The 57671-nt window shown below is 67.2% G+C and carries 35 protein-coding genes (2 of these 35 cut by a window edge); 28 read left to right on the top strand and 7 right to left on the bottom strand.

Annotated features, from left to right (window positions below; genetic code table 11):
• The 5 genes from AC59JP_RS15925 to AC59JP_RS15905 all read left to right on the top strand — a co-directional run.
• Window positions 1–722, top strand: partial view of a VWA domain-containing protein gene (locus AC59JP_RS15925; protein WP_497326773.1) — the end only. 820 nt of this gene lie to the left of the window's left edge; the window shows 722 of its 1542 coding nt (coding positions 821–1542); its start codon lies beyond the left edge, outside the window; its stop codon occupies window positions 720–722.
• Window positions 719–1819, top strand: coding sequence for a Nickel transporter NicT (gene nicT, locus AC59JP_RS15920; protein ID WP_497326772.1), 1101 nt, complete (start codon window positions 719–721; stop codon window positions 1817–1819). Before AC59JP_RS15925 ends, nicT begins: the two co-directional genes overlap by 4 nt.
• 65 nt (window positions 1820–1884) lie before the next feature.
• Window positions 1885–3069, top strand: coding sequence for an iron-containing alcohol dehydrogenase (locus AC59JP_RS15915; RefSeq protein ID WP_497326771.1), 1185 nt, complete (start codon window positions 1885–1887; stop codon window positions 3067–3069).
• Window positions 3066–4349 (top strand): MadS family sensor histidine kinase, encoded by a 1284-nt coding sequence (locus AC59JP_RS15910; RefSeq protein WP_497326770.1) that lies wholly within the window; start codon window positions 3066–3068, stop codon window positions 4347–4349. Before AC59JP_RS15915 ends, AC59JP_RS15910 begins: the two co-directional genes overlap by 4 nt.
• Window positions 4346–4978 (top strand): MadR family response regulator transcription factor, encoded by a 633-nt coding sequence (locus AC59JP_RS15905; RefSeq protein WP_497326769.1) that lies wholly within the window; start codon window positions 4346–4348, stop codon window positions 4976–4978. Before AC59JP_RS15910 ends, AC59JP_RS15905 begins: the two co-directional genes overlap by 4 nt.
• A 4-nt stretch (window positions 4979–4982) precedes the next feature.
• On the opposite strand, the gene mftM is transcribed toward AC59JP_RS15905, so the two are convergent.
• The gene (mftM, locus tag AC59JP_RS15900; RefSeq protein WP_497327088.1) at window positions 4983–5783 is read right to left on the bottom strand and encodes a mycofactocin oligosaccharide methyltransferase MftM; all 801 of its coding nucleotides are present in this window, start codon (window positions 5781–5783) and stop codon (window positions 4983–4985) included.
• A 173-nt stretch (window positions 5784–5956) separates the two neighbouring features.
• Here mftM and mftA point away from each other — a divergent pair, with 173 nt between their 5' ends.
• Genes mftA through mftD form a run of 4 tightly spaced genes read left to right on the top strand, consistent with a single transcriptional unit; the run spans window position 5957 to window position 8739 of the window.
• Complete coding sequence (gene mftA / locus AC59JP_RS15895) at window positions 5957–6049, top strand: mycofactocin precursor MftA (protein ID WP_497326768.1); 93 nt, start codon at window positions 5957–5959, stop codon at window positions 6047–6049.
• 4 nt (window positions 6050–6053) lie between these two features.
• On the top strand, window positions 6054–6335 hold the full coding sequence (mftB, locus tag AC59JP_RS15890; RefSeq protein WP_497326767.1) for a mycofactocin biosynthesis chaperone MftB: 282 nt from the start codon (window positions 6054–6056) through the stop codon (window positions 6333–6335).
• Window positions 6332–7552 (top strand): mycofactocin radical SAM maturase, encoded by a 1221-nt coding sequence (gene mftC / locus AC59JP_RS15885; RefSeq protein ID WP_497326766.1) that lies wholly within the window; start codon window positions 6332–6334, stop codon window positions 7550–7552. The genes mftB and mftC overlap by 4 nt, the downstream gene beginning before the upstream one ends.
• Window positions 7553–7560: 8 nt before the next feature.
• Window positions 7561–8739 carry a pre-mycofactocin synthase MftD gene (mftD, locus tag AC59JP_RS15880; RefSeq protein ID WP_497326765.1) on the top strand — a complete coding sequence of 393 codons (1179 nt, stop codon included), beginning with the start codon at window positions 7561–7563 and terminating at the stop codon, window positions 8737–8739.
• Here the strand turns inward: mftD and AC59JP_RS15875 are convergent.
• The 3 genes from AC59JP_RS15875 to AC59JP_RS15865 are packed head-to-tail and all read right to left on the bottom strand — an operon-like array spanning window position 8723 to window position 12311.
• Complete coding sequence (locus tag AC59JP_RS15875) at window positions 8723–10042, bottom strand: HNH endonuclease (protein ID WP_497326764.1); 1320 nt, start codon at window positions 10040–10042, stop codon at window positions 8723–8725. The genes mftD and AC59JP_RS15875 overlap by 17 nt on opposite strands.
• A 35-nt stretch (window positions 10043–10077) precedes the next feature.
• Complete coding sequence (locus AC59JP_RS15870) at window positions 10078–10800, bottom strand: IclR family transcriptional regulator (RefSeq protein WP_497326763.1); 723 nt, start codon at window positions 10798–10800, stop codon at window positions 10078–10080.
• Window positions 10797–12311, bottom strand: a complete 1515-nt coding sequence (locus AC59JP_RS15865) for an APC family permease (RefSeq protein ID WP_497326762.1) — start codon at window positions 12309–12311, stop codon at window positions 10797–10799. The genes AC59JP_RS15870 and AC59JP_RS15865 overlap by 4 nt, the downstream gene beginning before the upstream one ends.
• Window positions 12312–12517: 206 nt before the next feature.
• Here AC59JP_RS15865 and AC59JP_RS15860 point away from each other — a divergent pair, with 206 nt between their 5' ends.
• Complete coding sequence (locus AC59JP_RS15860; protein WP_497326761.1) at window positions 12518–14092, top strand: flavin monoamine oxidase family protein; 1575 nt, start codon at window positions 12518–12520, stop codon at window positions 14090–14092.
• An 11-nt stretch (window positions 14093–14103) separates the two neighbouring features.
• Window positions 14104–14760, top strand: coding sequence for a Rid family hydrolase (locus AC59JP_RS15855; RefSeq protein WP_497326760.1), 657 nt, complete (start codon window positions 14104–14106; stop codon window positions 14758–14760).
• Here AC59JP_RS15855 and AC59JP_RS15850 read toward each other — a convergent pair.
• The 3 genes from AC59JP_RS15850 to AC59JP_RS15840 form a co-directional block, all read right to left on the bottom strand.
• Window positions 14757–15491, bottom strand: a complete 735-nt coding sequence (locus AC59JP_RS15850; RefSeq protein ID WP_497326759.1) for an aspartate/glutamate racemase family protein — start codon at window positions 15489–15491, stop codon at window positions 14757–14759. The genes AC59JP_RS15855 and AC59JP_RS15850 overlap by 4 nt on opposite strands.
• Before the next feature lie 9 nt (window positions 15492–15500).
• The gene (locus tag AC59JP_RS15845; protein WP_497326758.1) at window positions 15501–17084 is read right to left on the bottom strand and encodes an NCS1 family nucleobase:cation symporter-1; all 1584 of its coding nucleotides are present in this window, start codon (window positions 17082–17084) and stop codon (window positions 15501–15503) included.
• Window positions 17085–17173: 89 nt separating this feature from the next.
• A complete protein-coding gene (locus tag AC59JP_RS15840) occupies window positions 17174–17875 on the bottom strand; it encodes a GntR family transcriptional regulator (protein ID WP_497326757.1) in 702 nt (233 codons plus the stop codon).
• A gap of 95 nt (window positions 17876–17970) precedes the next feature.
• Here AC59JP_RS15840 and mftE point away from each other — a divergent pair, with 95 nt between their 5' ends.
• The 17 genes from mftE to AC59JP_RS15755 all read left to right on the top strand — a co-directional run.
• Window positions 17971–18648: a mycofactocin biosynthesis peptidyl-dipeptidase MftE gene (gene mftE, locus AC59JP_RS15835; protein ID WP_497327087.1), complete on the top strand. Its 678-nt coding sequence runs from the start codon at window positions 17971–17973 to the stop codon at window positions 18646–18648.
• A 59-nt stretch (window positions 18649–18707) separates the two neighbouring features.
• A complete protein-coding gene (gene mftF, locus AC59JP_RS15830; RefSeq protein WP_497326756.1) occupies window positions 18708–20102 on the top strand; it encodes a mycofactocin biosynthesis glycosyltransferase MftF in 1395 nt (464 codons plus the stop codon).
• Window positions 20099–21529 (top strand): mycofactocin dehydrogenase MftG, encoded by a 1431-nt coding sequence (gene mftG, locus AC59JP_RS15825; RefSeq protein ID WP_497326755.1) that lies wholly within the window; start codon window positions 20099–20101, stop codon window positions 21527–21529. The genes mftF and mftG overlap by 4 nt, the downstream gene beginning before the upstream one ends.
• 40 nt (window positions 21530–21569) lie before the next feature.
• Window positions 21570–22859, top strand: coding sequence for a helix-turn-helix domain-containing protein (locus tag AC59JP_RS15820; protein ID WP_497326754.1), 1290 nt, complete (start codon window positions 21570–21572; stop codon window positions 22857–22859).
• A gap of 94 nt (window positions 22860–22953) precedes the next feature.
• Window positions 22954–24477, top strand: coding sequence for an aldehyde dehydrogenase (gene adh, locus AC59JP_RS15815; protein ID WP_497326753.1), 1524 nt, complete (start codon window positions 22954–22956; stop codon window positions 24475–24477).
• 65 nt (window positions 24478–24542) lie between these two features.
• Entirely contained in the window at window positions 24543–25034 is a 492-nt protein-coding gene (locus tag AC59JP_RS15810; protein ID WP_497327086.1) for a DUF779 domain-containing protein, read from the top strand.
• A 382-nt stretch (window positions 25035–25416) separates the two neighbouring features.
• Window positions 25417–26577 (top strand): ice-binding family protein, encoded by a 1161-nt coding sequence (locus tag AC59JP_RS15805; RefSeq protein ID WP_497326752.1) that lies wholly within the window; start codon window positions 25417–25419, stop codon window positions 26575–26577.
• Window positions 26570–27190 carry a class F sortase gene (locus AC59JP_RS15800; RefSeq protein ID WP_497326751.1) on the top strand — a complete coding sequence of 207 codons (621 nt, stop codon included), beginning with the start codon at window positions 26570–26572 and terminating at the stop codon, window positions 27188–27190. The genes AC59JP_RS15805 and AC59JP_RS15800 overlap by 8 nt, the downstream gene beginning before the upstream one ends.
• A 54-nt stretch (window positions 27191–27244) precedes the next feature.
• On the top strand, window positions 27245–28675 hold the full coding sequence (gene eat, locus AC59JP_RS15795) for an ethanolamine permease (RefSeq protein ID WP_497326750.1): 1431 nt from the start codon (window positions 27245–27247) through the stop codon (window positions 28673–28675).
• Entirely contained in the window at window positions 28672–30084 is a 1413-nt protein-coding gene (locus AC59JP_RS15790) for an ethanolamine ammonia-lyase subunit EutB (protein ID WP_497326749.1), read from the top strand. The genes eat and AC59JP_RS15790 overlap by 4 nt, the downstream gene beginning before the upstream one ends.
• A complete protein-coding gene (gene eutC, locus AC59JP_RS15785) occupies window positions 30081–30851 on the top strand; it encodes an ethanolamine ammonia-lyase subunit EutC (protein WP_497326748.1) in 771 nt (256 codons plus the stop codon). The genes AC59JP_RS15790 and eutC overlap by 4 nt, the downstream gene beginning before the upstream one ends.
• Before the next feature lie 11 nt (window positions 30852–30862).
• Window positions 30863–31627, top strand: coding sequence for an alpha/beta fold hydrolase (locus AC59JP_RS15780; RefSeq protein WP_497326747.1), 765 nt, complete (start codon window positions 30863–30865; stop codon window positions 31625–31627).
• Between the two features lie 32 nt (window positions 31628–31659).
• Window positions 31660–33246: an AMP-binding protein gene (locus tag AC59JP_RS15775; RefSeq protein ID WP_497326746.1), complete on the top strand. Its 1587-nt coding sequence runs from the start codon at window positions 31660–31662 to the stop codon at window positions 33244–33246.
• 53 nt (window positions 33247–33299) lie between these two features.
• Window positions 33300–34742, top strand: a complete 1443-nt coding sequence (locus AC59JP_RS15770; RefSeq protein WP_497326745.1) for an amidohydrolase — start codon at window positions 33300–33302, stop codon at window positions 34740–34742.
• Between the two features lie 17 nt (window positions 34743–34759).
• Window positions 34760–35185 (top strand): PPOX class F420-dependent oxidoreductase, encoded by a 426-nt coding sequence (locus AC59JP_RS15765; protein ID WP_497326744.1) that lies wholly within the window; start codon window positions 34760–34762, stop codon window positions 35183–35185.
• Window positions 35186–35304: 119 nt separating this feature from the next.
• On the top strand, window positions 35305–43839 hold the full coding sequence (locus AC59JP_RS15760) for an amino acid adenylation domain-containing protein (RefSeq protein ID WP_497326743.1): 8535 nt from the start codon (window positions 35305–35307) through the stop codon (window positions 43837–43839).
• 57 nt (window positions 43840–43896) lie between these two features.
• On the top strand, window positions 43897–57671 hold the 5' portion of the coding sequence (locus tag AC59JP_RS15755) for a non-ribosomal peptide synthetase (RefSeq protein WP_497326742.1). Its footprint extends 12592 nt past the window's final position; the window shows 13775 of its 26367 coding nt (coding positions 1–13775); its start codon is at window positions 43897–43899; its stop codon lies off the right edge, out of view.

Here is a 57671-nt window from a genome sequence, read left to right as displayed (position 1 = left end):
TCGGCGAGCACGAACGCGCCGAGCTCGAGGAGACGTTGCGCCGGCTCACGCAGAGCCTGCACGGAGCGCTCACCCACCGGCAGAAGGCCGGTGCGCGTGGGCGTGTCGATTCGTCGCGGACGATGCGACGGAACATGCGCTACGACGGCGTTCCCTTCCGGCCGGTCACCGTGCAACGTAGCGAGGACAAGCCGCGCCTGGTGCTGCTGACGGACGTGAGTCTGTCCGTGCGCGCCACTGCGCGGTTCACGCTGCACCTCGTGCACGGACTGCAGGACCTGGTGAGCCAGGTGCGGACGTTCGTCTTCGTCTCCGAACTCGCCGAGGTCACCGACCTGTTCAGCGATCATTCCGTCGAGCACGCTCTGGGGTTGGTGTTCGGAGGCGACGTTCTCGACGTCGACGCGAACTCCGATCACGGCGCGGCGTTCGCGCAGTTCCTCGAGGATCACGGCAATGCGGTGAGCCGCCGGACGACGGTGCTCGTGCTCGCCGACGGACGCAGCAACGGCCTGGACCCGAACGTCGAGGCGTTCGCCGAGATCACCCGGCGCGCACGCGAAACCATCTGGCTCACCCCCGAGCCCCGGTACTCCTGGGGTCTCGGATCCTGCGATCTCCCGCTCTATGCCGAATACTGCCAACGTGTGCGCGTGGTCCGGGACCTCACCGGACTCACGAGCACAGCAAATGCACTTGTCGAAGAACAGGTAGGACGATGACGCTCACCGCAGAGGACATGCCCGTCAAGCAGAGCCGGTTCACCCGCGACGAAATTCCCCGGTTGCTGCTCCTCGTCGGCGTCGTCGTCGCGCTGCACGCACTCGGCTGGGGCCTGTTCGCGCACTACAACTCGATCCCGCGCATTCACGAGTTGACCGGCGCCGACGGCACTCTCGTCTACGCGGGCGCCGGAATTCTGGCCTACACCCTCGGCATGCGGCACGCGTTCGACGCCGATCACATCGCCGCCATCGACGACACCACTCGGTATCTGCTGCAGAAGGGAAAACGGCCGCTGTCGGTCGGAATGTTCTTCTCGCTGGGACACTCGACCGTGGTGTTCCTGTTCGTCACGGCCATCGCGATCGTTGCAGCCAAGGCAACCGCGTTCCAGGAGGCCTTCGAGGGAATCGGCGGCATCATCGGCACGCTGGTGTCGGGCACGTTCCTGTATCTCATTGCTGCTCTGAACTTCGCGGTCCTCGCCGGCATCGTGCGGGTGTGGCGCCGAGCGAAGCGTGGCGAGTTCTCGGAGCAGACTCTCGACGAGCTCCTCGCCAAGCGCGGTTTCATGAATCGCCTGTTCCGGGGCCGGTACAAGTTCATCAACCATTCGTGGCAGATGTATCCGCTGGGGCTCCTGTTCGGCCTCGGGTTCGACACGGCGACCCAGGTGGGACTGCTCGCCGTGGCCGGCACCACTGCGATGACCGGGGGTCTGCCGCCGATGGCGATCATCGCGCTGCCGATCATCTTCGCGGCCGGCATGACGACGATGGACACCATCGACGGGGTGTTCATGTCCAAGGCATACGGGTGGGCGTTCGTCACGCCGATCCGCAAGATCTACTACAACATCACCATGACGAGCCTGTCGATCTTCGTCGCGTTCGTCATCGGCACCATTCAGCTGCTGTCGCTGCTGGGTGAGCAACTCGGTCTCACCGGCGGGATCTGGGACCTTCTGGCCTCGGTGAATCTGAACGTGGCGGGTCAGCTCGTCGTCGCCACGTTCTTCGTCGTCTGGATCGGCGCCGCCGTCTACTACAAAGCAGCCCGCATCGACGAGAAGTACGACCGTCTCCTCCTCGAATGACGAACTGCCCCGACCTGTCCGATCGGGCAGGGGAAGACGGGCGATCCGGACGTAAGCTGGGTCACATGCGTGCGGCCAGCGGTACAGCGTCGGCCTTGCCGGACAGGGTCGTGAAGTTCCATGCCCCCGAGATCGTGTTCGGTCTCGGGTCCACCAGTGAGGTCGCGTTCGCCGTCCAGCGACTCGGTGGTGTTCGTCCCTTGCTCGTCACCGACCCCGGTCTGGTGGAGGCGGGGTGGGCGTCGGAGCTGGAGAAGGATCTGAGCGGCTCCGGCACGACCCCGGTGGTCTGGTCCGCGCTCACGCCCAATCCCAAGGACCACGAGATCGAGACCGGTCACGCGGTCTATCAGGAGCAGGGCTGCGACGTGATCGTCGCTCTCGGCGGCGGGTCGGTCATGGATGCGGCGAAGGGCATCGCCATCCTCGCGTCGAACGGTGGTCACATCCTGGACTACGAGGGTGTCGACCGGGTGTCGAGTCCCATTCCTCCGCTGGTCATGGTTCCCACGACGGCGGGTACGGGCGCCGACGTGTCGCAGTTCTGCATCGTCACCGACACCGCTCGCGGCACCAAGATCACGATTCTGGGGCGTGCGCTGGTTCCGGACATCACGGTCATCGACCCGCGCCTGCTCACGACCATGCCGGAATGGCTCAGTGCTGCAACCGGACTCGACGCCCTGACTCACGGGATCGAGGCGTTCGTCTCGCTCGCACACAATCCGCTGACCGACCACCACGCTCTGCGTGCGGTCACTCTGGTCACCAGCACCCTTGCCGCCACGATCCGCGAACCGGACGTCATGGCGACCAGAACGGTCATGGCGCAGGCCAGCCTCGAGGCGGGCCTCGCGTTCACCAACGCGATCCTCGGCGCGGCGCACGCGATGAGCCATCAGGTGGGCGGCCTGCTCGACCTTCCGCACGGCGTCATCAACGGGGTCCTGCTGCCGCACGTCATCCGGTTCAACGCCGGTGCCGACGCGCGGCCGTACGTCCCCATCGCGGAGAACCTGGGATTACCGGAGCATCGCGGAGAGCCCGAGGAGGCTGCGTTCGCCGTGGCGGAGCGCGTCGAGTCGTTGGCGCGGGAGGTGGGCGTTCCGCGCACCCTCGGCGAACTCGGGGTGCGTGAGAGCGACCTGGACCGGTTGGCCTCGTTCGCGCTACAGGACGCGTGCATGGCCACCAACCCGCGCACTCCCACGCACGCCGACATGGAAGCACTGTTCCGGGCAGCGCTGTGACCAGCGCACCCGACTTCTCGCGGCTCACCGGACTGCGTTCCGGCAAGAGCAGCTTCTACCCGCAATATCGCGGTGCGGCGGAACGCCTCGAGCGCGTCGTCCATGCGCTGGAACTGATTTCACAGGCGTTGGTCAAGACCGTCGAGGGCCCGGAGACCTTGATCTGCGCCGTCGCCGAGGCCGCTCGCGCTCACCTCAGCGCGGAGTGGGTCGTCTTCGCATTGGCCGACGGTGCCATCCCCGACGCCGGCCCGAGGCGGTTGGTGCTCGGGCCCGACGCCACCCCGTTTCTCGTCGACAACGTCGAGGGTCCGCCGCTGCCGGACGCCGTCGTCGACTGCTTGGAGGACATCCGGACGTCCCGCGTCGCCCCGAACGCCGGCCCGGTGGTCGACGACCACTTCGCCTTCGTGCCGATTCGGCTGAACGGTGGGATTGCCGGGGCGTTCGCGGCCTGGACGACTCCCGGGCGCACCCTGGACGCGACGGACGGCGCCGTGCTGAGCATCCTTGCATCGCAAACTGCGGTAGCACTGCAGAATTCGGCCACCTTCCAGGGTGCTCGTCGCACCGCCGCCGATCTGGCCGTGCGCAACGCGGAACTCGAAGCGACGCAACGTCAGCTCAGCGCCGTGCACCGGCACCAGGTGCTCGACGACGAACGGCACCGCATCGCACGCGAGCTGCACGACAGCGTGACGCAGGCTGTCCTGTCCGCCGGAATGCAGATCGAAGTGTGCCTGGGCGACATCCCCGCGAACGAGCGCAGCGAACGTCTCGACCTCGCCAAGGACCTGACGAGACGTGCTGTGGAGCAACTGCGTTCGGCGATCTACGCACTGAACCACTCGTCCGATTCCGCCCGATCCACGCTCCCGGAGATGCTGCATCAGCTCAGCGTCGTGCACATGCCCGACGAGCTGCAGGTCGGTGTCGACGTCGACGGAACCGCCGTGGAGCTGTCGGGCGAGATGGAACACGCACTCCTGCGTATCGCCGGTGAGGCGTTGTTCAATACCGCCGTGCACGCCAACGCTTCTCGCGCGACACTGCACCTCAGTTACCGGGAAAAGTCGGTGCTGCTGTCGATCGACGACGACGGTGACGGCGATCCCAAGAACCTACGAGTCATCCTGCGGCTCGCGGAGAACGACGGTCTGGGCGGACATCACAGAGGACTGGTGAACATGGCGGCACGCGTGCGGGAGTTCGGCGGGGTGTTCGAGGTGCGGCGCTCGCGGCTCGGTGGTATCCGGATCTCGGTGAAAGTGCCGATATGACAACCATTCTGCTCGTCGACGACCACGCCATCCTTCGACAAGGGCTGCGGTCCGTGCTCGAACGCGAACCCGACCTGCGCATCGTCGGCGAGGCCGCGTCGCTCGACGAGGCGACCACCGTTGCGGCGCATCTGGAACCGGATGTGGTTCTGATGGATCTCAAGCTGTCCGCCAGCTCGGACTACGAGGGTCTGGTGCTCTGCAAGGCGCTGTCGAAGTCGCACCCCACGATGGGGCTGCTGGTGCTCACCACCTTTCTGGAGGAGAGGCTGGTGGTCGAGGCCGTCCACGCCGGCGCCCGCGGGTACGTCGTGAAGGACGTCGACACGACCGAGCTGGTGCGCGCCATTCGCGCCGTCTCAAGGGGTGAATCCGCCTTCGATTCGCGCAGCGCCTCCGCCGTCGTTCGGTCGCTGAACGGCAAGGGCGACACGGAAGGTCGGCTCACCGAACGCGAACTCGAAGTGCTGCGGTTGCTCGCAAGTGGGTTGTCCAACAGCAGCATCGGCACCGAACTGTTCATCTCTGCCACCACCGTCAAGTTCCACGTCAGCAACATCATGCGCAAGCTGCACGTGAGCCGGCGCGCGGAGGCGGTGTACGCCGCCAGCAAGGGAGGGTTGATCTAGCGCGTCACGCTTCGAGAACCAACCAGCCGCCGTGATGCTCGGAGACCTCGAACGGCCGTCCGCTGCGCTCACCCACGGCGGTGAGCGTGTCCAAGTCGAACGTCCGGACATGCCCGTGGCAGGCCTGCGCTTCCTCCTCGAACGGCACTGCGATCACCACCCGGTCGCGGGCTATCCGCAGCGCTTCCCGAACGATGCGATCGCCGAGGTCGGAGTCCACGTGTTCGAGTAGGTGCAACGCGGTCACGGTGTCCGCCGAGCCGTCGGCCACCGGCACATCGCCGCCGTCGCACACCAGGGTCTTCACGGTGAGGCCGAGGTGGGGGAGTACCTCGTCGAGCAATCGCACTGTGCCCGAATGGATGTCGGTCGCCGTCACGTCGTATCCGTGGGTGGCGAGGCGAAGCGGGAAGAACCCGAAGCACGAACCGAGGTCGAGCACACTTCCCCGGACCAGGGTCTCGGCCCGGGCGTGGATCGGCGCGAAATCGGCTGTGCCGTCGAGTAGTTCGCGCAGCGAGTTGCGGTAGTACGTGGCCCACGCTCGCACCGGATCGTCGACGGTCGACAGCACCAGACCCACCATCACCGACTCGAACTCCGACTGGTCGGCTGCCCGCGCCGTCACACCGGCGACGAGACTCTCGCTCAGATCCCGCGGTTCGAGGTTGTGCTGCACCGTGAGCCGGCCCCCGCTGCGCAGCACCCGTAGTTCGGTGGCGCCGGCGCTGCGTTCCACCGTCACGTCACCGAAAGACCACCGTCCCGCGGCGAGGCACGGTGCAAGAGAATCGAATTGCTCCACGGAGGCGGTCACAACAACCCACTGTAGGGCGGTGCGGACCTGGTGACCAGTGGCCCCGCGAGGTGGCGGGGCGCGCACCTGCCCGACCGGACGGTCTTCGTCGATCGACCGACTTTTGCGCCCCCGGTGCTGATTGACTGCACTCGAAACCAACCACAGCTATGGAGGACAGCATGTCGGATTCGAAGAACGAAACACAGACCGATCTCGTCGAAGAGGCCTTGGTGGAGGAAGTCTCCATCGACGGCATGTGCGGCGTGTACTGAGCTCATGAACCTCGATCTCGGGTGGCGGTTGAACCCGAAGGTGGCGCTACGTCCCGAGCCGTTCGGGGCGTTGCTCTACCACTTCGGTACCCGCAAGCTCTCGTTCCTCAAGAACACCAGAATCGTGGAAATCGTTCGATCTCTGCCAGACCACCGCGACGCCCGCTCGGCAATGCTGGCCGCCGGCGTGTCCGATGCTGCCCTCCCTCGGTACGCCGCCGCACTGGGTGTTCTGGCGGACTCGACCATGATCGTTCCCGCACTCGTGAAGGAAGACCTCGAATGACCTCCTCACTCGCACAGCCGGAATCGAAGGTCGGCCGCTTGGTCGATCAGTTCGAACTCGGCCTCGACGCCCCGATCTGCCTGACGTGGGAGTTGACGTACGCATGCAACCTGTCCTGCGTGCACTGCCTGTCCTCCTCCGGCCGCCGCGACCCGCGCGAGTTGTCCACGGAACAGTGCAAATCGATCATCGACGAGTTGCAGAAGATGCAGGTGTTCTACGTCAACATCGGCGGCGGCGAACCCACCGTCCGCAGTGACTTCTGGGAACTCGTCGACTACGCCACCGCCCACCAGGTCGGAGTCAAGTTCTCCACCAACGGCGTCAAGATCGACCAGAACGTCGCCGCCCGGCTCGCCGCGTCGGATTACGTGGACGTGCAGATCTCCCTCGACGGCGCCACCGCCGAGGTCAACGACGCCGTCCGCGGACCCGGCTCGTTCGACATGGCCGTCCGGGCGTTGAAGAACCTGCGGGACGCCGGATTCAAGGATGCGAAGATCTCCGTCGTCGTCACCCGCCACAACGTCTCCCAGCTCGACGACTTCACAGCCCTCGCCGACGACTACGACGCCACGTTGCGGATCACCCGGTTGCGCCCGTCCGGGCGAGGGGCGGACGTGTGGGACGACCTGCACCCCACCGCAGGGCAGCAACGCCAGCTCTACGACTGGCTCGTCGCGAACGGTGACGGGGTGTTGACGGGGGATTCGTTCTTCCACCTCTCCGCCTACGGTGACGCCCTGCCGGGCTTGAACTTGTGTGGCGCGGGTCGGGTGGTGTGTCTGATCGACCCGATCGGTGATGTGTATGCGTGCCCGTTCGCCATTCACGAGCAGTTCCTCGCCGGCAACATCCTCAGTGACCGCGGGTTCCAGTCGGTGTGGCAGACCTCGGAGCTGTTCCAGGAGTTGCGGTCTCCGCAGACCGGTGGGGCGTGCACGAAGTGCCAGCATTTCGATTCCTGCCGGGGTGGGTGCATGGCCGCGAAGTTCTTCACCGGCCTGCCCATGGACGGCCCCGACCCCGAATGCGTGCAAGAGTACGGGGAATCCGCTCTCGCCGCCGACCGCGGCGCCGTCCCGAAGTCCAGTGTCGATCACTCCCGCAGCGGCAAAAGGGCCACCCCCAAAGCATCGGTGCCGCTGACACTGCTCGTGGGGCAAGGCGGAGCACCAGTGAAGATCTGCGACGAGAACCCGCTCGCGGGAATGTAGGAGAAGCCATGAAGTGGATCGAAACCGTTGCCGAAGCGCAGCGCCTGGCGAAGAAGCGTCTCCCGAAGTCGGTGTACTCCGCGCTCATTGCGGGTTCCGAACGCGGCACCACCCTCGACGACAACACGGGAGCCTTCGCCCAGTTGGGGTTCCAGCCTCGTGTTGCCGGCCATTCGGCCAAGCGCGACATGGCAACTCGGGTCATGGGCCAGGACATCTCGATGCCGGTCATCATTTCGCCGACCGGTGTGCAAGCCGTCGACCCGGACGGTGAGGTAGCCGTTGCGCGCGCCGCCGCCGCTCGCGGGATCGCCGTCGGGCTGAGTTCGTTCGCGAGCAAATCCGTCGAGGAGGTTGCTGCGGCCAGCCCGCAGGTGCTGTTCCAGATCTACTGGCTCGGCACCAAGGAGGAGATGGTGGCGCGCATGGTGCGCGCGAAGGCGGCCGGTGCCGTCGGCATCATCCTCACCCTCGATTGGTCGTTCTCGTACGGTCGCGACTGGGGTTCGCCGCAAATTCCTGAAACGATGAACCTCGCGGCGATGCTCAAGTTCGGACCCGAGGCAGCGCTCAAGCCCGCGTGGCTTCTCAAGTTCGCGAAGAGCGGCAAGATTCCGGATCTCAAGGCGCCCAACGTGTTGCCTGCCGATCAGGAAGCGCCGACGTTCTTCGGTGCGTACGGCATGTGGCAGGCCACGGAGCCGCCCACGTGGGAGGACATTGCCTGGCTCCGCGCGCAATGGGACGGCCCCTTCATGATCAAGGGCGTCTCGCGTGTGGACGACGCCAAGAGAGCCGTCGACGCCGGTGCCTCCGCGATCTCGGTCTCGAACCACGGCGGTAACAACCTCGACGGCACGCCCGGTGTCATTCGCGTGCTGCCCGCGGTGGCCGACGCCGTCGGTGACCAGATCGAGGTGCTTCTCGACGGCGGCATCCGGCGCGGATCCGATGTGGTGAAGGCCGTCGCTCTCGGCGCCCGCGCGGTGATGATCGGGCGCGCTTCCTTGTGGGGTCTCGCCGCAGGCGGCCAGGCCGGTGTGGAGAACGTGCTGGACATTCTCCGCATGGGCATCGACTCCGGTCTCCTGGGCCTCGGGCACAGTTCGATCGACGACCTCTCGCCCGACGATCTGGTGATTCCGGACGGGTTCTTCCGCCCCCTGGGAGTCACGCAACACTCGTGAACCACTCCGCAACAAAGCCTTCGGGTACGGAGTAGATCTCGGGACCGGGAAGCTGCGGTGCAGTCGAGCTGTACTGCCGCCCGCTCGGGGTGAGGACGCGGTATGTGTGCCGGCCGCGTGCGTTCAAGGGTCTCGAAAACCACCCGGGTTGGTTCTTGACCTGGTTGCAGTGGGCGCAGAGGCCGGCGCCGTTGTGTACCGACGTCGGCCCACCCGTCGCGTGCTCGACGATGTGGTCTCCGTGGCGGATCGGTGCGTCGCAGTACGGAGTGCGGCAGAGCTGATCCCGGATTTCCAGCCACCGTCTCAGTCCGGCCGGGAACGTGCGCGACTTCGATTCCATCGCAACGAGTTCCCCGGTCCCGGGTGCGGTGTACAACCGTCGGAGCTCGACGTGAACGTCCGGATCGGCGATCGTTTCCTTGAGTATTCCCGCAGGCACGGGACCGAGACCGCTGACGTACCCGGGAGCCTGTCCGCTGCCGAACAGCGCTCGGTCGGAGATGGTCACGTTCACCGTCACCGGAATTTCGCTTGCATTGTCGACGCCGACAAGACGATTGACGAACAGGTCGGCCATAATCTGGTCTCGGGTGCGACCGTCGGACTGCCCGGCGGCGATGAGGGAATCGGCGTCACGGCGCAATGTGGCCCACACCGCGACCGTCTGTGTCGTCGTCAGCAGAGCGGTGACGTACCCCATGCAGTCGGGAGCTGGTCTGGTGGTGACGCGACGTTCCCCTTCGGCCTTCTTGGCCCGCTTGGCCACGGCCGCGTTGTTCAGCTCGATCGCGCGGATCTTCACGCGCGCTTCGACGGACGCATCTCCACAGTCACGCAGCACGTTCGGGTTCGAACACAGCTCCCTGTCGATCTGCCGGCGCTCGTCTGCGGTGAGACCGTTGGTCTCGCGAATCAGAATCTCGGCACGCTTCTCGGTCAGGATCCCGCGGGCAAGGAGCTCGAGGGTGTGCGGCATATCGGTGGCGAGCACGCGTGCGCGGGCGTTCCAGTGGCTGCCGGCCGCGGGCGAGGTCTTCCGTGCCAGTCCCAGCTCCGAAGCCAGGCTCTTGCCGGAGTCGATGCGCGTGACGACGGTGCCGTCACTGACCACGCGCGGAGCGGTGACGGCGGCACCCAGCGTCACGGTCGGCGCAACCTGCGCGGCGGCGCATGCAGCTTTGAGGGATTCGAGGACGGCGATGCGTTCGTAGCGATCGGCGTCCGTCGGGTCGTCGACGGGTGCGGCCAGGCGCATCATGAATTCGTGTATCTCGCTGTGGGACAGCGGTTCTACTGTCATCTGATATCTCCCCCCGGTGATGTCGACGCACAGTATCAGCCGCCTCCGACAAACAACTTCGACCGCAACACCCGCACCCGTCCCGCGTAATCCTGCAGCAGCTCACGCAGTCCCGCGTCCTCGACGTCGAGCCGGCCCGTGGGGCCGATGGCGACGAGAGCTCCGGCCACGGCGGAGTCGTCGTCTCGCACCGGCACTGCCAGCGCCGACCGTCCGACGCGTGACTCGTCCACCTCGGTGGCCACCCCCGACTTCCGGACGCGGTCGAGTTCTGCCGCCACGGCGTCCTCGGCGGTGAGCGTCCGTGACGTCACCCGGGCGAAGTCGACGCAACGGTGCGGGGTGTGGGCCAGCATCACTTTTCCGACGGCCGAGGCGTGCGGCGAGGTCGTCATCGTCTTCTGCCCGACGAGTTCGTGGTCCGGATCCTTGTCGACGATGCGGATGCCGTCGGGAGTGAATCCGGCCAGATGGATACCGAACCGAAGCTGTCCGCGCAATTGGGTGAGGACATAGGCGTTGTCCGTCGGTTCCTCTGCGGCACCGGCAAGTTCGCGTGTGCGGCGGCCGAGTGCGAATCCAGACAGGTCCTCGATGCGGACGAGGTATCCCTCGGCGACGAGGACGTTCAGGAGGCGGTAGGCGGTGGCCGGCGGCGTCCCGGTTGCCGACGCGATCTGTTTCGCGGACGCACCGGGCCCGATCCGCGCGACCGCCTCGAGCAAGGCGAGTGCCCGGCCTATCGTGTCTGCGCTCATGGCGGCGATACCAACGCGGGTTCGCCGCGGCGGTTCGTACCGTACGAGACGGAACCGGGAAGTGCGTCGTCGGAATCGGCCGAATCGAAGACCCCGACCGCGCGCAGGCCCGCCGGGCGCAGTCGCCTCAGCGCCAGTGCTGCGAGGGGGCCGGACGCCACCACCGCCGCGAGGGTCAGCAGAACCGGCCAGTTGTGCTCAACCGCCGACACGGCCACGAGGTAGGCCAACACCGCGGCTCCGCTGACTCCGGCCAGCACGGCGGCCACGCGGGAAGCCGCCGTCGACTCACCGATGCGTCGGAGGAAGAGGACGGACGCGGCGGCGACCGTGACGTACGCGACGACGAGACATCCGCGCGCGACCAGGCTCAGATTCGGGGACGGCGAGAGTGCGCCGGGTCGCAGCAGAGCGAGCGCGCAACTCACGGCGCCGACCCCGCCGATGACGATCAGGAGCGCACCGAACGGTGTTCGAAAGGTGCTGTGGACCAACCGGAACGGGGAGGGAACCAGCCTCTCGACCCCCATCGTGTACAGCAGGCGTGACGACGCGTTGAACGACGCCATGGCCGACGCCCACCACGAACACATCAGGGCGACGTTCACGGCCGCCACCACGAGCGGAGCGACGCCCGTGCCGGTGCCGTGCAGGTAGGCGTTGATCAGAGTGTTCCCTCGGCCCGACCACACCGCGATCGCCGCGAGGGTGAACAGAGCCCCGCAGATCAACGGCGTCCACAGCACCGTCCTGGTCACCACGGTGAACGACTTCCGGGTTTCCGGTCCGAAGAATGTGGCGCTCTCGAAACCGGCGAGCGAGAACACGGCGGCGAGGGTGAGAAGCAGCAGCCCGTGGGACGCACCCGTCGGCGGGACGATCGCGGTCTGCGCGTGAGCATCCGGGATCGCGAGCATCACACCGATGAATGCGAGCGAGCACACTTCGATGACCATGATCGCGATCGCGGCGAACCGAACACCGCGCAGCAGAATGCCAGCAAGAACGACGGCCGCGCAGCCGTACACCAGCACCGTTCCGAAGGGCCCGCGAGCATCGATCCCTGTCAGCAAGAGGAGTGCGGTGAGCGCTTGTCCGCCGTGATAGAGAGTCAAAGCTGCACTACCGCAGTACTTCACGGCCATGGCTGCGCCGACGGAGAGCGCCGAGCGTGGACCGACGCCCTGCGCGACGAAGCTGTACAGCCCGCCCGCCGCCGCCATCCGCCTGGTGAATTGCGAGATGCAGACGGCCAGCATCGACATCACGAGAGTCGCCGCCGCGATGGTGACGATGCCGCCGGCCAGCGAACCGTGACGCAGGATGGTCACCGGCAGGAGGACCATCGACGCTGCGGGCGCCGTGGTGGCGACCGACTGGGCGAGTACCTCGAACCCCGACAGTCGACGCCGACCCAGGGCCCTCAGGGGCGAATACGCGCGGGTGGTGTCCTCCGCCGCGAACGAACGTGCGATCGCGGCGTCGAGCGCCGATCCGGACGGAAGGGACATTCGGTCACGCTAGCCAGGCAATGTTGCAGCTCTGTTGCACCGATGGGTCCGGCGCGGGACACGCCTCGAGAATCGTCGCAATCCGTTCTCACCGGCCGCCTCGTAACTGTTTCGCCGTCGTCTCGGCTGCGACAAAACCCTCGGGCACAGTCTTGCGAAACAGCCGACGATCGGAGTGGGAATTGCCTGTCACGCGTAGATCCTTCATGCGGGGGCTCGGTGTCACCGGGGGTGCCGGCCTGGCCTACGGGGCGATGTCCTCGATAGGCCTGGCCCCAGCGGTCTCCGCTTCGCCCGCACGGTTCCAACCACCGGCGATGGGTGACCTGATCGGCAGGGCGGACGGGGCGCCGAAGGTGGTGATCCTCGGCGGCGGTCCGGCGGGACTGTGTTCGGCCTACGAGCTGCAGAAGGCCGGGTACGACGTCACCGTGCTCGAAGCACGGACCCGACCCGGCGGGCGGGTGTGGTCGGCGCGGAACGGGACCGAGGAGACCGACCTGAACGGAGAGACGCAGACCTGCACGTTCTCCGACGGTCACTTCTTCAATGTCGGCGCGACACGAATCCCGCAGAGCCACATCACGATGGACTACTGCCGTGAGCTCGGCGTCGAGCTCCAGATGTTCGGAAACCAGAACGCGAACACGATGGTGCACTACAAGAGCGATACGCCACTGTCGAACACCTCGATCACCTACCGAGCGGCGAAGGCGGACACCTTCGGTTACATGTCGGAGCTGCTGCAGAAGGCGACGAATCAGGGCGCGCTGGATCAGGTGTTGAGCAAGGACGACAAGGATGCGCTGTCGGAGTTCCTCTCGAGCTTCGGTGACCTTTCCGACGACGGCCGCTACCTCGGTTCGACGCGTCGCGGGTACAAGTCGGAACCCAACGCGGGCTTGGACTTCGGCGAGCAAATGCCTCCGTACGGTATGTCCGACGTGATCCGCAGCGGGATCGGCCGCAACTTCAGTTTCGACTTCGGATACGACCAGGCGATGCTGATGTTCACACCCGTCGGCGGCATGGACCGTATCTACTACGCGTTCCAGGACAAGATCGGCGCCGACCGTATCCGCTACGGCGCCGTGGTCGACTCGATGAAGAACACGTCGTCGGGAGTGACCGTGCGGTTCACGGCGGACGGGAAGACCGAGTCGATCGACGCGGCGTACGCCATCTGCACCATTCCGCCGCACCTCGTCGAGCGCCTCGACACGGACCTTCCGGCGGACGTTCGGCAAGCGCTGAAAGCGGCCAAGCCGACGTCGTCGGGCAAGTTGGGAATCGAGTACTCGCGTCGGTGGTGGGAACTGGACGACCGAATCTTCGGCGGTGCCAGCAACACCGACAAGGACATCGCCCAGATCATGTTCCCGTACGACCACTTCAATTCTGACCGCGGCGTGGTGGTCGGGTACTACAACACCGGCAAGCGGCATCAGGCCTTCGAATCGCTGACACACCGCCAACGACTGGCGAAGGCGGTGGCCGAGGGGTCGGAGATCCACGGCGAGCAGTACACGCAGAACATCGCGTCGTCGTTCTCCGGAAGCTGGCGCCGCACCAAGTATTCGGAATCGGCCTGGGCATCGTGGGCCGGGGCCGGGGACAGCCACGGCGGCGTCGCGACACCCGAGTACGAGAAGCTGCTCGAGCCGTCCGGCAACATCTGGTTCGCGGGTGATCATCTGTCCAATTCCATTGCGTGGCAACACGGAGCGTTCACATCCGCTCGGGACGTCGTCACCGCCATCCACCAGCGCGTCACCGCGTGAGGAGAGAAACCATGTCGAGAAAAGTGCTCGTGTCCACCCTCGTCTCGGCCGGCTTGATCGTCGGCGCCGCGTCGTGCTCGTCAGATACACCCGAGGCCGAGACGCCGGCGGCCGCCGTGGCGCCGGTCCTCGAACCGGGTGAGCCCAATCCCATGATCGCGCAGGGGGTCTCGATCCCGGCAGGGACCTCGATGTACAAGACGAGCGGTATCGGCCCGTCCAAGATGAACACCGCCGCTGCCGACGGCACCCCCGAGTCGTACATCGACACCGATCAGTTCTCCGGCGGCACACTTCCCGCCGGTGTCACGGTCACCGAGGCTCAGGGCATCAACGTACTGAAGGCGATCCGCACCAACCTGGAGAACCAGGGCCTGTCGCTCGACGACGTCATCACCATGCGCGTGTTCCTGGACAACGCACCCGGCACCGACCGTGCGGACTACGCGGGCTGGAATCGCGCATACCGCCAGTTCTTCGCCAACACCAACCTGGATTCGGGCGATACCGAACTCGTGTCGATGGGAACGGCCGAACCCTCTGCGCCCCTCGAGCGTAACGCTGCGAGGCCTACTCGGTTCGCGCTCGAAGTTGCGAGCCTCCCGGTCGCCGGGTGGTTGGTGGAGGTCGAGGTGGACGTGGTGAAGCAGGCGGAGGACGGTAGCTAGTCGCGGGTCGTGAAGTCGCTCAGCAGTCCCGTGTAGTGCTTGGCCGGCGGCGAGGCGAACTCGCCTCGCTTGCCGGTCCCCAGCCTCAGCGTGACGAGCGACTGCACGAAGAGCGTTGCCGCAGCGACACCGTCGACGACGGGGACCCCGATCTCGTCCGAGATGTGTCGGCACAGATCCGCCATCCCGGCGCACCCGAGGACCACCGCGTCGGAGCCGTCCTCGATGACGGCGTGGCGGCACGCCTCGGTGATGACCTTCAGCGCATCCGGGTCGGTCTCGAGTTCGAGAACCGGAATCTCACACGCGTGGATGCCCCGGCACTGCCGGGCGAAGCCGTAGTGATCGGCCAGGTCCTGCGCTCGCCCGATGGTTCGGCCGAGCGTGGTGACGACGGAGAAGCCCCGGCCGAGAAAACTCGCGGCATGCATTGCGGCTTCGGCGATTCCGACGACGGGACCGGTGGCGAGTTCGCGCGCCGCGTCCATACCGGGGTCGCCGAAGCAGGCGATCACATAACCGTCGACTCCGTCGCGCTCGCCGTTGGCGATCTCGGCGAGAATGCCGGGCACGGAGAGGGCTTCGTCGTAATGGCTCTCGATGGACGCCGGCCCCATGGACGGGCTGACCGCCTCGACGAGTGTGCCCGGACCGGCTACGGCCCGGGCACACTGCTCGATCGTGGCGGTCATCGACCAGGTGGTGTTGGGATTGATGACCTTGATGAGCACGAGAAAATGCTAGCCCTTCACGGGGGCGTCGAAGTTCGTGACAGCCAGCTTGGTCTTCGTCGCCAGGTACAGGTAGACCACGAAGCCCAGCCCACATCCGATGAACCAGCTGTACTTCGAGGCGGTCGACATACCGGGGATCTGCATGCCGTCGATGGCCCCGTTGAACAGCACGGTGAACATGGCGACGATCGCGCCGACGACGGTGGCGTACACCGCCGCCGGGTTGTAGCCCTTCTTGTACCAGTAGAGGCCGGTCTTCTCCATCGAGAACAGTTCGTCGACCACCACGTGCTGCTTGCGGACCAGGTAGTAGTCGGCGATCAGAATGCCGAACAGCGGGCCGATGAACGCACCGAGCGTCTCGAGCGTGAGGTGGATGACGTCGGGGTTGTTGTACAGGTTCCACGGTGTGATGAGCACCGAACCGACGGCGGCGATCATGCCGCCTGCACGCCAGCTGATCCGCTGCGGGTCGACGTTGGAGAAGTCGAAGGCGGGGGAGATGAAGTTGGCGACGATGTTGATGCCGATGGTCGCGATCGTGAACGTCAACGCGCCCAACACGATTGCGAAGGTGCTGTCGATGCGGGCGACGGTCTCGACCGGGTCGGTCAGCAGTTCGCCGAAGACCGGCACGGTGAGCGACGCCGTCACGACCACGAGGATCGAGAACATCAGGAAGTTGACGGGCAGCCCGAGGAAGTTGCCCTTCTTCACCGCGGCGTAGGACTTGCCGTAGCGGGAGAAGTCGCCGAAGTTGAGCATCGGCCCCGAGAAGTAGGAGACCACCAGCGCGATGGCGCCGAGCATCACGGGAATCGCGTCGAGGCCGGTGTACTGCACGTCGCCGAGGTTCAGGTCGATAGCACTCCAGCCGGCCTTGTAGATCAGGTAGCCGCACAACATGAACATGACGACGTAGACGGCGGGGCCGCAGAAGTCGATGAACTTGCGAATGGACTCCATGCCGCGCCAGAACACGGCCGCCTGCAGGACCCAGAGGAAGAGGAAGCTGACCCACCCCAGCAGCGACAGCCCGAGGAAGCCGTAGTCCGCGACGACCGCGTACTTGCCGAGCCCGGGGAAGAGCTTGATGAGCACGATGTCCAGGGCGGCCGAGGCGAGGAACGTCTGAATTCCGTACCAGGCCACCGCGATCAGGCCGCGGATGATGGCCGGGATGTTGGCGCCGAGGACGCCGAAGACGCTGCGGCAGATCACCGGGTACGGAACGCCGGTCACCTGTGAGGGTTTGGCGACGAGGTTACACAGTGCGTAGACGATGGTGATGCCGACCAGCAGCGACACCAGCACCTGCCAGCTCGCCAGACCGAGCGCGAAAAGGCTACCGGCGGTGACGTATCCGCCGACCGAGTGGACGTCCGACATCCAGAAGGCGAAGAGGTTGTACGACGTCCACGACTGCTTCTTCAGCGGCGCGAGGTCCTCGTTGGTCAGACGCGGGTGGTAGCCGTCCTTGATCAGACCACCGCCGACCGGGTGGCCGGACGCCTCGATCAGATCGTTGGCACCGGGTTGGGCGCCGGGCGGCGGATCGAAGGGACCCGAGTGGGGGACGGTGTCGGTCATGAACTTCTCCTGATCGTGCGCAGCAGAAAAGCGAATGACGAAAAACTAACCAAGAAGTATTTCGCCACTGTTGCGCCAGCGATATATCTTCACTGTTCCGTTTTCAGCCCCGCTTCGTCGCCGATCGTGGCGATGACGCCGTTCAGTCGGTCGTGGTGGCGCTCGGACGCGTCGAGCAGGGCGGCGACGTCTCGCGCCACGAACGCGTCGAGCATGTCCTTGTGATCGGCGTGCAGCGCCGCTCGGTCGGTGCCCGCAACGTGCACCATCGGTTGGATCGGTTCGGTGATGTTCCAGGCTGCTTCGAGCATGTGCAGCAGGCGCTGCATCTTCGACGGTCGGGCCAGTGCCATGTGGAACTCTCGGCTGAGTCGGTGGTAGCGCTGCGGATCGTCGATGGACCCGCGCAGTTCGGCGTCGACGGCGACGGCGGTGGCGTGATCCTCGGCGGTGGCCGCCTCCGCGGCCGCGGCGAGAGCAGCCGTCTCGAGTACCTCGCGCACGATGTACATCTCGCGCAGCTCGGCCGAAGTCAGTTGCGCCACCGAATAACCCGAGTTGGGACGGTGGTCGACGAGACCTTCACCGATCAGAGTCTTGAGCGATTCGCGCACCGGAATTCGGCTCACCCCGAACAGATCGGCGACGTCCCCGAGCGGAATGGGAGTTCCGGGCGGCACGTCGCCGGCGAGGATGACCCGCCGCAACTCGTCGAGAATGGCGCCCTGCGATCCTCCGGGCGCGTCGATGGCCAACTGCGCGAGAAGGACGGACCGTCGGCGGGGTGGCACCGTTCGGACTGTAGCGGCGTCCCCAAGCCTCCGCAGTGTGTACGGCAGTGCAGTGTGTACCGACTAGGCTCAGGCGTGTGACCGAGGGGGAGAACATGGTCTTGGGGGATCAGCGGTGGCCGGATGTGGAGAAGTCGGCGCTCATCGCCGTGCCCGTCGGGTCACTCGAGCAACACGGGCCGCATCTGCCCCTCGACACGGACACTCGCATCGCTACCGCTGTGGCACAGGCGGTTCCCGGTGGGATGCTCGCGCCCGCCATCGCGTACGGGGCCAGCGGCGAGCACGACGGATTCGCCGGGACCATCTCGATCGGCATCGCCGCTCTGGAAACCCTTCTCGTGGAATACGGACGGTCCGCATGCCTGTGGGCGTCGCGCGTGGTATTCGTCAACGGCCACGGCGGTAACGCGTCGGCCGTACGGGCGGCTGTGATGCTCCTGCGCCACGAAGGTCGTGACGTCTCGTGGTTTCCGTGCGCCGTCCCCGGCGCCGACGCCCACGCCGGGCTCACCGAGACGTCGATCATGTTGGCCCTCGATCCGGACTCCGTGTCGGTCGACAAGCTGGCTCCCGGCGCGCTCGACCCGATCGACGAGATCATGCCCTTACTGCGCGCCGAGGGTGTTCTCGGCGTCGCCCCCAGCGGTGTTCTCGGTGACCCGACGAAGGCGAACGCGAAGGAGGGGCAGGAGATGCTCGATGCACTCAGGGGGCGTTTCGAGGCTGCTGTGACGGCCTGGAAACCGCGCAGCGGCGGAAATCTGGCCTGAGGCAGCCCAATATCGGCCTCCTTGTGACATAGAACAAGTCGGTTGCTTACGATGACCCGATGCACAACGGTCGGTTGCCCGATGGCTTCGGGGTGAGAATCGACCCGCACGTGAAATCCCTGTCCGGCGGTCGCGTTCTGATCGGCGGATCACCCACTCGCATGCTCATGCTGGCGCCGGCCGCCGCTGCGATGATCGGCGACGGATTCCTGAAGGTGTCCGATCCGGATTCCGCCGTGGTTGCCCGCCGTCTCCTCGACTCCGGAGTCGCCAACCCGCGGCCGATGTCGACGCCGTCGGCCGCCGACGTGACCGTGGTCGTCCCGGTCCGCGACAACCCCGCCGGGCTCGAACGGCTCCTGCACACGTTGCGCGGTCTGTGCGTGATCGTCGTCGACGACGGATCGACGGTTCCGGTCGACACGAGCTCCTGGGGACTGCAGACCGGATCCGTGACGATCATCCGGCACCCGGTTTCGCAGGGTCCGGCCGCAGCGCGGAACACCGGACTCGAAGCCGCCGCAACCGATTTCGTGGCGTTCCTCGATTCCGACGTGGTCCCGCGGAAGGGGTGGCTCGAAGTGATTCTGAGCCATTTCTCGGATCCGTCGGTCGGATTGGTCGCTCCGCGCATCGTGGCGCTCGAGCCGGAGGGCAGCGCCCTCGCCCGGTACGAGCACGCCCGCAGCTCGCTGGACCTCGGCCGGAAGGAAGCGCCGGTGCATCCGGGCGGGCCGGTGTCCTACGTCCCGAGTGCCGCGGTGGTCGTGCGTCGCAGCGCTGCCGTCGAGTGCAAGGGCTTCGACGAGTCCATGCACGTGGCGGAGGACGTCGACCTGTGCTGGCGGCTCGAGGATGCGGGCTGGAGGCTGCGCTACGAGCCCGTCGCGCGCGTTGCCCACGACCACCGCGTCGACTTCCGAAAGTGGTTCCAGCGCAGGATGTTCTACGGAACGGGTGCGGCGTCGCTGGCCGCGCGGCACGAGGGCAAGGTGCCGCCCGTCGCGATGTCGAAGTCGACGCTGCTCGCCTGCCTCCTCGCCGCGTCGGCCACCCGATCCGGTCTCCTGGGTTTGTTGGCGACACTGGCCGTCACGGTGACGCGCCTGCGGAAGGTGTTCGTCGAACTCGATCACCCGGTGCGGTTGGCCGGCCTGTTCGCCGCGCAGGGCTTCGTCGGCGGAATGTGGCAACTCGCGTCGGCCATGCTCCGGCACTACTGGCCCGTGACGGTCGTCGCGATGGTGCTCTCGCGCCGAGTGCGACGGCTGGCCATCGCGCTGGCTCTCGCCGAAGGTATGTGGGACTGGTTCGAACACCGAGAACCCGGCGGATTGGGCCCGGTGCGCTACACCGCCTACAAGCGGCTCGACGATCTCGCCTACGGCACCGGGCTGTGGTCGGGTGTCATCGACATGCGCGACCCGCGAGCGCTCGCTCCGCGACTGGTGTGACGGCTGCACATCGATCGTCCGAACCCGATGTGATCGTGATCGGTGGGGGCAGTGCAGGTTCCGTGTTCGCCGCCCGCCTCACCGAGAACCCCGATCTGCGGGTGACGGTCCTCGAGTCCGGTCGCGGTTTCGACGAGACGTGGCCCGACGGGTTGCTCGACGCGTCGACTCTGCCGATCGGGCCGGGCAGCGAGTGGACCGACGTGATCGACGTCGACCTGACGCCCGACAAGCCCGCCACCATCGCGCGCGGACGAGTTCTCGGCGGGTCGGGTGCGGTGAACGGCGGATACTTCGTGCGGGCCCGGCCCGAGGACTTCGCGGCGTGGCCGCAGTCGCTGTGGTCGTGGCCGCAGGTGCTAGGCGCGTATCGGCGCAGTGAGACCGACGCGGATTTCGGCGGCGCCGACCACGGCAGCGAGGGTCCCATGCCGGTGTCCCGGTCGACATCACCCAGTCCCATCACCAAGGCGTTCGAAACAGCCTGCGCACGAGACGGTTTCGCGCAGCTCCCGGATCTCAACGCCCGGGACGCAGGCGACGGATTCGGCCGCGTCCCGTCCAACGTCCGGGACGGCCGGCGCGTCAATGCGGCGCTGGCCTACCTCGCGCCGGCTTGGAGCCGCCCCAACCTGGAGATTCGGTCGCGGACGTCCGTCGGGCGGATCCTGCTCGACGGCACGAGGGTGGTGGGCGTCGAGGGTCGGGACGCCGGCGGACCGTTCGTCCTACGGTGCGACCGGGTGGTTCTCGCGGCCGGCGCCGTCCGCACTCCGAGCCTGCTCGCTCACTCCGGAATCGGATCGGCGGCCGACGTGAAGGAGATCGGCGTCGACGTCGTCGTCGACCTTCCCGGCGTCGGTCACGGAGTCAGCGATCACCCCGAGGTCGCGGTGCCGTACCGCGGGCCGGCGTCGTCGACGGGCGGTACTGCACTCGAAACCGTTCTCCATCACGACGGCCTGGAACTGCGTCCGTTCTCGTCGTCGTTCGATCGCATGATCGCCGGACTACCGGTGGGGGACCCGACGATCGGTGTCGCTCTGATGTCGCCGACCAGTAGAGGTGACATCGCATTCTCGCGAGATCCGTACGCGGCCCCGCGAATTCGGTATCGGTACCTGCGCTCGGACGTCGATGTACAGGCCATGACTACGGGGGTTGTTCTCGCGCGGGCGCTGGTGGCCTCGATGGGATTCGTCCCGCACGCCGCGGCCTCGCTCGCCGACCGACTGGGTACGTCTCTTCATCTCTGCGGGAGCGCGCAGATGGGCAGCGTGGTCGACGACCGGTGTCGAGTGCGCGGTGTGGAAGGTCTGAGCGTCGTCGACTCGTCCGTCTTCCCGGAGGTGCCGTCCCGCGGACCGCACGCGAGCGTGATCATGGTGGCCGAGCGGGCCGCCGAGCTGTACCGGGACAGTCTGTGAGCTGCGTTACAGTAGAGTAAAACAGTCGAAAGGCGCGGATGTGAACTCCTCTTCTGCTGCGGCGGGGAACCCCTGGGTTGCCGTTCGCCCGGGAGAAGATGCCCGCGCCCTGGCTCGGTCGGTGTCGAAAGCGCACGAGACCTTTCTCGCGCACCGGCTGAACACCGACATCGGACCGTCCAACGTCCGGTCCGTGGTTCTGGACTCGTGGCTGCGCAGCAAGCGCATGGGCGTCGATCCCGACCGCGCGGCCGAGGGTCTGCTGAGCGGAATCGAACTCGAGCAATATCGCAACGACCACCCGATGTCGATCATCCGCCCGGTGGTGCGCAAGCTGCTGGTCGAGGATGCGGCCGACACGGGCCTGCTCGTCGCGATCACCGACGCGTCGGGGCGGATGCTCTGGGTCGAGGGCGACTCGGTCGCCAAGGATCGCGCCACGGCCATGAACTTCGTCGAGGGCGCCGACTGGAGCGAATCCCGCGTCGGCACCAACGCGCCGGGGACGGCGCTCGCCATCGATCACAGCGTGCAAATCTTTGCGGCAGAGCACTTCTCGCGTCCGGTGCAGGAATGGAGCTGCTCGGCCGCTCCCGTCCATCACCCGCTGACCGGGCAGATCCTCGGCGCCATCGACATCACCGGCGGACCCGGTGTCGCCGTGCCGGCCGTGCTGTCTCTCGTCCGAGCGACGGTGGCCGCGGCAGAATCCGAGCTTCGGCTGCACCTTCTGGAAAGCCCGCACGCGGCGCTCGATCTCGCTCCGCGCCTCGAGGTGCTCGGGGCCGGTCGCGCGACGCTCGTGCGCGGGCACGAACGTATTTCGCTCTCGCAGCGTCACGCCGAAATGCTCCTGTTGCTGACCACCCACCCGGAGGGTCTGAGTTCCGACGCCCTCGCCGTGCTGCTCGACGAGGGCGACCTCGACTCGGTGACCATTCGAGCCGAAATGTCGCGCCTGCGAAAGGTGTTCGGTGCGGAAGGCCTCGGTTCGCGCCCATATCGGCTGTTGACCGAGCTGCGCTCCGACGTCGGCGACGTGCGGTCCGCACTCGACCGCGGTGACATCGCTGCGGCCCTGCGGCTCTACTCCGGGCCGCTGCTGCCCGCGTCGTACGCCCCCGGTGTCGACGACCTTCGCGAAGAGCTGCGCGTCCGCATGCAGGCCGAGCTGTTGCGCACCGGCGATCCGGTGCTCTTGGCGCGGTGGACGGCGTCCGTGCACGGACGGGAGGACGCGTCGGCGTGGACTGCGTACCTGTCCTCGCTGAATCCGTCGTCGGCGCTGCACGCCCAGGTCAAGGCACGTCTCGACCTGCTCGGACGCTGACGCAACGTTGTTGCAACCCTCGCGAACCTAGTGTTCTGAATCACAGACCTCTGGTATGTCCAGGGGTAGGTCTGACGAAGGAGCACCGAAGAAAATGACTGTTTTCGCTCGACCGGGTACGCCCGATGCTGCGATGTCCTTCCAATCCCGCTACGACAACTGGATCGGGAACGAGTGGGTGGCGCCAGTCAAGGGCCAGTACTTCGAGAACCCGACCCCGGTCACCGGCCAGAACTTCTGCGAGGTGGCCCGCTCGACCGTCGAGGACATCGACCTCGCGCTCGACGCCGCGCACGCCGCCGCCCCCGCCTGGGGCAAGACCTCCCCGGCCGAGCGCGCCGTCATCCTCAACAAGATCGCCGACCGCATGGCCGAGAACCTCGAGTCCATCGCCCTGGCCGAGGCCTGGGACAACGGCAAGCCGATCCGCGAGACGCTCGCCGCCGACATCCCGCTCGCCATCGATCACTTCCGCTACTTCGCGGGATGCATTCGCGCGCAGGAAGGTTCGCTCTCCGAGATCGACGGTGACACCGTCGCCTACCACTTCCACGAGCCGCTCGGCGTCGTCGGGCAGATCATCCCGTGGAACTTCCCGATCCTCATGGCCGTGTGGAAGCTCGCTCCCGCACTCGCCGCGGGCAACGCCGTCGTTCTGAAGCCGGCCGAGCAGACCCCGGCCTCGATCCTGCACCTGTTCTCCATCATCGGCGACCTGCTGCCGGCCGGTGTGGTCAACATCGTCAACGGATTCGGCACCGAGGCAGGCAAGCCGCTCGCGTCGAGCCCGCGCATCAAGAAGATCGCCTTCACCGGCGAGACCACGACCGGCCGACTGATCATGCAGTACGCGTCGCAGAACCTGATCCCGGTCACGCTCGAACTCGGTGGAAAGAGCCCGAACATCTTCTTCTCCGACGTTCTCCAGGCCAACGACGACTACCAGGACAAGGCCCTCGAAGGCTTCACGATGTTCGCGCTGAACCAGGGCGAGGTCTGCACCTGCCCGTCGCGCTCGCTCATCCAGGCGGACATCTTCGACGACTTCCTGGCGCTCGCGGCCATTCGCACCAAGGCTGTGCGGCAAGGAGATCCGCTCGACACCGAGACCATGATCGGTGCGCAGGCGTCCAACGATCAGCTCGAGAAGATCCTCTCGTACATCGAGATCGGCAAGGGTGAAGGCGCCCAGATCGTGACCGGTGGCGAGCGCGCCGAACTCGGCGGCGACCTCAACGGCGGCTACTACGTGCAGCCGACCATCTTCACCGGCAAGAACAACATGCGCATCTTCCAGGAGGAGATCTTCGGACCGGTCGTGTCCGTCACGTCGTTCTCCGACTACGACAACGCCATCGAGATCGCCAACGACACGCTGTACGGCCTCGGCGCCGGTGTCTGGTCGCGTGACGGCGGCGTCGCCTACCGCGCCGGTCGCGACATCCAGGCCGGACGCGTCTGGACCAACACGTACCACCAGTACCCGGCGCACGCCGCGTTCGGCGGTTACAAGCAGTCGGGCATCGGCCGCGAGAACCACAAGATGATGCTCGATCACTACCAGCAGACCAAGAATCTTCTGGTGAGCTACGCACCGAAGGCACAGGGCTTCTTCTGATGGTCGGTGGGCCACCGCAGTCGGACGCAGTGCCTCCTCCGCGCATGAAGGCGACCGTGGCCGCGATGGATCTGCTGCGGAAGCTGCGCGGTGCCAACGGGGGACTGATGATGCATCAGTCCGGCGGATGCTGCGACGGGTCCTCCCCGATGTGTTATCCCGCAGGCGAATTCATCGTCGGAGACAGGGACGTGCTCCTCGGTCTGCTCGACCTGCGGGTCGCGGTGGACGAGGTGCCGTCCGACCTCCCCGAGGGTGACGACGGCGTGCCGGTGTGGATTTCGGGGTCGCAGTTCCAGGCGTGGAAGCACACCCAGCTCGTGCTGGACGTGGTTCCGGGCCGGGGCAGTGGCTTCTCCCTCGAGACGCCCGAAGGTCTTCGGTTCCTCAGCCGCGGTCGCGCGTTCACCGCGGAGGAGAACGAGTTGCTGACCGACGTTCCGGCGTTCGTCGGGGTGGACTGGGAGGAAGGCCGGCGCCCACCGCTTCCGGACGAGGCAATCGTGGTTGCCGAAGCCGTGGACGCGTGCCCGGTGCCCGGGATGGCCCTGCAGTAGAAATGCAGCAGTAGAAACACCGCTTTGGACAAAGCCGGCGTCCGGCAATTCGATCGACGAATTGCCGGGCGCCGGCTTCGTCGTGTGCATCGGGTAGAAGTGCAGTGCGTAAAAGTGCACGTACAGGGGTTGTCTGCCCGCAAACAATCCCCGAGGCTTTTCGCCGCGATTACGTTGACTTGCGCGAGCGCCGCGTGGTCCCATCAGGGTGTTCCCGCTTTACGCGGAGATTCTTTTACACGTTGCTGCAGCGCCCGAATTTCGTCGGGGGGCCTTGCCGTTTCATGGACCACCCGAAATCGGCCTGAAACCCACTCGATCCCGTTTCGGTCTCTACCCACGACATCTTCCGAGTCGTGTGCCCACGAGATCAGGACCACCCATGCTCAGAACATCTCGACTTCTGCCCACCGCTGCCGTGGTGGCGACGTCGGCAGTCGCCCTCTCCCTCATGGGAGTCGGAACCGCAGCCGCGGCCACCGCTCCCGGCCTGGGAACCGCCGCCGGCTACGCCATTCTCGCCGGTTCCACCGTCACCAACACCAACCCGTCCGTGATCACCGGAGACATCGGCCTCGCCCCCGGCACCGCGATCACCGGATTCCCGCCCGGAGTCGTCAACGGCGTCCAGAACATCGCCAATCCCGTTGCCCTGCAGGCGCAAGCAGACCTCACCACGGCATACGACGTGGCCGCCGGCGCGCCCAAGGACGTCGATCTGTCCGCCGAACTGGGCTCGCCCACCCCACTGAACCCCGGGGTCTACAAGGCGTCGTCCGCATTGCAGTTGACGGGAACCGTCACGCTGGACGGCCTTGGTAACGCGAACTCCGTCTTCATCTTCCAGATCCCCAGTGCTCTGACCACCGCATCGAACTCCGTGGTGAACCTGATCAACGGTGCATCTGCCTGCAACGTGTTCTGGCAGGTCGGAAGTTCCGCAACCATCGGCACCACAACGGCTTTCGTCGGCACCATCATGGCGCTCACCTCGATCTCGGTGCAGAACAGCGCCACGATCCAGGGTCGAGCCCTCGCCCGCAACGGGCAGGTGTCCCTCGACAACAACGTCATCACGAGACCTGCCTGCGGCACGGTTCCGGGCGACGGAGGCGGCGACACCCCCACCACGACTCCGCCCGTCACGACGACTCCGGTCGTCGTCCCGCCGGTCGTGACCGTTCCCGGTCTGCCGCCCATCACGATCCCCGGCCTGCCGCCGGTGACCGTGCCGCCGGTCGTCTCCATCCCGGGGCTCCCGCCGATCACGATCCCGGGCATTCCTCCGGCCGGCACGACCACCACGCCGAACGTCCCTGTCTCTCCGGGGACACCGCAGTCGCCCCAGTCTCCGGGGACACCGCAGTCGCCGGGGACACCGCAGTCTCCGGGAACGCCGGGGACACCGCAGTCGCCCCAGTCGCCCCAGTCTCCGGGAACACCGCAGTCTCCCGGTAACCCGTCCTCGCCGGGTGGTCAGGTGACACGCGTCCCGCTGGGCGCCGTCGATACCGGCGACGGGTCCATGGCGCACCGTGCGTAAATTTCTCGCCGCCTCGTTCCTGGCGTTGTGGTGCGCGGTCATGTTCCTGGCAACAGGATGCAGCGCACCACAATCCGGGGCTCAGGTGCCGGCTCCTGCAACGACTACGGTCTCGTCGACGAGCGACGAGCCGATCGGTACGACCACCGGAACCACCACCGATTCCTCGGTGCCGGTGCACATTTCGATCGACAGCATCGGCGTCGACTCCGATCTGATGTCGCTGGGTCTCCAGCAGGACGGCACCATGGAGGTGCCTCCGGGCGGGTTTCCCGCCGGGTGGTACGACGGATCGCCGACGCCCGGTGACATCGGTCCGGCCGTCGTCGCCGGCCACGTCGACTGGGGCGGCTCGCCGGGCGTCTTCTTCGACCTGAAGTCGATGAAGCCGGCGGAGACGATCTCCATCACCCGCAGCGACTCCGCCATCGCGACGTTCGCCGTCACGTCGGTGCAGCAGTACCCGAAGAGCGCGTTCCCGACCGATTCGGTCTACGGCGACCTCGACCACGCGGGGCTGCGCCTGATCACCTGTGGTGGAGCATTCGACGACGGTGCGTCCAGTTACGACGACAACGTGGTGGTCTACGCCGATCTGGTCGGCATTTCCTGATAGCGGTTTTCTCGTGTTAACACCGGCGGTACACAAGCGGCCTATCGTCCAATCATGGCGATCGCAGAACCCACCAAACCAGACTCCGGTGCACACGTCGAAGACAGTGATTACCTGGCGAAACGAACTCTGAAAACTGGTACGGCAGGGTGGATCCTGCTGGCCGGTCTCGGGATCAGCTACGTCATCTCGGGCGACTATTCCGGATGGAACTTCGGACTCGCCGAGGGTGGGTTCGGCGGATTGGCGATCGCCGCGGTCCTCATCGCCGGCATGTATCTGGCGATGGTCCTCGGAATGGCGGAAATGTCGTCGGCTCTGCCCGCCGCGGGCGGCGGGTACACGTTCGCCCGCCGCGCGCTCGGACCGTGGGGCGGGTTCGCCACCGGCACAGCCATTCTGATCGAGTACGCCATCGCACCCGCCGCCATCGCCACCTTCATCGGTGCCTACGTGGAGTCGCTGGGACTGTTCGGCATCACGGACGGCTGGTGGGTCTACCTCGCGGTGTACGTGATCTTCATCGGCATCCATTTGACCGGTGCCGGTGAGGCTCTCAAGATCATGTTCGTCATCACCGCGATCGCACTCGTCGGTCTGGTGATCTTCGTTCTGGCCGCCCTCGGCAAATTCGACGCGAGCAACCTCACCGACATTGCCCCGACCGATGCGGCGGGGGCTTCGAGCTTCCTGCCGTTCGGATATCTCGGGATCTGGTCTGCGGTTCCGTTCGCGATCTGGTTCTTCCTCGCCATCGAAGGGGTGCCCCTGGCTGCGGAAGAAGCGAAGGATCCGACCCGCAACGTTCCCCGCGGCATCATCGCCGCCATGGGCGTCCTGCTCCTCACCGGCGCGGCCGTTCTCGTGCTGGTCACCGGCGCGGGCGGCGCCGACGCGATGCAGAGCTCCGGCAACCCCCTCGTCGAAGCGCTCGGCGACGGCACCGCCGCCAAGGTGGTCAACTACATCGGTCTGGCCGGACTCGTCGCCAGCTTCTTCTCGATCATGTACGCGTACTCGCGTCAGCTGTTCGCCCTCTCGCGTGCCGGCTATCTGCCGAAGACGTTGTCGATCACCAACACTCGCAAAGCGCCGATCCTGGCGCTCATCGTGCCCGGCGTCATCGGCTTCCTGCTCTCGCTGACCGGCCAGGGAGCGATGTTGCTGAACATGGCGGTGTTCGGCGCTGCCCTCAGCTATGTCTTGATGATGATCAGCCATATCGTCCTGCGACGACGCGAGCCCGACATGCCGCGTCCGTACCGCACCCCCGGCGGCATCGTCACCACCGGATTCGCGTTGGCCGTCGCGGCGTTGGCCGTGGTCGCGACGTTCCTCGTCGACAGCACCGCCGCGTTGTGGTGTCTCGCCGTGTTCGCACTGTTCATGGCGTACTTCGGCCTCTACAGCCGCCACCACCTGGTCGCCAATTCCCCGGACGAGGAATTCGCGGCACTGGCACGCGCGGAAGAGGAACTGGGGTGAGTACCTACCACCAGCAGATCTCGGGGACGACCTTCAGCTTCGACGGACTCGTGGAGCTGATGGCCAAAGCCACCCCGATGCGCTCGGGTGATCAGTTGGCCGGGTGCGCAGCCGATTCCGACGCCGAGCGCGCCGCCGCGGCGTGGGTGCTCGCGGATCTGCCCCTGCAGACGTTTCTCGACGAGCAGGTGGTGCCGTACGAGAGCGACGAGGTCACCCGGCTCATCGTCGACTCCCACGACGCCGACGCGTTCTCGGCCGTCTCGCACCTGACCGTGGGCGGGCTGCGCGACTGGCTGCTGACCGTCGCGGCCGAGCCGGACAGCGCGGCTCGCCTGAGGAAGGTCGCGCCGGGTCTGACGCCGGAAATGGTTGCGGCCGTATCGAAGATCATGCGTAATCAAGATCTGATCGCCGTCGCGAAAGCGGCCACGGTGACCACGGCCTTCCGCACCACCATCGGGTTGCCGGGAACGATGGCCACTCGTCTGCAACCCAACCACCCGACGGACGACCCCCGCGGCATCGCCGCGGCGACGCTCGATGGTCTGCTCATGGGATCCGGTGACGCCGTGATCGGCATCAATCCGGCCACCGACTCCCCGCGGGCCACCTCGGATCTTCTCTATCTGCTCGACGAGATCCGGCAGCGATTCGAGATCCCCGTCCAGTCGTGCGTTCTCTCGCACGTCACCACGACGATGGAACTGATGGAGAAGGGCGTCCCGGTCGACCTCGTCTTCCAGTCCATCGCCGGAACCGAGGGAGCGAACAGCAGCTTCGGTGTCACCGTGCCGTTGCTGATGGAGGCCAACGACGCCGGAAAGTCGTTGCAGCGCGGCACCGTCGGCTCCAACGTCATGTACCTCGAGACCGGTCAGGGATCGGCGCTCTCCGCCGGCGCCCACATCGGTACCGGCGGCAAACCCGTCGACCAGCAGACGTTGGAAACGCGGGCCTACGGGCTGGCGCGTGCACTCGATCCTCTGCTCATCAACACCGTCGTCGGGTTCATCGGACCCGAATACCTGTACGACGGAAAGCAAATCGTGCGCGCCGGACTGGAAGACCACTTCTGCGGCAAGCTGCTCGGCCTGCCGATGGGCGTCGACGTCTGCTACACCAACCACGCCGAGGCCGACCAGGACGACATGGACACGCTGCTGACGCTCCTCGGCGCAGCAGGGGCGGCGTTCGTGATCGCCGTTCCGGGCGCCGACGACATCATGCTCGGGTACCAGAGCCTGTCGTTCCACGACGCGCTGTACGTCCGACAAGTGTTGGGGCTCAAGCCCGCTCCCGAGTTCGAGAAGTGGATGCACGGACTCGGGATGACCGACAACGCCGGCCGCGTTCTGCCCGTCGACGCGGCTGCCTCTCCCCTCCGTGCGTTGGCGAGTGGGCAGTGACTACCCAGAAGCCGACCACAGAGAACCGGAACCCCGAGAAGCTCGACTTCTGGGCCGACCTCAGGTTGTCCACCCAGGCGCGTATCGGACTCGGCAGAGCCGGCGACGCCCTGCCCACCTCGCGCGTCCTCGAGTTCAAGGCGGCACACGCAGCGGCGCGCGATGCGGTGCACGTTCCGCTCGATGTCGAATCGTTCGCCGCGCGAGTGGCCGAGGTCGGTCTCGGGGACCCGGTCGTGCTGTCGTCGCGGGCGACGTCGCGCAGCGAGTATCTCCGACGGCCGGACCTGGGGAGATCGCCCGAATCCTTGGACGACATTGCTTCCGCAGAAGCGGATCTCGGCTTCGTCCTCGCCGACGGGTTGTCGCCACGGGCGCTGGACGAACACGGTGTCGGGTTGTTGACCGCGTTGAAAGACGCGCTGTCGCAGTACTCGATCGCGCCGCCGGTGGTGGCGACACAGGCGCGCGTCGCGCTCGGTGACCACATCGGGAAGGCGATGGGAGTGCAGACCCTCGTGGTGATCATCGGGGAGCGCCCCGGCCTGTCGGTCGCCGACAGCCTGGGCATCTATCTGACCCATCGTCCCGAGCCCGGCCGATCCGACGCCGACCGCAACTGCATCTCCAACATTCACCCGCCCGACGGGCAGTCCTACGCCAACGCTGCACGCATCGCAGCATTGTTGGTCTCGGGTGCGCGCGAACTGGGAAAGTCCGGTGTGGCACTGAAGGACACGTCCGCAGCCGAGGCCATCGAGGGGTAGCCTTTCGGGGCATGACGGGCACGGAACACACGGTCGACGTCGGCGGAGTCCCGACCTACTACGAGGTCCACGGCGACGGCGATCCCGTCGTACTTCTGCACGGCGCGCTGGCCGGAGCGTCGTCGTTCGGCGCGCAAATTCCCGACCTCGTGGCCGCCGGGTTTCGCGTCGTCGTTCCCGAGCGCCGCGGACACGGACACACCCCGGACGTACCCGGCCCGCTCACTTATCAGGTCATGGCGGACGACACGATCGCGTTCCTCGATCTCGTGGTCGGCGGCCCGGCCCACCTGGTCGGGTGGAGCGACGGCGGAGTTGTGGCCGTCCTCGTCGCCATGGCCCGGCCCGATCTGGTGCGGCGACTGGTGTCCATCGGGCAGTACTTCGACGACGACGGCCGAGTCGAGGGCGGTTTCACCAGCCGGCTGATCGACGAGCCCGACGCCCCGGACTTCTTCCGCGAGGAGTACGCCGCGACGTCACCCGACGGCGCCGACCATTTCGACGAGTTCTACGCCAAGACCATCGCGATGATCACCTCGGAACCCCACCTACCGGTGTCGGCTTTCGCGTCCATAACTGCGGAAACGCTGCTGCTGCAGGGGGACCGCGACGAGGTGACGATCGAGCACACCGCGGGGGTGGCTGCGGCGATCCCGAACGGGCGGATCGCCGTCCTGCCGGGGTCGCACGTACTGCCCATCGAGAGTCCGGGCCCGGTGAACGCGCTGCTGATCCAGTTCCTGAGAGGCGGCGTACCCGAGCCATTCTTCTGAGACGACAGCGCTCTTTCTGAGACGATGAATCAATGCTCAGCTATGACTGCGGAACCGCGGACGCCCCTCTTCTCGGCGACACCATCGGCCACAACTTCGACCGGACCGTCGACAAATTCCCGGGCAGCGACGCCCTGATCGACGTCCCGTCCGGTCGGCGCTGGACGTACCGGGAGCTGAAGAACGACGTCGACGCGCTGGCCGCCGGCCTCCTCGCGCGGGGAGTGACCAAGGGCGACCGCGTCGGGATCTGGGCACCGAACTGCCCCGAGTGGACACTGGTGCAGTACGCGACGGCAAAGATCGGCGCGATCCTGGTGAACATCAACCCCGCCTACCGGGCGCACGAGTTGGCGTACGTGCTGAACCAGTCCGGGGTGTCGACCCTGATCTCGGCGGAGAGCTTCAAGGACTCGAACTACGCCGAGATGATCGGCCAGGTGACGCCGAACTGTCCGGATCTGCGAACCGTGCTGGTCATCGGATCAACGGACTGGACAACGCTTCCCAGCTCCGACCCGCTGCCCATGATCGAGCTGTCCTCCGACGATCCCATCAACATTCAGTACACGTCGGGCACCACCGGGTTCCCCAAGGGCGCGACGCTCAGCCACCACAACATCCTGAACAACGGGTTCTCCGTCGGGGAGCTGTGCCACTACACGGAGAAGGACCGGGTCTGCATTCCCGTTCCCTTCTACCACTGCTTCGGCATGGTGATGGGAAACCTCGCCTGCACCAGTCACGGTGCGGCCATGGTGATTCCGGGCGCCGGGTTCGACCCCGGCGCCACGCTGGCCGCCGTGGAGAAGGAGCGCTGCACATCCCTCTACGGCGTCCCGACCATGTTCATCGCCGAGCTGTCTCATCCCGATTTCGACACTTTCGATCTGACGAGCCTGCGCACCGGCATCATGGCCGGATCGCCGTGCCCGGCCGAGATCATGAAGAAGGTCATGGATCGGATGTCGATGACCGAGGTGTCCATTTGTTACGGGATGACCGAGACGTCGCCGGTGTCGTTGCAGACCCGCTCGGACGACACCGTCGACCAGCGGGTGTCCACCGTCGGACGGGTCGGCCCACATCTCGAGGTCAAGATCGTCGACCCCGCAACGGGGCTGACGGCTCCGCGCGGTGAACCGGGTGAACTGTGCACGCGTGGTTACTCGGTCATGCTCGGCTACTGGAACGACGACGAGAAGACGGCCGAGGCCATCGACTCGGCTCGGTGGATGCACACCGGCGACATCGGCGTCATGGACGAGGACGGGTACGTCGCCGTCACCGGCCGTATCAAGGACATGGTGATCCGCGGCGGGGAGAACGTGTACCCGCGGGAGATCGAGGAGTTCCTCTACGCGCACCCGGACATCGTCGACGCGCAGGTCATCGGGGTGCCCGACGAGAAGTACGGCGAGGAGTTGATGGTGTGGGTGCGCCTGCGTGACGGTGCACCCGTGCTGACGCCGGCTGCGCTGCGCGAATTCTGCACGGGAAAGCTTGCGCACTACAAGATTCCGAAATATGTGCACGTGGTCGACGAGTTCCCGATGACGGTCACCGGCAAGGTCCGCAAGGTCGCGATGCGAGAGCAGGCAGTGTCTCTGCTTGGATGAGCCCTGTGTTGTTGCATCGGGTGCGTACCGCGGCGGACAGACCGCTCGCCGACGTGAGAATCGCAGGTGGTCTCGTCACCGAGATCGGTACCGGCCTGGACCGATCGGGCGAGACGGTGATCGACTGTGCGGGAGGCTTCCTGCTGCCCGGTTTCGTCGACGGGCACCTGCACATGGCGCAGTGGGCCCTGTCGCGTCGACGTATCGACGTCACCTCCGCGGCGAGCGCATCGGAGACCGTCGACGCGGTGGTCGCGGCCGTGCGCAGCGGGGGACCGATGTCCACCGGAGTCGTTCGCGCACAGGGGTTCCGCGGCGCGATGTGGGACGAGCAGCCGCACAAGGACATGCTCGAATCGGCGCTGCCGGGCCGCCGCGTCGCCATCACGAGCATGGACCTGCACACCGCGTGGTTGTCGCCGTCCCTGCTGTCGGACCTCGGTATCGACGACCCGACGGGCGTCTTCCGTGACCAGGACGCCATCGAGGTGTGCAGTGGCATCGACGACCGGATCGACAACGACCTGCTCGACTCGTACGTCCTCGATTCCGCGGATGTGCTTGCCGCGCAGGGTGTCACGAGCGTCATCGATTTCGAGTACGACGACAACGTGGCCGCGTGGGCGCGTCGGATCGCACATCGCCGGCCGAGCGTGCGGGTGTCCGCGTCGACCTGGCCGGTGTGGTTGGACGACGCGCTCGCTCTCGGGCGGCGGACGGGCGATGTCGTCGCCGGCACCGACGGGCTGCTTCGCGTCGGTCCGCTCAAGGTGATGGCCGACGGTTCGCTGAACACGCGCACCGCGTGCTGCCACGACCCCTACCCCGACTCCGAGGACGGCGAGGAGCACGGATTGCTGCTCGTCGAGTTCGCCGAACTCGTCGAGTTGATCACCAAGGCGCGCGCCGGCGGGTTGGCTCCCGCCGTCCACGCCATCGGGGATCGGGCCAACACGATCGTGCTGGACGCGTTCGAGGCGTCGATCGCCTCGGACACGTCCGGACGGACCGGCGGCCGCATCGAACACGCCCAGCAGCTCCGGCCGGAGGACGTGGGGAGGTTCGCGCGAGCCGGCATCGTCGCCTCGGTTCAGCCGCAGCACTGTGTGACCGACCGGGACGTCGCCGACGCACTCTGGGCCGGCCGCCGCTCGATAGCGTTTCCCTACAATTCGCTGCACGCATCCGGCGCCGACCTCCAGTTCGGTTCCGACGCGCCGGTGAGCCCGCCGAACCCCCGCGCGGCCATCGCCGACGCGGTGTGGCGGACCGACGACGGCAGGCCGCCCTGGACGGCGTCGGAGTCCCTCCCGCTCGACGTGGCGATCCGGGCCGCCTGCGGGGGACGCTCGACGGTCGAGGTGGGAGGCGTCGCCGACCTGGTCGTTCTGGCCGAGAACCCGCGTGACCTCGGTAACACCGACCTCCGCGAGGTGCCCATCGTCGCAACGGTGGCGGACGGTCGAACGACGTATCGAGGTCCTTCGCCCGGGTAATCGGTAGTGTGGGTGCGATGACTGCAGTATCCGACCCCGACGTTTCCGCCTTCCTCTCCGCGGGAACCCGAACCGGAAAGCTCGGATGGGTGGCCAAGGACGGCCGCCCACTCGTCGCACCCATCTGGTTCGTCGTCGAGGGTGAGGACATCGTGTTCAACACCGGAGCCGACACCGCCAAGGGGCGGGCGATCGCACGCGATCCGCGTGTCGTGCTGTCCGTGGATCTCGAAGAGCCGCCGTACGCGTTCGTGCAGATTCAGGGCGAGGCGATCACGTCGACGGACTCGGGCGAACTGCTGCGGACCGCCACCGACATCGCCCGTCGATACATGGGTCCGGACCGCGCCGAGGAGTTCGGTCGGCGCAATGCAGTGGAGGGTGAATTGGTCGTACGACTTCGCCCGACAAAAGTGATCGCCAATCTCGACATGACCGCTTGAGCGATCCTGCCGGGCTTGACCGGTAGCATCGAAAGCTGGCCGCTCAGCGAGCACTTCGCAAGTGGATCAATGGATTTCGCGACGGTTTGCGGGGGCAAAACCGTCGATGTACCGAAATCGTGGAACGAAAGTGGGGTCGGTTGTTGGAGCCGAATTCGGAAGCTTCTCTCCCGAGCGGCGCATTTCCGCTGTCGGCCGCACAGCGAGGGATCTGGTTCGCACAGCAACTCGCCGGTGACGTTCCGATCTCGATCGCGCACTACGTGGACGTGCCGGGCGCACTCGACGTCCAGCTGCTCAACGACAGCCTCTACACCGCCGGATACGAATTCGGATCGGGCTTTCTGCGTCTTATCGAGGTCGACGGGCAGCCGTACCAGTACGTCGACCGGTCCATCGAGGACGCGCTGGGCTATCTCGATCTGCGTTCCGAAGCCGACCCGGCCGCCGCCGCCATGGAGTGGATGACCCGCGAGTACAGCTCGCCCATCGACATCCTCGCCGATCGCCTGGTGGTGTCCTGGGTGCTGCAACTCGCCGACGATCACTACTACTGGTACTCCCGGATCCACCACGTGGCCACCGACGGTTTCGGCGCCATGACGATGCTCCAGCGTGCGACCGCGCTCTACTCCGCTGCCGCAGACGGTGTCGATCCGGCGCCCAGCAGCGCCGTCGAGCTGCAGTGGCTCTACACGGACGACTCCAAGTACCGCCAGTCCGAGCGGTTCACCAAGGACCGCGAGTACTGGGCCGAGAAGACGGCGTCGCTTCCCGACCCGCCGAGCCTGGCCGACGCGATGGCCCCCGTCACCTCCCCGGCGGCTCTCGTGAGCGGTGGCATCCCCACCTCTCTGATCGAGCGCATCGACGGCCGGATCGCCGAGCTGGGGACTGGAACCGCACCACTGGTCGTGGCGGCGTTCGCGGCATACGTGGCGCGGATGACCGGCGCCGACGACACGGTCCTGAGCTTGCCCGTGTCCGGGCGCACCACCGCAGCGGTGCGCCGCTCGGGTGGCATGGTCTCCAACGTCGTTCCCCTGCGGATGCAGTTGCCGCCCGAGTGCACGGTCGCGGCCGCGGTGACGCAAGCGCAGCTCGAACTCACCGGCGCGCTGCGTCGCCAGCGCTATCGGCACGAGGACATTCGGCGCGACGCCGGCGGCTCGTCGGCGCACCGCGGCCTGTTCGGCCCATCGGTCAACATCATGCTCTTCCACGACGAGCTGCGACTCGGCTCGGTGTACGGGTCCTACAACGTTCTCACCACGGGCCCGATCGAGGACCTGGCTCTCAACGTCTATCCCGGTTCCGACGCGAGCTCGCTGCGAATCGACTTCGAGGCCAACCCGAATCGGTACGACGCGGCGCGTCTGCAAGGTCACCGGGACCGCTTCGTGCGGTTCCTGGACGATTTCGTCGCTGCCCCGACCGAGTCGACCATCGGCGAGATCGACCCGGTCACCTCGGCCGAGCGCGAGCGGTTCGTCCCGGCGGTAGGACCCGAATCATGGCCCGCCCGAACCTTTCCGGAGATCATCGCCCATGCGGTCGCCGCCGATCCGGACGCCCTCGCCGTGACGACGGACCGCGAGCAGATGACCTACCGCGAGCTCGACGAGTACTCGAATCGTGTGGCGCGCATGCTCATCGCACGCGGAGTCGGCACCGAGTCGGTGGTGGCCATGGGGCTGCCTCGCTCGCTGAACACGATCTGCTCGACGTGGTCCATCGTCAAGACCGGCGGCGCGTTCCTGCCCATCGATCCGGCGTATCCGATGGACCGCATCGAGCACATGCTCGTCGATTCCGGTGCGAAGGTGGGTCTCACGACGTCCCGGTACCGCGGCGATCTCCCCGACACCATCGACTGGCTGCTGCTCGACGACGACACCGTGCGCAGCGAATGCGACGAGTTGTCCGCGGACGCGGTCACCGATGCCGACCGCTTCGCACCGATTCACGTCTCGAACATGGCGTACATGATCTACACCTCGGGCTCGACGGGCCTTCCCAAGGGCGTGGTGGTGCCCCACGACGGTCTCGTGAACATCGGCGACGACATGGCCGAGCACTACGGCGTGCACCACGATTCGGTCGTGATGGCCGTGGCCTCACCGAGTTTCGACGCGTCGGTGTTCGAGCAGCTGATGGCACTGTCCCGCTCGACCACGCTCGCGCTGGCCCCGGTCGGAGTGTTCGGCGGCGAGGAGCTGGCCGACTACATCCGCACGAAACACGTGACCCACGTGGTCATCACGCCCGCTGCGCTCGGCTCGCTGGACCCCGACGGGCTCGAGCAGATCGAGTGCATCATCAGCGCCGGCGAAGCGTTGCCGCCCGAGGTCGCCGCGCGGTGGGTGGGGCAGACGAATCTGTTCAACGCCTACGGACCCACCGAGACGACGATGATCTCGTCGATCACCCGCCCGCTCTCGCCGGGCGCACCCATCACCATCGGCACGCCCGTGCGTGGTCTCGTCGAGGTCGTACTCGACAACAGGCTGCGACCCGTCCCCGTCGGCGTCATCGGGGAGCTCTTCGTGGCCGGCCCCGGTGTCACGCGGGGATACGCGAATCGCTTCGCGCTCACCGTGACTCGGTTCGTCGCCAGCCCCTACGGCGAGCCGGGTTCGCGCATGTACCGCACCGGCGATCTCGTGCGGTGGACGCCGGAGGGCGAGATCCACTACGTCGGCCGCGCCGATTCGCAGGTGAAGATTCGCGGCTTCCGCATCGAGCTCGGCGAGATCGACAACGTGCTGACCGATCACCGCAGCGTGCGCACCGCGGTGACCGTCGCCTACGAGCAAAGTTCCGGCGCAACGGTTCTCGCCGCGTACGTGGTGCTCGAGGAGGGCGATGCCCTCGATCATTCCGAGCTCCTTCGCCATGCGGCCCAACGTCTTCCGTCGCACATGATCCCGGCCTCGGTGGTGGTCCTGGACCACCTTCCGGTCACGGTCAACGGCAAGGTCGACCGGTTCCGCCTCCCCGAGCCGGTGCTCGAGAAGCGTGAGTTCCGCGCCCCCACCACGGTCGTCGAAGAGATCGTCGCGTCCGTGTTCACGGAACTGATGGGCGTGGAGAAGGTCGGTCTCGACGACGATTTCTTCGCTCTCGGTGGCAACTCGTTGATCGCGACGCGTGCGGTGTCGCGGCTCGGCGCCGCCCTGAACACCAGCGTCTCGGTTCGGACGCTGTTCGAAGCGCCCACCGTCGGTTCGCTGGCGGCACGCCTGCAGCAACGCTCGGGCGACTCGGCGAACCTGCGGCTGGCGCCGCGGGATCGCACCGAGCCGGCGCCGTTGTCGTTGGCGCAGAGGCGAATGTGGTTCCTGAATCAGTTCGATCCCTCGTCCGTGGCGTACAACATTCCGTTCGCGGTGCGCCTCGACGGCGAACTCGACATCGCCGCGTTGCAGGTTGCGGTACTCGACGTGATCGATCGGCACGAGGCGCTGCGCACGTCGTACCCGGACACCGAGTCCGGGCCGGTGCAGCTGATCCACATGGCGGAGGAGGTCGTCCCCGACCTCACGCCCGTGGACGTCGACGACGCGTTGCTCGAGCAGACCTTGTTGACGTTCGCCTCGACCACCTTCGACGTCACCACGAGGGTCCCGATCCACGGTCGCCTCTACCGTCTCGACGACACGCGGTACGTGCTCGCCATCGTCATTCACCACATCTCGTCCGACGGTGCGTCGATGGCGCCCCTGGCGCGCGACATCATGGCCGCGTACAGCGCGCGCATCGCGTGGTACGCCCCCACGTGGGCGCCGCTGCCCGTCCAGTACTCCGACTACGCGCTGTGGCAGCGGGAGGTGCTGGGGTCCGAGGACGATCCGGAATCGGTCATCTCGCAACAGGAGCGCTACTGGGCGACGAAGCTCGCCGACGCCCCCGACCGACTGGAGCTGACCACCGATCGCCCGCGCCCGGCGCGCCCCAGCTTCCGCGGCGCCACCTACGAGTTCGAGATCGACGCCGGGCTCCACAGCGCGATGTCCAAGGTCGCCGGCCGCTACCACACCACCCTGTTCATGGTGGTGCACGCGGCGTTCGTCGCCATGCTCTCCAAGGTCACCGGCAGCACCGACATCGTGGTCGGCACTCCCACCGCGGGCCGCGGCGACGCGGCCATCGACGACCTCGTCGGCATGTTCGTCAACACCCTCGCGCTGCGGACGACGTTCGACACCGGCACCGACTTCGAGTCTCTGCTCGCGTCGGTGCGCGAGGAAGACCTCGCCGCCTTCGCCAACGCCGACGTACCGTTCGAGCGGCTGGTCGAGGTGCTGTCTCCGTCGCGCTCGGAATCGCGTCACCCGATCTTCCAGGTCATGCTGGCGTTCCAGAATCTCGAACAGTCCTCGGTCGAGCTCACCGGACTTCGGCTGTCCACGGTGGAGTTCGACCTGTCGGTCGCCAAGTTCGATCTGCAACTGACACTGATCGATTCGACCGACAAGAACGGTGCGCCGGGCGGCATGCACGCAGCGTTCACGTACGCCACGGACCTGTTCGACCGCGAGTCCGTCGCGGCCTTCGCCGAGCGTTTCGTGCGCGTCCTGCGCAGCGCGGTGTCCTACCCGGAGGTTCCCGTCGGCGACATCGACGTGCTGAGCCCCGTCGAGCGTCGCAACGTGATCGAGGAGTGGAACGACACCGCGGTCACCATCGAGCCGTCGCGCACCCTCGTGGACCTCTACGACGCGCAGGTCGCCCGCACCCCGAATTCGATCGCCGTCGAGTTCGGTGACCAGAGCCTGACCTACGCCGAATTCGACGCTCGGGTCAATCGGCTTGCGCGGCTGCTGATCTCGCACGGGGTCGGCCCCGAGTCCTTCGTCGTGGTCTCGATGCGCCGATCGATCGAGATGCTCGTCGGCATCTACGCGGTCGTCAAGGCCGGCGGGGCGTACGTGCCGATCGATCCCGATCAGCCGGCCGACCGCAACGAGTACATCCTCGACAAGGCCGATCCGCTGTTGGTGCTGACCACCACGCGCGACGACCGTCCCGGGGTTGGTACCGCGCCGGTCGTCACGGTCGACACCCTCGACTCGCTCACCGGACCGGACGTGTCCGGGGAACCGATCACCGACTCCGAACGCACTGCGCCCCTTCGTGCTTCGAACCCGGCGTACGTCATCTTCACCTCCGGATCCACCGGTCGACCCAAGGGTGTCGCCGTCGCCCACGGCGCGATCGTCAACCGCCTGCTGTGGATGCAGCACGAGTACTCGGCCAACGCGAGCGACGTGGTGTTGCAGAAGACGCCCGTCACCTTCGACGTGTCGGTGTGGGAGTTGTTCTGGGCCTTGCAGGTCGGCGCGCGTATCGCGATCGCCCTTCCGGACGGACACCGCGACACCGCGTATCTCGCGCAGGTCGTGGATGAGAAGTCCGTCTCGATCATGCACTTCGTTCCGTCGATGCTGTCGGTGTTCGTCTCCGACCTCGAGCCGAACCGGTTGCCGTCGCTTCGCATGGTGTTCGCCTCCGGCGAGGCGCTGGCCGCATCCACCGCGCGCCGAGCGCGGACCCTCCTCCCGAAGGCGTCGCTGCACAACCTGTACGGCCCCACCGAAGCCGCGGTGGACGTCACGTACCACGAGGTCGTGTCGTCCGATCACACCGACGTCCCGATCGGGCGGGCAGTGTGGAACACCGGCACTCTGGTGCTCGACGAGCGTCTCGGTCCGGTGCCGGTGGGCGTTGCCGGTGAGCTGTATCTGACCGGTGCCCAGTTGGCTCGCGGTTACCTCGGGCGTGCGGATCTGACGGCGGATCGCTTTGTCGCGCATCCGTTCCCGTCGACTCCGGGCGAACGGATGTACCGCACCGGAGACTTGGTGCGGTGGCGCCGTGACGGCGAGATCGTCTACGTGGGCCGCACCGATTTCCAGGTCAAGGTGCGCGGTCTGCGCATCGAACTCGGTGAGATCGAGTCGGCACTGTGCGAGCAGATGGCAATCGGTAACAGCGTGGTGGTGCTCCGCGACGAGGCGCTGGTCGCCTACGTCGTGCCGCACTTCCACAGCGTGATCGACGTGGACGACGTGCGCACCGCGCTGGTGAAAGCCGTTCCGTCGTACATGGTTCCGTCGCACATCGTCGTGCTCGACGAGTTCCCCCTCAACGCCAGCGGCAAGCTCGATCGCAGGGCACTGCCCGATCCGGTCGTCGAGGCCGTGGCGTACCGAGCGCCGACCACGGCCGTGGAGAAGACCGTCGCGGAGATCTTCGGTGAGCTGCTGCACGTCGAGACGGTCGGCCTGGACGACGACTTCTTCGCACTCGGCGGAAACTCGCTGATCGCAACGCAGGTTGCGTCGCGGGTGGGCGCCGCACTCGACGTGCACGTGCCGGTGCGTGTGGTGTTCGACAACACGACCGTGGCGTCCTTCGCCTCGCGCATCACGGCGCTCTCCGGTCCGGTGCGCCCACCGCTCGTCCCGCGCGAACGGCCGGACGTGGTTCCGCTCGCACTAGCCCAGCAGCGCATGTGGATCAGCAACCGCATCGAGCCGTCGTCGCCGGTCTACAACCTGCCCTTGGGTATTCGGCTCGAAGGCGAGCTCGACGTCGACGCGTTCCGTGCCGCGGTGGCAGACCTCGTCGATCGGCACGAGATTCTGCGGACCGTCTACCCGGAGGCCGACGGGGTGCCGCGACAGGAACTGACCACCGACACGGTCGGCGTCGAGATCGTCGACGTGGAACCCGACGATGTCGTGGACCGGTTCGTGACGTTCGCGCTCGAACCGTTCGACGTGACCTCCGCGGTGCCACTTCGGTTGCAGCTCATGCGCATCGGGCCGTCCTCCGCCGTGCTCGCGCTGGTCGTGCATCACATCTCGGCGGACGGGTTCTCCCGGGTCCCGCTGACCCGAGACCTGATGACCGCGTACGTGGCTCGCACATCGGGGTCGGCGCCGAACTGGGCTCCGCTCCCGGTGCAGTACGCCGACTACGCGCTGTGGCAGCGAGACGTGCTCGGGTCCCCGCGCGAATCGGATTCCGTGGCCTCGGCTCAGTTGTCCTACTGGAAGCGCGCTCTGGACGGGTTGCCGCCGGAGCTCGACCTGCCTCGGGATCGTGACCGGCCGGCCAACCCGACCAAAACCGGTGCGTCCGTGCACTTCGCGTTGGACGGCGAGACGTCGGACCGTCTGGAGGAGGTGGCGCAGAGTCACAGCGCCACCAAGTTCATGGTGGTGCACGCGGCTCTGTCCGTCGTGCTGTCGCGGTTGTCCGGCTCGCTCGACATCGCCGTCGGCACCGCCCTCGCCGGTCGTGGCGATCCTGCGCTCGACGCGATGGTGGGCATGTTGGTCAACACCGTCGTGCTGCGGGTGCGGATCGACGAGTCCGAATCGTTCGGCGCGTTGGTGTCCGAGGCCAGGCACGCGGATCTCGGAGCGTTCGCCAATGCGGAAGTTCCGTTCGAGAACGTGGTGGACGCGGTGGCTCCTGGCCGTTCGAACTCGGTGCATCCGCTCTTCCAGACCGCGCTGGCGTTCCGCAACATCACCCCGGCGACGCTGGAGCTTCCCGGCCTCGAGGTGTCCGAGCTCGAGAACCCGTTCGAGCCGGCCAACTTCGACCTGATGCTCACCGTCGACGACGACGGCACCCGCGCACCGGGTGGTCCCACCACGATGATGCTCACCTACGCGACGGAGCTGTTCGACGAGGGGACCGCCCGCACCATCGGTGCTCACCTGGTCAGCGTGCTGACCGCTGCGGCCGCCGATCCGGACCGGACCGTCGCAAGCCTTCCGCTGGCCGAGGTCGAGGCCGCCTCGCCGACTCCCGCCGCCCGCGAGACCGTCGTGGACGGCAGGCCGATCACGGCGTTGTTCGAGGCGGCCGTGGAGTCCGATCCGGAGGCACCCGCGGTGTCCGGGCCCGAGTCGGACATCACCTTCGCCGAACTCGACACCGCGTCCAACAAGGTTGCGCGGGTCCTCGCCGGTCGCGGAGTGGGACCCGGGTCGACGGTGGCCGCAGGGTCGGACCCGGCGACGTGGTGGGGCGTGCTCAAATCGGGTGCCGCCCTGGTGGTGGACTCCGATGTCGACGCAGTACGTATGGATGACGCAGTGCACATGGATGCGATCGACCCCGCACTGGCAGAGGCGTCCGGGCGTCCGGTCTCGTACGCCGATCGCACACGCCCCGTGGAGTCCGGTGACGCAGCCCTGATCGTCGGCGAGCTGTCGCTCACCCACGACCAGCTGGGTGGGCTGGTGTCCGCCGAAGCGGCCGCGCTGAACGTGACCTACGAGTCGCGTCTGCTGGCCACCCCGGCTGTCGGTCCGGCGGTGTCGATTCTGGCCGCCCTGATCGCGGGGGCGATGGGCGCGGCTGTGGTAACCCGAGACGCTGTGGTTACTCACGACTCGGTCCCGCTCGAGGACGAGCTAGCCGATCAGTGGGTCACCCACGTCTTCGCCCGTCCCGACGACCTCGTCGACGTCGACCCCACCGAGTTGGACGACCTCGAGGTGGCCGTCGTCGACACAGCTCCGGGCGGTGCGGACGAGGCCCGGGGAAACGTCTCGGCCTTCGTGAGCGATACCTCTGTGGACGTTCTCGCGATCGACGCCACGCAGCTCAGGACGAGTGCGTGGAGCTGATCGGGCGATCGTTAAGGTTGTGATGGACACAGGTACGGCAACAAGAGGAGTTACTGCATGACTGACGGCTCTCCCGACAGCGAAGGTCGGGGCGCTCGTCGATCACGTGCTCCCCGCGAACGGCCCCGCCGTCGTCAGCGCCCACGGTCCGCGACCCTCCCGCAGCTTCTCGCGGCGGCTGTCGAGGCCAATCCCGACGGCCACGCCGTCGTCGCCGCGGACGCAACCTGGACCTACCGAGAGATCGACGAACGGTCGTCGCGACTTGCCCGCGAGCTGATGTCGCGCGGCATCGGTACCGAGTCCGTGGTCGCCCTGGCCATTACCCGGTCCGCGCAGTCGATTCTGTCCGTGTGGGCCGTCGCGAAGACCGGTGCCGCCTACGTGCCCGTCGACCCCAACTACCCGGCCGACCGTATCGAGTACATGCTGTCCGACTCCGGTGCCGCACTCGGCATCACGACGGCGGAGTTCCTCCCCAGTGTGAGCGGGCACGCCGGAGTCGAGTGGGTAGTGCTCGACGATCCGGAGACCATGGCTGCCGTCGACGGCCAGACGTCCGAACCCGTCACCTACGCCGACCGGTTGCGCACCGTCACCCCGCTGAACACCGCGTACATGATCTACACCTCCGGCTCCACGGGTCGCCCGAAGGGCGTCGAGGTGACCCACGCCGGTCTCGCCGGGTTGGCCGCCGAGCAGCGCGAGCGATTCGGCATCGACCGCGACTCGCGCACGCTGGCCGTGGCGTCCCCGAGCTTCGACGCGTCCGTCTTCGAACTGTTGATGGCCATCGGTTCCGGTGCGACGCTGGTGGTGTCGCCCGCGACGGTGTTCGGCGGCGACGAGCTGACCGAGCTGCTCCGCGAGCAGAAGGTGACGCACGCCGTCATCACCCCGTCGGTGCTGGCGTCTATCGATCCCGATCCTCTGACCGACTTCCGTGTCGTCGTCACCGCCGGTGAGGCGTGCCCCCCGGAGTTGGTGACGCGCTTCGTCACCGGTGGTCGCCGCATGTTCAACGGCTTCGGTCCCACCGAAGCCACCGTCATGACCAACTGCGCCGAACTGATTCCGGGAGAACCGGTCTCGATCGGCGGCGCCATCCGCGACTTCACCACGTACGTCCTCGACTCGCGGTTGCGGCAGGTACCCGTCGGTGTCGCCGGTGAGCTGTACTCCGCCGGGCCGGGACTGGCGCGCGGCTACCACGGTCGGCTGCCGCTGACGGCCGAACGCTTCGTCGCCGACCCCTTCGGCGAACCCGGCGCGAAGATGTACCGCACCGGCGACGTGGTGCGTCAACGCGCCAACGGCGCTCTGGACTACCTGGGCCGCAGCGACTTTCAGGTCAAGGTGCGCGGATTCCGCATCGAACTCGGCGAGATCGACGCCGCTCTGTCCGCCCACGAGAAGGTGCGCTTCGCGGCGACCGTCGGTCACCAGCTGCCCGACGGGTCCACCGCCCTGGTCGCGTACGTCCTTCCGGAGCCCGGTTCGGATCCCGACCCCGCCGAGCTCACGGAGTTCGTCGGCCGCACCCTGACGGGCTACATGGTCCCGTCGGAGATCATCGTCATCGACGCGGTTCCGCTGACCCCGGTGGGCAAGCTCGACCGCACCGCGCTTCCCGCCCCGACCATCGGCACGAGCACGCGCGAGTACCGCGAACCCGAGACCGACGCCCAGCGTGCAGTGGCCGCCGTGCTGGCGGATCTGCTGGGCGCGGAGCGAGTCGGGTTGGACGACAACTTCTTCGAGCTCGGCGGCAACTCCCTCATCGCGACGCGCGTCGTCGCGCGCATCAACGACGCGATGGGCGCACGTGTCGGTGTCCGCGACATCTTCGAGTCCGCATCGGTGGCCGACCTCGCCGCGCGCGCGGAAGCGACCATCGGCAACTCCGGTCGCCCGCGGCTCGAAGCCGGGCATCGGCCCGAAGGCGGACTGCCGCTGTCCTTCGCGCAGCAGCGCATGTGGCTCACCAACCAGTACGACACCTCCTCGGCCGGTTACAACCAGCCCGCAGCGCTGCGCATCACGGGCAACCTGAACATCACTGCTCTCGAGCAGGCATTCGGCGATCTCCTCGAGCGCCACGAAACTCTGCGCACAGTCTACCCGCAGACCGACGACGGTCCGGTGCAGGAGATTCGGCCTGCGTCCGCGGTGTCCCTGACCCCTGAGCCGCTGGACGAGTCGGCTCTCGTCGAAACCCTGACGCCGATGGTGATGGAGGGCTTCGACGTCTCCACCGCAGTCCCCTTCCGCGCCAGGCTGTTTGCAGTGACCTCCCGACCGGCCTCCGGCCTGCCCGCACCTTCCGGCGATGCGTACGTTCTCGTCGTCGTCATGCACCACATCGCCAGCGACGGCGGGTCCCTCGCGCCGCTCGTGCGCGACCTCACCACCGCGTACGTAGCGCGCGCGGCCGGATCGGCGCCGGAGATGGCGCCGCTCGAGGTGCAGTACGCGGACTACGCCATCTGGCACCGCGAACTCCTCGGCGACGAGAGCGATCCGGAATCGCTTGCCGCCAAGCAGATCGCGTTCTGGTCCACCGCCCTCGCGGGAACGCCCGAGGTCATCGAGCTTCCCACCGATCGCCCGCGCCCGGAACTGCCCACCTCACGCGGCGCGACCGTGGCGTTCAGTGTCGACCGGGATGTGGCGGACGCGCTCAACAAGCTTGCGCGAGAGAGTAACTCGACGCTGTTCATGGTGGTCCACGCCGCCCTGGCCGTCCTGCTGTCGCGTCTCGCGGCCACCGACGACGTCTCGATCGGCACCCAGATCGGCGGCCGCGGCGAGGCTGCGCTCGACGACCTCGTCGGCATGTTCGGCAACACCCTGGTGCTGCGTTCGTTCGTGAACCCGGACGAGACGTTCACCGACTTCCTCGCGCGCACCCGCACTGCGGACCTGGAAGCGCTCGGCAATTCCGATCTTCCGCTCGACCGCCTCGTCGACATCCTGCGGCCCGCACGGTCGTTGGCGTATGCGCCGCTGTTCCAGGTTCTGCTCATGCTGCAGAACTTCGAGCGCACCGAAATCGAGCTGCCCGACGTCACCATCGGACTGGTCGATGTCGAAGCGGATGTCGCGAAACTCGACCTGACCGTCACGATGATGGAGCAGACCGAGCCCGACGGCTCCACCGGACCCATCGACGGAACCCTGCTCTACGCAACGGATCTGTTCGACCGCGCCACCATCGAGGCGGTCGCCGAACGTTTCGTCGCGGTGCTCTCCGCCATTGCAGCCGACGCCACCACCCCGGTCGGCGACCTTCCCCTGGTCATCGACGGCGAGCAGCCGGAGCTCCGCGGCGCCGACGCCCCGCTGCCCGACACGACGCTCGTGGAGATGTTCCGCACCAGCGCCGCGGCCCACCCGGACAACACGGCCCTGATCTACGAGGGCGACGAACTCACCTACCGCGAGTTCGGCGATCGCGTCGCGCGTCTCGCGCGGCACCTGGTCTCGCTCGGTGTCGGGCCCGACACCCTGGTCGCGGTCGGTGCGCGCCGGTCGCTCGAACTCATGATCGCCGTCTACGCGGTGCTCGAAGCGGGCGGCGGATACGTCCCCATCGATCCCGAACATCCGCACGAGCGCACCGAATACGTGCTGGAGACGTCCAAGCCGGTCGCACTGCTGACGACGGTGCGCGACCACGCAGATCTGCCGGCGTTCCCAGCGATCGTCGACATCGACACGATCGACCTGTCCGAGTACTCGCACGAGCCGCTGACCGACGCCGACCGCACGGCACCGCTGCGCCCCGAGAACGTCGCCTACGTCATCTTCACGTCCGGCTCGACCGGGCGTCCCAAAGGTGTTGCGGTAGCGCACCGCAGCGTGATCAACCAGATGCTCTGGATGCACGAGCTCTACGAGCTCGGCGACACCGACGTCATGCTTCACAAGACGCCGGTCACGTTCGACGCTTCGGTGTGGGAGCTGTTCCTTCCGCTCCAGCTCGGTGCCGCACTGGTGATCGCGCGTCCCGAAGGACACCTGGACGCGGCCTACCTGCTGCAGATCTCGCGGGAGCGTGAGGTCGCCATTCTCGAGTTCGTGCCGTCGATGCTCGAGCTGTTTCTCTCCGATGCCGATCTCGCCCTGCCGACCACCCTGCGTTATCTGTCCGTCGGCGGCGAGGCGCTGTCCGCGGACCTCGTACGACGCTTCTCCGCGTCGTCACCCGCCGAGCTCGACAACACCTACGGCCCCACCGAGGCGACCGTCACCTCGACTCTGCACCGCGCGGTGGAGTCCGACACCCGCACCGTTCCGATCGGGCGCCCGATCCGCAATACCGGTGCCCGCGTGCTGGATTCGCGCCTACACGACGTTCCTACCGGTGTCCCCGGTGAGCTGTACCTGACCGGTGTGCAGCTCGCGCGCGGCTACCTCGGGCGCGCCGACCTCACGGCCGAACGATTCGTCGCGGACCCGCGTTCGACCACCGGCGAGCGGATGTACCGCACCGGCGACCTCGTGTTCCACAACGCCGACGGGGAGCTGGAGTTCCTCGGGCGCACCGACTTCCAGGTCAAACTGCGCGGCCTGCGCATCGAACTCGGTGAGATCGAGTCCGCACTTGCCGCCCATCCCGACGTCTCCCGTGCCGTGGCGATCGTGCACACCGACGACCGCACCGGTGACGCACTCGTCGCGTACGTGACCGCCGCTGCGGGCGCCGCGCCCGACGTCCACGAGGTTCTCGGATTCGCCGGCGAACGCCTGCCCGCGTACATGGTGCCCGCACAGGTGCTCGTCCTCGACGAGATTCCGCTGAGCCCGAGCGGCAAGCTCGATCGTCGCGCACTGCCGGAGCCCGTCTTCACCACGGAGGCCAAGGAGTACCGCTCCCCGTCCACGGTGACGGAAAAGGTTGTCGCCGACGTCTTCTCGGCGCTTCTCGACGTGGAACGCGTCGGCTTGGACGATTCCTTCTTCGAACTCGGCGGCAACTCGCTCGTCGGTATGCGTGCCGTCGCGCGCATCAACGACGCGTTGTCGGTCAGCGTCGGTGTGCGCGACCTGTTCGAGCGGCCGACGGTGACGTCGCTGTCGGCCCGTATCGACGAGAAGGCGCAGTCGGGGCGGACCCGGCCGGCGCTCGAGCCCGTCACCCGTCCGGAGCGGATTCCGCTCTCGCTTGCGCAGCAGCGCATGTGGTTCGTCAACCAGTTCGACACCGAGTCCGCGGCCTACAACATCCCGCTGGTCATTCGTCTCGGCGGCGCCATCGACGACGCCGTCCTGCGCGCCGCGGTGACCGACGTACTCGAGCGCCACGAGTCGCTGCGCACGGTCTACCCCCAGGTCGACGGAACGCCGTACCAGGTGATCCTGCCCGCCGAATCGGTGTCCTCCCAGTTCACCGTCGAAGACGTGGCACCGGATGCGCTGCGCGACCGCGTGATCGAGCTCGTGACCGAGGGTTTCGAAGTCCAGGAACAGGTTCCGCTGCGTGGAGCCCTGCTGCGCACGGCTCCGGACGACGCGGTGCTGGCCTTCGTCGTGCACCACGTGAGCGCCGACGGCTTCTCGATGTCGCCGCTCGCCCGCGACGTCATGACCGCCTACGCCTCGCGCATCGCCGGTGTGGAGCCGCAGTGGCAGCCGTTGGCCGTCCAGTACGCGGACTTCTCGGTGTGGCAGCGGGAGATGCTCGGATCCGAGAGCGATCCCACATCGCTTGCGGCGAAGCAGGAGCAGTACTGGATCACGCAACTCGCCGATCTGCCGGACCGGATCGACCTGCCGTCCGATCGCCCGCGCCCCGCGGTCTCGACCGGCGGCGGCAGCGCGTTCACCTACGTCATCGACGCCTCGGTGCGCACCGGCTTGGACGACCTCGCCAGGGCCAACGACGCCACGCTGTTCATGGCCGTGCACAGCGCACTCGCGGTGCTGCTCGCCCGCACCAGCGGAACGAGCGACATCGCCATCGGTGCCCCCATCGCCGGCCGCGGCGAGGAGGCACTCGACGATCTCGTCGGCATGTTCGTCAACACGCTCGTGCTCCGCACGCCTGTGCGCGGCGGCGACACCTTCCTCGCGCTCCTGGCCGAGGCGAAGGCCGTCGACCTCGGCGCGTTCGCCAACGCCGACGTGCCGTTCGAGCGGCTGGTGGAAGTGCTTGCGCCGGAACGCTCGACGTCGCACAACCCGCTCTTCCAGGTCGCACTGGCGTTCCAGAATCTCGAGCGCACCCGCTTCGAGCTGGCCGACCTCACCGTCGAGCGGTACGACCCCGGCGTGCACGCCGCGAAGTTCGACCTGTCGCTCGAGATGGCGGAGACCGAGGACGGTGCGTTCTCGGTGGAGGTCACCTACTCCACCGATCTGTTCGACGAGCCCACCGTCCGGGTGTTCTGCGAGCGACTCGACCGCATCCTGCGCGCGGTGATCGACGCGCCGGACCGTCCCGTCGGCGACATCTCGCTGATGGACGAGGCCGAGGAGAAGCGGCTCAGCCCCGTCCTCGGCGGCGATCCCGTCGACGAACTCACCCTCGCCGACATCCTGGTGAGCGCCGCGCAGGCCAACCCCGACGGCACAGCTCTGATCTTCGAAGGCGGAACGCTGTTCGAGGGCGGTTCCGTCACGTACCGCGATCTCGACGCCCTGACCTCACGCCTCGCGCGCGTGCTGATCGCGCACGGCATGGGCACCGGTTCCGCTGTGGCGCTGTCCGTTCCACGATCTGCGGAGTCCGTGGCCCTGATGTGGGCCGTGACCAAGACGGGCGCCGCGTTCGTTCCGATCGACCCGAACTACCCCGCGGACCGCATCGCCCACATGGTGAACGACTCCGGTGTCGAGGTCGGCCTCACCACGCACGCGTACCGGTCGTCTCTCCCGTCGTCGGTCGACTGGATCGTGGTCGACGACGACGCGAGCCGCGAAATCATGGCGGCCGAGTCCGACGCCCCGATCACCGACGCCGACCGGCTGCGTCCGGTCACGCCCGCGGACCGCGCCTACATCATCTACACCTCCGGCTCGACCGGTCTGCCCAAGGGCGTCACGCTCTCGCACCGCGGTCTGAACCAGCTCGGCGTCTCGCAGCGCGAGGAGTATCGCGTCGAGCAGTCCTCGCGCGTGATGCACTTCGCCTCACCGAGTTTCGACGCGTCGCTGCTCGAACTACTGCTCGCGGTGCCCGCCGCCGCGACGATGGTCATCGTGCCGACCACTGTGTTCGGCGGCGAGGAGCTCGCGCAGTTCCTGCGTCGGCACGAGGTCACCCACGCCTTCATCACTCCGGCCGCGCTGGCGTCGGTCGATCCCGCGGGACTCGATGCTCTGCAGACCATCTCGGTGGGCGGCGAAGCTTACGGCCAAGACCTCGTCGCGAAATTCGCTGTCGGTAGGCGGATGCTGAACGTCTACGGCCCCACGGAAACCACGATCGTTTCGCACATCGGCAAGCCGATGGTGCCGGGTGGGCCCATGCCGTTCGGTGGCCCCATCCGGGGTGGCCGCGCCGCCGTGCTCGACTCGCGCCTGCGCCCCGTTCCCATCGGCGTGCCCGGCGATCTCTACACCGCCGGACCCGGTGTGGCGCTGGGCTATCACGAGCGTCGAGGGTTGTCGTCCGAGCGTTTCGTCGCCGATCCGTTCGGCGCGCCCGGCACCCGGATGTACCGCACCGGCGATGTCGTGCGGTGGACCGACGACCTCGAACTCGAGTACGTCGGGCGCGGCGACTCGCAGATCAAGATCCGCGGCTTCCGCATCGAGCCGGGTGAGATCGACGCGGTCATCGCCGCCAACCCGGAGGTCCGTTTCTCCCTGACCGTTCCGCACGAGTTGGCCACCGGCGCCAAGGTGCTGGTCAGCTACGTGACTCTGGCCGAGGGCTCCTTGCTCCTCGACTCCGACATCAAGGACTTCGCGGCCGAATCGCTGCCCAAGCACATGGTGCCCGCCGCCGTCGTCGTGATGGAGAGCGTTCCGCTCGGCAGCACCGGCAAGGTCGACCGCCGCGCGCTTCCCGCTCCGGAGTTCGGCAGCGACGAATCCACCTATCGCGCACCGTCGTCCGAGATCGAGGTGGCGCTGGCCGCCGTCTTCGCCGACGTCCTCGGCGTGGATCGCGTAGGTGCCGACGACGACTTCTTCGCCCTCGGCGGCGACAGCATCGTCTCCATCCAGTTGGTCTCCCGCGCCCGTGCTGCAGGGCTGTCGTTGACACCGCGCGAGGTTTTCGAGCGCCGGACCGTCGCGTCGCTCGCCTCCGTGGTCACGTTCGGGGAGAGCGCATCGGCGGTGCTCGCCGAGCTGCCGGGCGGCGGAGTCGGATCACGTCCGCTCACGCCGGTCGAGCACTTCATGACCCAGCGCGGTGGTGCGTACCAACGCTTCTCGCAGACCATCGCACTCGAACTCCCAGTCGGGATCGATCACGCCGGAGTCACCGCGACCCTGCAGGCGCTCCTCGACCGCCACGACATGCTGCGCGCACGGCTCGTCGGTGACGCCGAGTCCGGCTTCACCGTGGAGACCGGTCCCGCCGGCAGTGTGCAGGCCGAAGATCTGCTCACCCGCGTCGAGGTCGACGGCACCGACTTCGATTCCGTTGCGGCGCAGGCGCTCGATGCCGCGCTCGACCGGTTGTCCACTGCCGAGGGACGATTGATGCAGTTCGTGTGGCTCGCGCCCGCGGATTCGGGCGTCGCGGGCCGCATGATCGTCGCCGGTCACCACCTCGCCGTCGACGGTGTGTCGTGGCGCATCATCGTGCCCGACCTGATTCAGGCCTGGTTCGCGGTATCGACCGGTGCGACACCGGAACTCCCCGCGGTCGGCACCTCCATGCGGACGTGGGCACACGCACTCGTCGACGAGGCCGCCACCGAGACTCGCAAGGCCGAACTGCCGTTCTGGCGTTCCGTTGTCACGGCGCCGGACCCGCTGCTGGGCTCGCGGGCCCTCGACCCGGCGATCGACGTGCAGGACACCATCGACAAGGTGCGCGTCACCGTGCCCGCCGACGTGACCGACGCCGTCCTCACCACCGTTCCCCAGACGTTCCGCGGCGGCGTCAACGACGGACTGCTCACCGCGCTGGCGTTGGCCGTGGCGCGGTACCGACGTGAACGCGCCACCGAACTGTCGTCGCTGCTGATGCGCCTCGAGGGTCATGGCCGCGAGGAAGAGATTCTTTCGACAGGCTCGCGTGCGGACTTGTCGCGAACGGTCGGTTGGTTCACTTCCATCTTCCCGGTGCTCCTCGATCTGGGCGACGTCGATCTCGACGACGCCTTCGCCGGTGGCGGTTCCGCCGGGCGCGCGATCAAAGCCGTGAAGGAACAGCTCCTGCGCATTCCGGACCGCGGTATGGGCTACGGCATGCTCCGCTACCTCGACGGCAGCCTTCGCGGGCAGTCGGTCGGGCAGATCAGCTTCAACTACCTCGGCCGCCTGTCGGCGGGTGACCTGCCGGAGGGTGCGGAGGGTATCGGGTGGCTGCCCGCCGACGACATCACCTCCACCGCCGACGTTCCGCTCGATGCGGACATGCCCGCGATCGCGGTGCTCGACATCAACGCCAGTGTGGTGGGCAGCGGGAAGGCCGGAGGCCGGTCGGGATCGCACGATGAATTCGCCGCGACGTTCGCTTTCCCGCGCGGGATTCTGTCGAGCGACGAGGTCACCGAGCTCGGCGGATACTGGGTCGACGCTCTGACGGCTCTGGTTCGGCACGTCGAGAGCGGCGACGCGGGCGGGCTCACGCCGTCCGACGTTCCGCTGGTTCCGGTGTCGCAGAAGGACATCGAGATCTTCGAGGCGGCCGTTCCGGATTTGCAGGACGTCTGGTCACTGGCGCCGCTGCAATCGGGTCTGCTCTTCCACGCGTCCATGCAACCGGCCAGGGAGCCGGGTCGTTCCGCAGGCTCCACTCCTGGCGACGTGTACGTCATGCAGGTCGTTCTCGAGCTCGCGGGCGAGGTCGACATCGACCGATTCCGCGCTGCGGCAGCGTCCCTCATGGAGCGCTACGACGGGCTTCGCACCTCGTTCACGACCACCGTCGACGGCACTGCGGTGCAGCTGGTTCCGAGCCGGGTCGACGTGCCGTGGACCGATCTCGACTTCACCGACAAGACCGCCGACGAGCTGGCTACGGAACTCGCGGACGAGCGGGCCCGCCCCTTCGCGATGAATCAGGCTCCGCTGGTGCGGTTCCGCATGATTCGCACCGGCGAGAGCGGCTACACCCTCTCGCTCATGGCTCACCACATCGTGATCGACGGCTGGTCGATGCCGCTCATGATCAAGGATCTGCTGACCCTGTACGCCACCCGTGGCGACGCGTCGATCCTGCCGCGGGTGCAGTCGTACCGCACGTTCCTCGAATGGCTCTCGCGCCGCGACCGCGCAGTGTCGACGAAGGCGTGGACCACCGCGTTCGCCGGAACCGAAACGCCCACACTGCTGTCCGGCGTCGCGGACACCGCGTCGGTGTCGGGCGACACCGGTCGCATCGAGGTCGAACTCGACGAGCAGATCACCACCGAACTGACCGAACTCGGATCCCGACTGGGCGTCACGCTCAACACCATCGTCCAGGCGGCGTGGGGCCTGCTGCTGGCACGCTCGCTCGGCCGCGACGACGTCACCTTCGGCGGCACCGTCTCCGGTCGGCCCGCCGATCTCGACGGCGTCGAGTCCATGGTCGGTCTCTTCATCAACACCCTGCCCGTGCGCATCGCGATCGACGAAGCGTCCGACATCGAGACGTTCCTCCGGCGCATCCAGACCGAGCAGAACGCGCTCCTCGACCACCACTACCTCGGATTGGCGGACATCACGACCGCCGTCGGCCCGGGCGCGGTGTTCGACACGATCACCGTGCTCGAGTCCTACCCCGTCGACGAGGAGGGGCTGAAGGCAGCTGCGTCCATCGACGGCATGTCGGTCACCGGCGCGCAGGTTCTCGACGCCACGCACTACCCGATCTCGGTGGTCACGTTCGCGGACAAGCAGATTCGCATGACGTTGCGGTATCTGCGCGAGCTGTTCACCGACGACTACATGACCGAACTGGGTCGGCGACTGCAAGCAGTGTTCGCTGCATTCGCGTCGAACTCGTCTGCTCGTGTCGCGGCCGTCGACACCCTTCTGCCTGCCGAGCGTGAGGATCTGCTCAGCCGCCGCGGTCGGGCTGCCCTGCCGCCGCAGACCCTGGCTCAGGTCTTCGAGCACGCGTTCGCGCAGAATCCGGACGGCGACGCCGTGCGCCAGGGCGAGCTGTCGTGGACCTACCGCGAGCTGGACGCGCGGTCGTCGAAGTTGGCCCGCTGGCTCGTCTCGCGCGGCGCCGGCCCGGACACCGTTGTGGCCGTGGCGGTCCCGCGCTCGCCCGAGTTCGTCCTGACGGTGTGGGCCGTCGCGAAGTCCGGCGCCTACTTCGTGCCGATCGACCCCAACCACCCGAGCGACCGCATCGAGTACATGGTTCAGGACTCCGGGGCGACCCTGGGCCTGACGACCGTCGGCGACGCCGCGTCTGTCGCCGGTGAGATCGAGTGGTTCTCGATCGGTGATGCCGAGTTCGATTCTGCGGTCGACGCTTTCGACGACACACCGGTCACCGACGCGGACCGCCTGGCGCCGCTGTCGCTCGATCATCCCGCGTACATGATCTACACCTCGGGCTCGACCGGACGCCCCAAGGGTGTCGTCGTCCCGAACCGCGGACTGGCGAACCTCGTCGACGCCCAGCTGCAGGCGTTCGGAGTCGACGCCGACTCTCGCGTGCTGGCCGTGGCGTCGACCAGCTTCGACGCCGCCATCTTCGAGATCCTCATCGCGGCCGGGTCTGCGGCGCCGCTGGTTCCGGCCCCCGCCGGTTTCTACGGCGGACCGGACCTCGCCCGGTTCATCACGACCGAGGCCGTGACGCACGTGGTCATCACGCCGTCTGCGCTCGCGTCGATGGATCCGGCGGACGTGTCGACTCTGCGCGTCGTCATGTCCGTCGGTGAAGCGTTGCCGCCGGAGCTGATGGCCACCTGGTCGGCCGGTGTCACCGTGATCAACGGGTACGGCCCCGCCGAGTGCACGGTCATGATCTCGGTGAGCGACCCGCTGCATGCGGGCGATCCGGTCACCATCGGTGGTCCGAGTACCGGTACGTCGCTGTACGTTCTGGATTCGCGCATGAGCCCGGTTCCGGTCGGCGTCGCAGGTGAGCTGTACGCGGGTGGGGTCGGTGTGGCCCGCGGCTACCACGACCGCCACGCCCTCACCGCCGAGCGCTTCGTTGCGAACCCGTTCGACAGCAACGGTTCTCGCCTCTACCGAACCGGCGACGTGGTGCGGTGGACCGACGCCGGAACCATCGAATACGTCGGCCGCAGCGACTTCCAGGTCAAGATTCGCGGCCAGCGCATCGAACTCGGCGAGATCGACGGCGCACTCTCGGCTCACCCGGACGTAGACTTCGCGGTCACCGTCGGGCACACGTCGTCGAACGGCGTGACCGATCTCGTGTCGTACGTGGTGCCCCGCGACGACGTCGAGCTCGACGTCGCCGCGGTCCACGCGGCGGTGCGAGAGGTGTTGCCCGCGCACATGGTTCCCGCGGTCCTCATGCCGATCGCCGCGATCCCGCTGAACCCTGTCGGCAAGCTCGATCGTCGAGCGCTGCCGGAGCCGACGCTGCTTCGCCGTCAGGCGCAGTACCGCGCACCGGAGACGCCCGAGGACCACGCGGTCGCCGAGGTGTTCGCCGAGCTGCTCGGGGTCGAGCGTGTCGGAGTCGACGACTCCTTCTTCGACCTCGGCGGCAACTCGCTGATGGCCACGCAGGCCGTCGCCCGCATCAACGCGGCCCTCGACGCGCACCTCGGTGTGCGCGACATCTTCGACGCCAACACCGTGGGTGAGCTTGCGGCACGGGCAGTCTCGGGTGGTTCGGGTCATCGCCTGCCACTCGTCGCGGGGGAGCGGCCGGATCCGCTGCCGCTGTCGCTGGCGCAGCGACGCATGTGGTTCCTGAACCAGTTCGACACCAGCTCGCCGGCGTACAACATTCCTCTCGCCGTGCGCCTGGACGGACGACTCGACGTCGCCGCGCTCGAACGCGCCGTCGTGGACGTCCTCGCCCGCCACGAAACACTGCGTACCGTCTACCCCGGCTCGGAAGACGGCCCGCACCAGGTGATCCTGTCGCCGTCGGACGTTCCGCTCGATCTCACCGCGGAGGAGGTGAGCGAGGAGGATCTGAAGAACCGCCTGTTCGCGTTCATCGCCGGCGGGTTCGACGTGACCGCCGGAGTCCCGGTACGGGGCATGTTGCTTCGGGTCTCCGATCAAGCGCACGTGCTCGCCATCGTCGTCCACCACATCTCCGCCGACGGATTCTCCCTCGGACCCCTGGCGCGCGACGTCATGGTCGCCTACACGGCGGAGGTCCGCGGCGAGGTGCCCTCGTGGTCGCCGCTGCCGGTGCAGTACGCGGACTTCGCTCTCTGGCAGCGCAAGGTCCTCGGCGACGACACCGACCCGGAGTCGTTGACCTCCAAGCAGATCGCGTTCTGGAAGAACCAGCTCGCCGGGCTCGACGACGCCCTCGAGCTGCCGATGGACCGCCCGCGTCCGGCGGTCCAGTCGCTGCTCGGCGGGTCGGTACGGTTCTCGCTGGACACGGAGCAGACCGCCGGACTGGCGTCGATCGCCGCCTCGCGCCAGGGGACTCTCTTCATGTCCGTGCACGCCGCATTCGCGGTACTGCTCGCGACGCTCGCCAACCAGCGCGACATCGCCGTCGGCACACCGATCGCCGGTCGCGGCGAGCAGGAACT

The sequence above is a fragment of the Rhodococcus sp. 320_ES genome, assembly GCF_059691855.1.
Note: the sequence above shows the minus strand (reverse complement) of the source record. Positions and strands in the feature narration are given on the sequence as shown.

What these genes read in the sequence shown, in the direction of transcription:
- AC59JP_RS15775 (WP_497326746.1), top strand. Translation starts at nt 31,660, where the DNA reads ATGCTCAGCTATGACTGCGGAACCGCGGACGCCCCTCTTCTCGGCGAC.
- mftC (WP_497326766.1), top strand. Translation starts at nt 6,332, where the DNA reads ATGACCTCCTCACTCGCACAGCCGGAATCGAAGGTCGGCCGCTTGGTC.
- mftD (WP_497326765.1), top strand. Translation starts at nt 7,561, where the DNA reads ATGAAGTGGATCGAAACCGTTGCCGAAGCGCAGCGCCTGGCGAAGAAG.
- AC59JP_RS15810 (WP_497327086.1), top strand. Translation starts at nt 24,543, where the DNA reads ATGGATCTGCTGCGGAAGCTGCGCGGTGCCAACGGGGGACTGATGATG.
- AC59JP_RS15865 (WP_497326762.1), bottom strand. Translation starts at nt 12,311, where the DNA reads ATGTCCCTTCCGTCCGGATCGGCGCTCGACGCCGCGATCGCACGTTCG.
- AC59JP_RS15905 (WP_497326769.1), top strand. Translation starts at nt 4,346, where the DNA reads ATGACAACCATTCTGCTCGTCGACGACCACGCCATCCTTCGACAAGGG.
- AC59JP_RS15870 (WP_497326763.1), bottom strand. Translation starts at nt 10,800, where the DNA reads ATGAGCGCAGACACGATAGGCCGGGCACTCGCCTTGCTCGAGGCGGTC.
- AC59JP_RS15780 (WP_497326747.1), top strand. Translation starts at nt 30,863, where the DNA reads ATGACGGGCACGGAACACACGGTCGACGTCGGCGGAGTCCCGACCTAC.
- adh (WP_497326753.1), top strand. Translation starts at nt 22,954, where the DNA reads ATGACTGTTTTCGCTCGACCGGGTACGCCCGATGCTGCGATGTCCTTC.
- nicT (WP_497326772.1), top strand. Translation starts at nt 719, where the DNA reads ATGACGCTCACCGCAGAGGACATGCCCGTCAAGCAGAGCCGGTTCACC.
- eat (WP_497326750.1), top strand. Translation starts at nt 27,245, where the DNA reads ATGGCGATCGCAGAACCCACCAAACCAGACTCCGGTGCACACGTCGAA.
- AC59JP_RS15845 (WP_497326758.1), bottom strand. Translation starts at nt 17,084, where the DNA reads ATGACCGACACCGTCCCCCACTCGGGTCCCTTCGATCCGCCGCCCGGC.
- AC59JP_RS15860 (WP_497326761.1), top strand. Translation starts at nt 12,518, where the DNA reads ATGCGGGGGCTCGGTGTCACCGGGGGTGCCGGCCTGGCCTACGGGGCG.
- AC59JP_RS15915 (WP_497326771.1), top strand. Translation starts at nt 1,885, where the DNA reads ATGCGTGCGGCCAGCGGTACAGCGTCGGCCTTGCCGGACAGGGTCGTG.
- mftA (WP_497326768.1), top strand. Translation starts at nt 5,957, where the DNA reads ATGTCGGATTCGAAGAACGAAACACAGACCGATCTCGTCGAAGAGGCC.
- mftF (WP_497326756.1), top strand. Translation starts at nt 18,708, where the DNA reads ATGCACAACGGTCGGTTGCCCGATGGCTTCGGGGTGAGAATCGACCCG.
- AC59JP_RS15765 (WP_497326744.1), top strand. Translation starts at nt 34,760, where the DNA reads ATGACTGCAGTATCCGACCCCGACGTTTCCGCCTTCCTCTCCGCGGGA.
- AC59JP_RS15805 (WP_497326752.1), top strand. Translation starts at nt 25,417, where the DNA reads ATGCTCAGAACATCTCGACTTCTGCCCACCGCTGCCGTGGTGGCGACG.
- AC59JP_RS15855 (WP_497326760.1), top strand. Translation starts at nt 14,104, where the DNA reads ATGTCGAGAAAAGTGCTCGTGTCCACCCTCGTCTCGGCCGGCTTGATC.
- mftE (WP_497327087.1), top strand. Translation starts at nt 17,971, where the DNA reads ATGGTCTTGGGGGATCAGCGGTGGCCGGATGTGGAGAAGTCGGCGCTC.
- mftB (WP_497326767.1), top strand. Translation starts at nt 6,054, where the DNA reads ATGAACCTCGATCTCGGGTGGCGGTTGAACCCGAAGGTGGCGCTACGT.
- AC59JP_RS15875 (WP_497326764.1), bottom strand. Translation starts at nt 10,042, where the DNA reads ATGACAGTAGAACCGCTGTCCCACAGCGAGATACACGAATTCATGATG.